This window comes from Allobosea sp. 10L422, assembly GCF_056395345.1.
In genome coordinates this window covers 1-56,364 of the sequence record NZ_JBFTJI010000006.1, presented here as the reverse complement: position 1 = coordinate 56,364, position 56,364 = coordinate 1, and the positions used below count along the sequence as shown (strand labels likewise).

Sequence of the window (56,364 nt, the reverse complement as noted above, 5' to 3'; positions counted from 1 at the left end):
AAGCATGTCGGCGGCAGGCCGCCAGCTCAACCTGTCGCCCGCCGTCATCTCGAAGCGGATTCGCCGGCTCGAGGAGCGGCTCGGCGTGCGCCTGCTCCAGCGCACGACCCGGCAGCTGGCGCTGACCGAAGCCGGACAGGGCTTCTATGAGCGCGTCGTCTCGATCCTGTCCTCGATCGAGGAAGCCGAGGCCTGGGTCGCGAGCGGCGCGGGCCAGGTGCGCGGCACGCTGCGGGTCTCGGCGCCGACCTCCTTCGGGCGCATGCATGTCGCGCCGCATCTCAAGCGCTTCCTCGACGATAACCCACTGGTGACGGTCGAACTCGTCCTGAGCGACGCCTTCGTCGATGTCGTCGGCGAGGGTTTCGATCTCGCCATCCGCATCGCCGACCTGCAGGATTCGAGCCTCGTCGCGAAGCGGCTCGCGCCGAACCATCGCGTGCTCTGCGCCACGCCGGGCTATCTCGCCGCGCATGGCGTGCCGGCGGAGATCGGCGACCTCCCCCGCCATACGCTGATCGCGCATAACGCCGATCACTGGCGACTGGACGGGCCTGAGGGCCCGGTCTCCGTCCGGGTCAACGGCCCGCTCCGGACCAATTCGAGCGAGGTAGTCAGGGAGGCGCTACTGGCCGGCGTCGGCGTCGCGCTGCGCTCGACCTGGGATGTCGGCCCGGAGCTGAAATCGGGCGCGCTGCAGCGGGTACTCCCGGCCTATGCGGTCGGCTCGCGCGTCGCGGTCTACGCGGTCTATCCAAGCCGCCGCCACATGGAACAGAAGGTGCGCGCCTTCGTCGATTATCTCGGAGATCTCTACGGCGCCACGCCTTATTGGGATGCGGGGCTTGCACTCTAGCATTCGCTGGACCGAGATCATGCGGAGCCGTCATGCTCGGGCTTGACCCGAGCATCTCAAGACAAGAGAGCTGCTCCTCTGCCTGAGATTCTCGGGTCTACGCTTCGCTTCGCTCGAGAATGACGATCCGGCAGCAAGGGAGGAATGACATGTTCGGTGTGCTCGAAGGCACGGGGGTCTCGGTGCTCGATCCGCGGTTCCACCGCGTCATCCCCGGCTCGGCCCGGGTCGAGCGCCTGTGGACCGGCGCGCGCTGGTCGGAGGGACCGGCGTGGTTCCCGGCGCACAACTCGCTGGTCTGGTCGGACATCCCGAACAACCGGATGCTACGCTACGATGCGCTTACCGGCCATGTCGGCACCTTCCGTCAGCCGGCGCGCAACTCCAACGGCAACACCGTCGACGCTCAGGGTCGGCTCGTAACTTGCGAGCATGGCGGGCGGCAGGTGACGCGCACCGAGCATGACGGCTCGATCACCGTGCTGGCGAGCCACTATGGCGGGAAGCGGCTGAACTCACCCAACGATGTGGTGGTGAAGTCCGACCGCTCGATCTGGTTCACCGACCCCGATTACGGCATCCTGACCGACTACGAGGGCGACAAGTCACCGAGCGAGATGGGCGCCTGCAACGTCTACCGCATCGACGGAAATACCGGCGAGATCTCCATCGTCTCCGATGATTTCGTCAAGCCGAACGGGCTCGCCTTCTCCCCGGACGAGAGCATCCTCTACATCGCCGACACCGGCGCCAGCCACGACCCCGAGAACGGGCCGCGGCATATCCGCAGCTTTACGATCGGGAGCGATGGCCGCACGCTCGGCGCTTCCAAGGTGTTCGCCACCTGCACGGCCGGGCTGTTCGACGGCTTTCGCCCCGACGTCGAAGGCCGGATCTGGACGAGCGCGGCCGACGGCGTGCACATCTACCACCCTGATGGCACGCTGATCGGCAAGGTCGCGATCCCCGAGATCGTCGCCAATGTCTGCTGGGGCGGGCCAAAGCTCAACCGCCTGTTCATCTGCGGCACGACTTCGCTCTATTCGGTGATGACGCACACTAACGGGGCGGCGCGGCCGGGCGGCTGAGCCGCCGCGACCTGCCTCAGCGTGGCGGCTCGCTCTTCACCCGCATCAGCACCAGCGGCATGGCAAGGCCGATGATGACGAAGCGCACGAGATGGTGAGCACCGACATAAAGCGTGTCGAGCCCCATCGCGAAGGCCAGCATCGCCATCGCCTCCAGCCCTCCCGGCGCAAAAGCGACCATGCCGCTGGCGTAGGATGTACCGGCGAGCCAGGCCGCCGGCCAGGCGAACAGGAAGGCGACACCGATCGAGACGGCGAAGCCGCCGATCGCCAGCGGAAACAGCCCCCTGAGCTCCTTGCGCGGGATATGGGCGATGCGCCCGCCCATGGTCGAGCCCAGCAGGATCTGGACGGCGATCTGGACCGGCTGCGGCAGCGTGCCCTCGATCAGGCCGCTGCCGTGCAGGACCGCGCTGGCGAAGGTCGCGCCGAACATCAGCGGCGCCGCAAGCCCAAGCCGGTCGAGGCCGAGGCCGAGCAGCAGGCCTGCCATCGTCACGCCCAGCATGGTGCCGGGGCTGATCGAGACCGAAGCCGGAATGGGGGCTCCGGCAGAAATGCCGGTCGCCTGCATGAGGCTGGGAAGACAGGCGACCAGGACGAGCAACCGGAACAGCTGAACCACCGAGATGCGTCCGATATTGGCGCCCTTGGCCTGGGCCACGGCGAGCACCGTCGAGAGCGCGCCGGGCGCGGCGGCGAGCAGCGCGTCAATCCACGGCCAACGCGCGACATGGCGCAGATAGGCGCCGGTCGCGAGCATGATCGCGGCGACACCGACGAGGAGCACCGCGAGCGAGGCAGGGTAGCGTGCGGCGGCGGCCAACGCTTCAGGCGTGGCCGAAGAGCCGAGAATGGTGCCGGACAGCACCATCGTCGCGTCGAACCAGGGCCGCCGCAGCGTCGGAAGCGGGCGCACCAGCGCCACGGCCGTGCTCAGCACCATCGAGCCCGAGAGCCAGGCGGCCGGCATGCCGAGCAGCGCAAACAGGCCGCCGCCCACAGCGGCCAATGCAATGACGAGAACCTCCCGCCAGAGGATCGTCAGCCGGTTCGTCGGGTATCCGAAGGGTTTCATTGAGCTCCGGGCGCGCAGATTGGGCCGCGCCGGAGCGTTCATGGCGGCAGGCGCCGCAACGGTCAATCGCGCTCGGCTTGCCCGCGCGCAAGGCAGCCCTGCGCTGCGGGCGCGGCGGCTCAGATCGTCGCCAGAGCCTTCTGCAGCCGGGCAACCGCCTCGACCAGATCGGAGGACTTGCGGGCGAAGCACAGGCGCAGACCCGTCTCGCCACCGGGGCCGAAGGCCGTGCCGGGAGCGAGGCCGACATTGGCCTTGTCGACCAATTCGAGCGCCAGCTTGCGGGAATCGTCGCGGCCATCGACCGAGAAGAACTGGTAGAACGCCCCGACCGGCGCCGAGAGCGTCACGCGGTTCGTCGCCTTCAGGCCCTCGAAGATGATCCGCCGGCCTTCCGCGGCACGCGCGATCTGCTCGGCGACAAAGCTCTCGCCATTGTCCAGCGCTGCGACCGCGCCCCGCTGCACGAAGACCGGCGAGCCGGAGGTCGAGTACTGGATCAGGTTCTCGATGACCTGGCCGAAGGCTTCCGGCGCCTCGATCCAGCCGATGCGCCAACCCGTCATCGCCCAGTTCTTCGAGAAGGTCTGAACGAAGACGACGCGGTCCTCCGGCCCCATGATGTCGTGGAAGGAGGGCGCGCGTTCCGAACCGTCGAAGACGAAGCGGCCATAGATCTCGTCGGCGATGATCCAGATGCCGTGCTTGCGCGAGAGCGCGAGCAGCGCTTCCTGCTCAGCCCGCGTCGCGGTCCAGCCGGTCGGGTTGGAGGGCGAATTGATCAGGATGCCGCGCGTCTTCGGCGTGATCGCAGCTGCGAGCTTGTCGAGATCGAGCGTGAAGCGGCCCTGCGCATAATCCATCGGGACGCAGACCGTGCGCGCGCCGGCAACGCTGACCGCCGCGCCGAAATTCGGCCAGGCGGGGGTCGGGATGATCAGTTCGTCGCCGGGCCCCGCGATCATGCGGACCGCGATCTGGACCGACTGCATGCCCGAGCCGGTGATGAAGAACCGCTCAGGCGAGAAGCTCTGGCCGTAGAGGCGCTCGTGATAGCGCGCCAGCGCCTCGCGCAGCTCGGGAATACCGCGCTGCCAGGTGTAGAAGGTCTCGCCGGCCGCAAGCGAGCGCGCCGCCACATCGCTGATGAAGGACGGGGTGGGCAGATCGCCCTCGCCGACCCACAGCGGAATCAGGCCCGGCCGCAGCCGGCCATAGTTCATGACCTCGACGATGCCGCTTTCCGGCGCGTTGACGGCTTCCGGGCGGAGCTCCGCGACCAGGGTGCTACCGGGCAAAGTGGCGGTGTTCATCAGCATCGACCTCGCGACATTCGATGTCCTGCTTTAGCCGATCGCGGCGCCGCCTGGCATGAAATCGCGAGATCAGGTCGATCGGCGGCCGTGATGAATCGCGGCCGCGGGGACGAAACCGTCAGGCACCCTTCTGCTGTTTGAGCAGGTCCCGGATCTCGGTCAGCAGGGCGACATCGGCGGCGGGCGCGGCCGGGGCCGGCGTAGCTGCTTCCGCGCGGCGCTTGAGCTGGTTGATGCCCTTGACCACGAGGAAGAGGACGAAGGCGATGATCAGGAAGTTGATCGCCACGGTGACGAAGTTGCCATAGGCCAGCACCGCGCCCTGCTTCTTAGCGTCCACCAGAACGGGCGAGGTGACGGCGCGGTTGAGGCCGAAGAAGTAGTTCGAGAAGTCGACGCCGCCGAGCGCGCCGATGAACGGCATGATGATGTCCTGGACGAGAGAATCGACGATCCTGCCGAAGGACGCGCCGATAACCACACCGATGGCGAGGTCGATGACATTGCCTTTCAGTGCGAATTCCTTGAATTCCTTCAGCATGCTGGACCCCTTCTAGTCGACGACACTGCCCCGTCAGCCGGTTTCAGGACGCTAGACCAACCCGGCGGAACAGGAAAAGCCCGAATGCCCGGCAAAATCAGGCGCATCGGAGCTTTTGCAGCAAAGAGCTGGGGATGACTTGCGCCTTTGTCCTATGGCGGGCTCGGGGCACGTCCGATAAACTGTCACAAAACTCGAAGCGACAGCTCATTTCGAAACGGAAGTTCATGGCGATCGGACTCCGGCCTCGTTCGCGCATCGGCACGCCAGGGATCGCGACATGATTCCCGCCTGGTCCGTGATTCTGGTCGCGCTCGCCTATCTGTGCGGCCTGTTTGCCGTGGCCCATATCGCCGACACCTCGGGCCGCAAGCTGATCTCCGGCCGGGCGCGCACCACGATCTATGCGCTCGCACTCGGCGTCTACTGCACCTCCTGGACCTTCTACGGCTCGGTCGGCTTTGCCAATCGCGCCGGCTTCGACTTCCTCGGCATCTATGTCGGGCCAATCCTCGTCATCGGCCTCGGCCACCGCTTCGTCGGGCGCATCGTCAGCATCGCCAAATCCCAGAACATCACCTCGATCGCCGACTTCGTCGGCGCGCGCTACGGCAAGAGCGAGCGGGTCGCGGCGCTGGTCTGCATCGTCGCCGTCATCGGCGCGCTGCCCTATATCGCCCTGCAGCTGAAGGCCGTCGCCAACTCGCTCTCGGTCTTCCTCACCGCGACGGGCGGCCATGCGCTGATGCCGGGCGTCCCGCTGCTGAGCGACCTGCCATTCGTCGTCGCGATCGTGCTCGCCAGCTTCGCCTGCGCCTTCGGCACGCGCCACATCGACGCCACCGAACACCAGGACGGGCTCGTTCTCGCGATCGCTGTCGAATCGCTGATCAAGCTCGTGGCCTTCCTCGTCCTCGGCGTTTTCGTCGTCTACGGGCTGTTCGGCGGGCCGGGCGACCTGCTGGCCCAGGCCGCGAAACCCGCCGAGGGCATGCTGCCGATCTGGGAGCGGACGTCGAGCTGGCCGAACTTCCTGACGCTGACCCTGCTGTCGAGCTGTGCGGCGCTGCTGCTGGCGCGCCAGTTCCACATGACCATCGTGGAAAACCGCGACGTGCGCGACGTGCGGCGCGCAGCCTGGATGTTCCCGCTCTACCTCGTCCTGATCAACCTGTTCGTGCTGCCGCTGGCGGCCGCCGGCGAGATCATGATGCCCGGAAGCGGCGTCGATCGCGACATGACGGTCCTGCTGCTGCCTTTGCAGAGCGAGGCGGGGGTGATCGCGCTCTTCGTCTTCGTCGGCGGCCTATCCGCGGCGACGGCGATGGTGATCGTCGCTTCCGTCGCGCTCGCGATCATGATCTCCAACCACATCGTGATGCCCGTGCTGCTGCGCGTGCGGCGCGCGCTGAGCGACCCCAATCGTTCCGGCCGGCTTTTCAACGGCAGCAGCGACGGCAGCACGGGCGGCGACCTCGGCTCGCAGGTCGTCGTCATCCGCAGGCTCGGCATCTTTCTCGTGATCCTGCTCGGCTATGTCTATTACCGCGCCTCCGGAGAGGCTGCGCTGGTCTCGATCGGCCTGCTCTCCTTCGCGGCGACCGCCCAGATCGCGCCGGCCTTCTTCGGCGGGCTGTTCTGGCGGCGCGGCACGGCGCTCGGCGCGGCGGCGGGGTTGACGATCGGCACCATGGTCTGGGCCTACACCTTGCTGATGCCGAGCCTCGCCCTACCCGGCGGCTGGTGGAGCAGCATCGTCGCGAACGGCCCCTTCGGCGCCGAAACCCTGCGGCCGGAAGCGCTGTTCGGGCTCGACTGGCCGGCGCTGCCGCATGGCGTGTTCTGGAGCCTCGGCCTCAACATCCTCGCCTATGTCGGTTTCTCGCTGCTCAGGCCCGCCAATGCGATGGAGCGGCTGCAGGCCAATGCCTTCGTCGAATCCCAGCCCGCGACGATGGCACAGTCCTTCTCGCTCTGGCGCACCAGCGTCACCGAAGGCGAGTTGCAGGCGACCATCGCGCGTTATCTCGGCCACGAGCGCACCGAACGCGCCTTCGAGGGCTTCAATTCCAGCCGCGGCGAGATGCCGGACCCCAATCGCCATGCCGATATCCACCTGCTGCGCTTCGGCGAGCATCTGCTCTCCTCCGCCATCGGCGCGGCCTCGTCGCGGCTCGTGCTCTCGCTGCTGCTGAAACGGCGCAATCTCTCGACCGAAGCGGCCTTCAAGCTGCTCGACGACGCCTCGGCGGCCCTGCAATATAATCGCGACATCCTGCAGCACGGCCTCGACCATGCCGGCCAGGGCATCACGGTGCTTGACCGGGATCTGCGCATCGTCGCCTGGAACCAGGCCTTTGTAGCGCTATACGACCTGCCGCCCTCGCTGGTGCGCTTCGGCACCGGGCTCGACGAGATCGTGCGCTTCAACGCCGCGCGCGGCGCCTATGGCGACGGTGCGCAGGACGAGCTGATGGCGGCGCGGCTGGAGAGCTTCGTCAAGGACCGCGAGCCGGTGCGCCTCAAGCTCTATCCCTCCAAGAAGGTCATCGAAGTCCGCACCAATGCGCTGCCGGATGGCGGCTTCGTCACGACGTATACCGACATCACCGAGACGGTCGCCGGCGAGGAAGAGCTCGAACGCGCCAATGAGCGCCTGGAGAAACGCGTCGCCGAGCGCACCGAGGAGCTCCTGCACGTCAATGCCGAGCTGCAGCGCGCCAAGGCCGAAGCCGAAGCCGCCAACGCGTCCAAGACGCGCTTTCTCGCCGCCGCCAGCCACGACATCCTGCAACCGCTCAACGCGGCGCGGCTCTATGCGACATCGCTGGTCGAGCGCGACCGCACCGCCGGGGAGCCGGATCTGGCCGAGAACATCGACGCCTCGCTCGACGCGGTCGAGGAGATCCTCACCGCGCTGCTCGAGATCTCCCGGCTCGACGGCGGAGCGCTGAGGCCCGAGCTCTCCTCTTTCCGGCTCGACGAGCTGATGCGCCAGCTCCAGCGCGAATTCGAGCCGAGCGCTCAGGAAAAAGGCCTCAAGCTCGTCTTCATGCCTACCAGCCTGACGCTGCGCTCGGACCGGCGCCTGCTGCGCCGCCTCCTGCAGAACCTGATCTCGAACGCGATCAAATACACGCCGAACGGCAAGGTGCTGATCGGCTGCCGCCGCCGGGGCAATCAGGTGGCGGTCGAGGTGATCGATACCGGGCTCGGCATTCCGCAAAGCAAGCAGAAGACCGTTTTCCGGGAGTTCCAGCGGCTCGACCAAGGCGCCAAGGTGGCGCGAGGCCTGGGTCTCGGGCTCTCGATCGTGCAGCGCATCGCACGCGCCCTCGACCACGGGCTGACGCTTGATTCGGCGCCGGGACGCGGCACGCGCTTCTCGGTCGCGGTGCCGCGCGCGGCGCCGCTGCCGGCCATGGCGACGGGGAGCGCGCCGCGGCAGGCGCCGGCCGGACAGCTCGCCGGAATGCGGCTGCTGGTCATCGACAACGAGCCGGCCATTCTCGACGGCATGAAGCGGCTGCTCGAAGGCTGGGGCTGCCAGGTGCGCACCGCCTCCAGCCTGGAGGAGGCCCTGCCGCATGTCGGCGGCAAGGGCGAGGCCGACGTGCTGATCGCCGATTATCACCTCGACCACGGCAACGGGCTCACCGCGATCAGCGCGCTCAGGGCGCGGGCGCGCACCCCGATGCCGGCGATCCTGCTCACCGCCGACCGGACGCCGCATGTCCGCGAGGCGGCGAATGCGCTCGACGTCTATCTGCTCAACAAGCCGCTGAAACCAGCGGCGCTACGCGCGCTGCTGGCGCAGTGGCGCGCAACACGGCTGGCGGCGGAATAATGTTCTGCCCTGAAAGCCGACGAGCCCTGATCTAAGGAGCGCTCGAAGAGCGCGTCTCGAAGGATGAGGGCTGGAATTCCAGAGAATTCCTCAGCGCTCGCTCGCAGCAGCGCTGCGCATGGCGTCCTCCGAGGCGAGGAAGGCCGCGACCTCGGTGCTCGGCTCCGGGCTTTCCACGCCGATGCCGATCTCGCCGAGCAGGCGGGTGACTGGCACATAGGCCCGGGCGCCCTTGTCGTAGAGCGCCGCCCGGACCAATGCGACGGCCGCGACGATCTCGCCGCCGTCGCGGCCGCGCATCAGCATCCGGTGCTGCATCACCAGCCAGTTGTCGCTCCAGCACAGGATCTTCGTCTCCAGCCGGAAAGGGCGGAACAGGCGCATCTCGCGGCGGAAGCGGATCGTGCCGGCATTGACGACGGGCAGCCAGCGGTGACGCAGCACCGCCCGCCACAGCCCGCTGCGCAGCATCAGATCGAGCCGGCCGAGATCCATCAGCGACCAGTAGCGGCCATTGTTCATGTGCAGGCTGGTGTCGAGATCGTGGAACCAGACGCGGAAAGGCAGGACGGAAGCCTCGCCCGGCAGGTCGAGCCGCGGCCGGAAGCGCGTCGTCAGCAGGAGCCAGATCAGCCGGAGCCAGAGATTCATGGGACGTTTCGCCGTGGCGGGTCGATGGATCGCAGCTTCCATGTCATGGAGACGTCGGCACTGTCGATCATGCTGGATCGCCGCGCGTCCGACAGGACGCGATAACGGCGATCTATCTATTTGTTATCGCATCGGATTTTTCGAAAAGTGGATTCCATTTTTCGGTCCGATGCGATAGCGTCTGCCCCACTGGTTTCGCCCCGAGACACCCGGAGCCGCCCCTTGCCGAGCCTTCACGTTTCCCCGCTGTCCAGACTGGGCGAGACCGTCGCGGCCGTCCGCGCCCGCCATCTGGTGACGCTGATCAATGTCGGCACCGTGGTCGAGCGACCGGCCGGCATCGATGCGGATCGCCATCTCTTCCTGGGCATGTCCGATATCGCCACGCCGCTGGAAGGCCATGTGCTCGCGGGGCAGGACCATATCGAGCGCCTCATCGCCTTCCTCCACGGATGGGACCGCGAGGCGCCCATGGTGGTTCATTGCTGGGCCGGCATCAGCCGCTCGACAGCCGCCGCCTACATCGCCGCCTGCGCGCTCGATCCCGGCCGCGACGAGGAGGAGGCCGCCGACGCGCTACGGATCGCCGCTCCCTCCGCGACGCCCAATGCCCGGCTCGTCGCCCTTGCCGATACGGCGCTTGGCCGCCGCGGCCGGATGATCCGCGCGATCGGACGAATCGGGCGCGGCGCCGACGCCTTCGAAGGCACGCCCTTCGCCATGCCCCTGTAGCATCGGACCGAGAAGCAGCGTCCGTCTTTCGGAAGGATCCGGCGCGATAACAAGGACATAGATCACCGTTATCGCGTCCGATGAGACGCGCGGCGGTCTGGCCTGAATCGGCCGACGCAGCGGCGCATTTTCCTGCGAGGTCAAGCCAAGAAGCTGCGGATGTAAGCGCATCTGCCCAAGATCGGCGCAGAAGATTGCTTGCATCGGACCAATTTTGCGACGATGCATCGCGCGGGAGGTTTCCGCCGTGACCATGATGATCGAGCTCGACTCGCGCGACCGCGCCATCCTGCGACTTCTCCAGCAGGACGGCCGCATCACGAACTCCGACCTCGCCGAGAAGGTGCATCTATCGCCCTCGGCCTGCCTGCGGCGCGTGCGGCAGCTCGAGGAAAGCGGCCTTATCCGCGGCTATGCGATGATGCTCGACGACAAGATCGCGGGCTTTCCCGGCACGGCCTTCGTCTTCGTCACGCTCGACCAGCAGGGCCGGGCTTCGCTGGAGAGCTTCGAGCAGGCGGTCCAGAGCCTGCCCGAGATCCTCGAATGCCATCTGCTCGCCGGCGCGCATGATTATCTGATGCGCGTGATCTACCGCGACAGCGCCGATTTCGAGCGCATCCACACCGACATCATCACGCAATTGCCGGGCGTCACCCGCGTCCAGTCGACACTGACGCTGCGCACCATCAAGAAGACCTCGGCGCTGCCGGTCTGAGGCGAGACAGCGAACTTCCGAGCCCTCATCCTTCGAGACGCCGCTTCGCGGCTCCTCAGGACGAGGGCTGAGCGAATTCAGGCGGGTTGCGGCCGGGCGCGGTCCGGCCGATAAGCTGACGGCAAAGAGGAATCGGTCCGTGAGCCAAGACAGCAAGTCTCAAGACAACCCGAATGCCGATGTCGCCACCTTGCCCTTCGAGGCGGCGATGAAGGAGCTCGAAGGCATCGTCGCGCGGCTGGAGCGCGGCGACGTGCCGCTCGAGGAATCGATCGCCATCTATACGCGCGGCGAGGCGCTGAAGGCACGCTGCGATGCGTTGCTGAAGCACGCGGAAGCCCGCATCGAGCGGATTACGCTGAGCGCCGACGGCAAGCCGACCGGCACGACCCCGCTCGACGTCGACAGCTGAGCCGGAACGGCTGCCGCCCCCCGATAAAGTCTCAGACCGAAAAGTGGAATCCACTTTTCGGAAAACTCCGATGCTTGAACTAAAGACCAGATCGGCACTGCGCGTCCGGTAGGCCGCGCGGCGATCCAGCGGGGCCTTGAGATTGCGCTCCTGCCAGGAGCCGGTTGCAGCCGGCCGGCTTGCCCGCGGGCGCGATCGGGATCACGCTCCGTCCCAACCAAGGAGGCCGCCATGTCGCAACTGCCCGCCGACGACCCGATTCTGGGCGACGCCCGCTCCTGCGAGGCGATCGAGAAGGTGATCGTGCCGCGTACGCATGATCTGGGCGGATTCCAGGTCCGCCGCGCCCTGCCGGCGATCGGCCAGCGCATGGTCGGACCCTTCATCTTCTTCGACCAGATGGGGCCGGCCGAGTTCCATCTCGGCGAGGGGCTCGACGTCCGCCCGCATCCGCATATCGGCCTTTCCACCGTCACCTATCTCTTCGATGGCGAGATCATGCATCGCGACTCGCTCGGCACGGCGCTGGCGATCAAGCCGGGCGCGGTCAACCTGATGACGGCCGGGCGCGGCATCGTCCATTCCGAGCGCACGGGGCTGGAGGCGCGCGCCACCGGGCCGAAGCTCTACGGCATCCAGGCCTGGCTCGCGCTTCCCAGGACGCATGAGGAGATCGCGCCGCAATTCGTGCATCACGGCGCGCCCGAACTGCCGCGCATCGTCGAAGGCGGAAAGCGCATCAGCCTGATCATGGGCTCGGCCTATGGCCAGACCTCGCCGGTGCAGTTCCCCTGGGAAGCGCTCTATGCCGAAGCCGTGCTCTCGCCCGGCTCGATCCTGCCGCTCGACCCCGATTACGACGAGCGCGCGGTCTATATCGTCTCGGGCAAGATCGACATCGCTGGCGAGGAATTCGGCGCCGGCCAGCTCCTCGTCTTCAAGCCGGGCGACCGCATCTCGATCCTCGCAGTCGACCAGAGCCGCCTGATGCTCGTCGGCGGCGAGCCCATGGACGGGCAGCGCTACATCTGGTGGAACTTCGTCTCGTCCTCGAAGGAGCGCATCGAGCAGGCCAAGCAGGAATGGAAGACCGGCCGCTTCGACACCGTCCCCGGTGACGACAAGGAGTTCATTCCGTTGCCCGAGGGCTGAAACAGTCGGCGGATTGCCGCCGCCGCTTCAGGCAATCTCGGACAGATCGCGCAGCCTCGGCACCTGTGAAAAAGCGATCACGAGGAGCTGAACCAGGAAGCCCGCCGTCGCGAGCCCCAGGCACGCGGCGATGCCGAGATGCGCCGCCACGGATGCGCCGATCGCCGCGCCCAGCGGCCTCGCGCCGAAAGTCGCCGTCATGATCAAGGCGGAGACCCGGCCGAGCATCGCATTGGGGGTAACCGCCTGCCGCAATGTCATCGTGGAGATCGTCCAGATGATCGGCCCGACGCCGAACAGGAAGAAGCTCATGCCGACCAGATGGACGGACGGTATCCAGAGCGTCGCGAGCATCACGCCCGCGGCGCAGAAGCCGGCGAGCGGCCCGAGCAAAATCAGCGTTCCGAACGAGACCTGCCGTGCGATATGGGGCGCGAGAACGGCGCCGACGATCATGCCCGCACCGTAGATGCCGAGCGTGACGCCGACCTCGGTCGCACCGAGACCGAGATTCTGGACTGCGTATGCGACATAGACCGCCTGGAAGACGAACCAGGAGACGTTGAAGAAGACCGCTGTCATCAGGATCGGCCTGAGCAGATCGTGCCCGGCCACGAAACGGGCGCCCTCCTTCAGATCATCGAGCAGATCGCGCCGCGGGCTGGACGGAGGCTCGTCCTGCGGGAGTCCGGCGAGCAGGAGCGCAGCGAGGATGGAAAGCCCTGCGGCCAGACCATAGGCCGTCGAGGCACCGAGCCAGCCGACGAGCGCCCCGCCGAGCGCCGGCCCTCCGGCATAGGCGGCGCTGCGCGCCAGCTCCAGCAAGCGATTGGCGTCCGCGAGCTGCGCGCGCGGCACCACGGACGGAACGAAGGCCGGTGCCGCCACGCTGTAGCAGACCGTGCCGACAGCGCCGAGCGCTCCGAGCGCGGCAAGCCATGCCAGGCTGAGGCCGCCCGAAGCAAGAAGCAGCAGAATCGCCAGAAGCGAAAGCGCCCGCAGCGCTTCCGTGCCGACCATGAGCCGGCGCCGCGAGGCACGATCGACCATCAGGCCTGCGGGGATGGAAAGCAGGAGAAATGGCAAGGTCTGCGCCGTCTGCAGCCAGCCGGTTTCAGCCGGCCCGGCCGAGAGCAGGAGAACCGCGGCCAAGGGTGCGGCGGCGAGCGCGATCTGCTCCGAGAACTGGGCGGAGAGATTGGACCAGCCGATGCGCCTGAATGCCGCCGGCAGGGGAGGATTATCGCTCGGGTTCATTGCCTGATGTCCTCAGAAGTCGTCATAAGGACACTGAAAAGCCTTGCCGGCGTGGGAACCACCCGTTTCGTGGGAAGACAGGGCGCCTGCCAATGCCGGGGGCCGATCTCACCCGCGGTTTGCCAGCGCGGCGCGCAGGCACTATTTCAGGACAGAACCATTCCTACGAGCCCGGACAGCCTCGTGCCACGCCCTGCGACTCCTCTGCTCGACACCATCCACGACCCCGCCGATCTGCGAGAACTCGACGATGCCGAGCTTCGGCAGGTGGCGGACGAGCTGCGGCTGGAGACGATCGACGCCGTCTCCGTCACCGGCGGACATCTCGGCGCGGGCCTCGGCGTGGTCGAACTCACGGTGGCGCTGCACCATGTCTTCGACACGCCGCGCGACAAGCTGATCTGGGATGTCGGCCATCAGGCCTATCCCCACAAGATCCTCACCGGCCGCCGCGACCGCATCCGCACGCTGCGCCAGCCGGGCGGCCTCTCCGGCTTCACCAAACGCGCCGAGAGCGCGTACGACCCCTTCGGCGCCGCCCATTCCTCGACCTCGATCTCGGCCGGTCTCGGCATGGCAGTCGGGCGCGATCTCAAGGGCGAGCGCAACAACGTCGTCGCCGTGATCGGCGACGGCGCGATGTCGGCCGGCATGGCCTATGAGGCGATGAACAATGCCGGCGCGCTCGGCTCGCGCCTGATCGTCATCCTCAACGACAACGACATGTCGATCGCCCCGCCGGTCGGCGCGATGTCGGCCTATCTGGCGCGGCTGGTCTCAGGCCGCACCTATCGTTCGCTGCGCGAGGTCGCCAAGCAGCTCGCCGAGAGATTGCCGCGCTTCTTCCACGACAAGGCGAAGCGCACCGAGGAATATGCCCGCGGTTTCTGGACCGGCGGGACGATGTTCGAGGAACTCGGCTTCTACTATGTCGGGCCGATCGACGGGCACAATCTCGACCATCTGCTGCCGGTGCTGCGCAATGTTCGCGACGCCGGGAACGGGCCTATCCTCGTCCATGTCGTGACGCAGAAGGGCAAGGGCTATGCCCCGGCCGAGGCGACCGCCGACAAATACCACGCCGTCGTCAAGTTCGATCCGGTGACGGGCCTGCAGGCCAAGGCGCCGGCCAATGCGCCGAGCTACACCGCCGTCTTCGCCAACGCGCTGATCAAGGAAGCGCGGGAGGACGACAAGGTCGTCGCCGTCACCGCCGCCATGCCGTCGGGCACCGGGCTCGACGCCTTCGGCAAGGAGTTCCCCGCCCGCACCTTCGATGTCGGCATCGCCGAGCAGCATGCGGTGACCTTCGCGGCCGGTCTTGCCACCGAGGGCTACAAGCCCTTCGTCGCGATCTACTCGACCTTCATGCAGCGCGCCTACGACCAGATCGTCCATGACGTGGCGCTGCAGAAGCTCCCCGTCCGCTTCGCGCTCGACCGGGCCGGGCTCGTCGGCGCCGACGGCGCCACCCATGCCGGCTCCTTCGACATTGCCTATCTCGCCTGCCTGCCCGACATGGTGGTGATGGCGGCGGCCGACGAAGCCGAGCTGACCCATATGGTTGCGACCGCCGCCGCCTATGACGAAGGGCCGATCGCCTTCCGCTATCCGCGCGGCGAAGGCGTCGGCGTCGAGATTCCCGATGTCGGCGTGCCCTTGGAAATCGGAAAAGGCCGCATCGTCCGGGAAGGCACCCGCGTCGCGCTGCTTTCGCTCGGCACGCGTCTCGCAGAAGCGCTCAAGGCGGCCGACCTGCTGGCGCAGCGCGGGCTTTCGACCACGGTCGCGGATGCGCGCTTCGCCAAGCCGCTCGACGAGGCGCTGATCCTCAAGCTCGCCCGCGAGCACGAGATCCTGGTCACGATCGAAGAGGGCGCGGTCGGCGGCTTCGGCAGCCATGTGCTGCACCTACTGGCGCGCAGCGGCGCGCTCGATGCCGGGTTGAAGGTCCGGACGCTGACGCTGCCGGACGTCTACCAGGACCACGACAAGCCCGACGCGATGTATGCCGCCGCCGGGCTCGACGCCGCAGGCATCGTCGCCGCCGTCGAGGGGGCGCTCGGGGCGCCCAGCGTCGTCAAGCGCGCCTGATCCGGCGCCAAAAGCCATGTCAGCGATGCCGACATCCTCAGCCCTCATCCTGAGGAGCGATCCAACGGATCGCGTCTCGAAGGATGCTCCAGGAGGTTCCGGAGATATCCGGAGCATCCTTCGAGACGCCATTTCTGACGAAATGGCTCCTCAGGATGAGGGCTGGAGGCAAAGGCTTGCCGATGCGGGCGAAGCACGATGAAAAGCCGCGCGGACCAACTGCTTGTCGAGCGCGGCTTCTTCGAGAGCCGGGCGCGGGCTCAGGCCGCCATTGCCGCCGGGCTCGTCAGCGTCGCCGGCCGGCCGGTACGCAAGGCCTCGGAAATGGTGGCTGATGACGCCGAACTGACCGCCGAAGCGCCTCACCCTTACGTATCGCGTGGCGGCCTCAAGCTGGAAGGCGCCCTCGACTCCTTCGGTTTCGACCCGCAGGGGTTGACCTGCCTCGATGTCGGCTCCTCGACCGGCGGCTTCACCGACCTGCTGCTGAAGCGCGGCGCCCGCCATGTCGTCGCCGTCGATGTCGGGCGCGATCAGCTCCATGCCTCGCTGCGCGCCGATCCGCGCGTCACCAGCTTCGAAGGTCAGGACATCCGCACATTGGCCCCGGAGGCCCTGCCGGAACCGCCATCCTTCGCAGCCATCGACGTCAGCTTCATCTCGCTCAAGCTCGTACTGCCCGCGGTGGCGGCGCTGCTCGCGCCGGCTGCCGGCATAGCCGCGCTGATCAAGCCCCAGTTCGAGGCCGGCCGGGCCGCCCTCAAGAAGGGCATCGTCCGGGACGAGGCGATCCAGCGTCAGGTCTGCGACGAGATCGTCGCGGAATTGCAGGCGCTCGGCTTCACGGTCGATGGGCCGATCCCCTCCCCGATCGAGGGTGGCGACGGCAACCGGGAATTTCTCGTCGGGGCGCGGCGGCAAGCCTGATCAGCGCGCGATCAGCGCATCGATCTGCGCCTGCAAGACCGCATCCTCGAAAACGGCGATGTCGATCGCGCCATTGGCGTTGATAAACTGCGTGGCGCGGGCGATCTGCCGGCGCAGGGCATCGCTCGCGACCTCGACGATCACCGGCAGTTCCTTCGGCTGCGGCGTCTCGACAAGCAGCGCGGTCACAGTCCGCACCAGCCGGGTCATTGATCGGCAGACATCCTCGAAGGCGACCGCGCGGGCGGGCTCGATCCTGTCATAGGCCGCCAGCGCCGAAGCCGCACAACGCAGCGGCGAATTTCGGAAATGCTCGCGATAGCCGACGCTCTGCCAGGCCTGAAGATCGGCGACGAGACTCTCGTCCATGCCGGCCATCTCGATCAGCATCAGGGCCTCGCTGTAGCGGTTCAGAAAATCGGTCGAGAGACGGGGAGCGTCGACGCTTCCAGCCAGTCCCGCCGGCGCCACAGCCAGCACATTCGTCGCGATGGCACTCATCATCCGCCCCGGAATCGGCGCGACTATGTTTGGCCAACCGGAAAGAAAGTGTTGATCTGACCGCCTCGTCTCGACCTAAACAGCCGCCATGTGCGGACGCTATGCGATTACCCTCCCCCCTGTAGCGATGCGCGAGGCCTTCGGCTATCGCGAGCAGCCGAATTTCCCGCCGCGCTACAACATCGCGCCGACACAGCCGGTGCCGGCCGTCCTCCTGCACGATGGAACGCCGCGCTTCCTGCTGATGCGCTGGGGCTTCATTCCCAGCTGGGTGCGGGACGCGAAGGACTTTCCGCTGGTCATCAACGTGCGCAGCGAGAGCGCGGCCGAAAAGCCGTCCTTTCGCAACGCGCTGACACGCCGGCGCTGCCTGCTGCCAGCCGATGCCTTCTATGAATGGCGGCGCAGCGGCACCGGCCGGCAGGCGCAGAGCGAGCCATTCCTGGCCGGATCGCGGCCTCTTCGCCTTCGCCGCGCTGTGGGAGACCTGGCATTCGCCGGATGGTTCGGAGATCGACACGGTCGCGATGATGACGGGGCCGGCGAACGGGCTGATGGCCGCGATCCACCACCGCTGCCCGATCATTCTCGATCGGCGCGACTACAATGCGTGGCTCGATCCGCAGGCCACGGCCGAGCAGACCGGGCGTCTGCTCAAGCCGCCACCGGACGAGATGCTGGAGGCCGTCGCCATCGGCAACACCGTCAACAAGGTCGCCAATGACGGGCCGGAAGTGCAGCTGCCTCTGGGCGATCCGCCCCATCGGGAGACTCCCGAAGAGCCCAAGCGCCATGCGCGCAAGGCGACCCGGCCTCCCACGGATGACGGGCAAGGCAGCCTGTTCTAGCGCCGGAATCATGCTCTGATCGCCGCAGAAGACGACGAGGAGACGAGAGATGCACGGCCGCCGCCCCACCATGACCTCTCGCCACGGCATGGTCGCCGCGGCCCATCCACTGGCGGCGCAGGCCGGAGCGCGCATTCTGGCGCAGGGTGGCAATGCCTTCGACGCCGCAGCCGCCACCGCCGCCGCGCTCAATGTCGTCGAGCCGTTCATGTCCGGCCTCGCCGGGATGGGCTTCGCCACGCTATGGGTCGCGGCCGAACAGCGCGTGCGGGTGCTCGATTTCGTGCCGCCGATTCCCGCGAGCTTTCCGGCCGAGCGCTTCAGCAAGCGCACCGACCTCGAGCGCGGCCCGCTCGCCGTCGCTTCGCCGGGCAACCTCGCCGGCTGGTGCGAGCTGGTGAAGACCTACGGTCGCAAAGCCCTGCCGGAGGTTTTCGCGCCCGCCATCGCGCTGGCGCGGGATGGTTTCGCGCTGGCCGAGTTCGGCGCGGCGGAGTTCGAAGAGAACGATCCATTGCTGAAGAATCGCCCCGCGCTCTACCCGGCCTGGTCCCAGAACTATCAGCCCAATGGCGCCCTGCATCTCGGCTCGCTGCTCGTGCAGTCCGACCTCGCGCAGACGCTGAGCGATATCGCCGCCAAGGGGCCGGATCACCTCTATCGCGGCGCCCTCGGCGAGAAGGTCGTCGCCCATCTGCAGGCGCTCGGCGGCTCGATGACGATGGCCGATCTCGCGGCGGTGAAGACGGTGTGGCGCGAACCGCTGGCGGCGAGCTTCCGCGGGCTGACGGTGCATGTGCCGCCGCCGCCTTGCGAGGGCTTCCAGTACCTGCTGACGCTGCGCCTGCTCGACGGGCTCGACCTCGCGGACCTGCCAAAGGACGGGGCTGATCATCTCGACCTCGTCTACCGCGCGATCCGCCTCGCGGCCGGCGAGCGCATCGCCCACAACAACCCCGGTCCTGACAAGCTCGCCGAACTCTTGTCCGACGGCGCGGTGGAGCGCCTGCGCAAGCGCCTCACCGACGGCAAGCCGGTTACGGGACCGACCGAACAGTGGACGCCGCAGGCGAGCGAGGACCCGGCGCATACGACCTCGTTCTCGATCGCCGACAGCGACGGCAACCTGATCTGCATCACGCAGAGCCTCGGCAGCCCCTTCGGCAGCGGCGTCGTCGTGACCGGCACGGGGCTGTGCCTCAACAACTTCCTGTACTGGGCGGACGTCCAGCACGACAGCCCGAACCGCTCCAAGCCCGGCGACGAACTGGCGATGTGCATGTCACCCTCGCTCTCGACGCGSGMCGGCAAGCCGGTGCTCGCKCTSGGCACGCCCGGCAGCTACGGCATCATGCAGACCCARRCRCAGGCSATGGTSCAGCATCTCGWYTTCGGTCTGCCRCTGCAGGAGGCGATCGAGGCGCCGCGCGCCCGGCTCTGGGACGGCAGCCTCGTCGAAATCGAGAACCGGATCGGGCCGGAGACCATCGCCGAACTCGTCCGGCGGGGCCATGAGGCGCGCGCCTTCGATGTCGGCTGGACGATGCGCTGCGGTGGCATGCAGGCGGTGGCGGTCGATCCGGTGACCGGCGTGTTCACCGGCGCGGCCGATCCGCGCCGCGACGGCTACGTCGCGACGCCGTAGCTCAGGCGACGATCTCGCCGCGGAAGGCCCAGCGGGTCATCCGCCGCTCGACCAGGGCGCAGAGCGCGTAGAGCGCCATGCCCATGATGGCGATGGAGAACAGGCCGGCGAAGGTCGTCGGCGCGTCGTTGCGCGCGCCGGCCGACAGCATCAGGAAGCCGATGCCGCGATTGCCGCCGACCGTCTCCGACAGCACCGAGCCGACGAAGGCGAGCGTCACCGAGACCTTCAGGCTGGCGAAGAGATAGGGCATCGCGCGGGGAACGCCGACCTTGGTCAGGATTTCCCACTGGCTCGCGCCGAGCGAGCGCATCACGTCGCGCATCTCCGGCTCGATGGTCGCGAGCCCCGTGGCGACGTTCACGACGATCGGGAAGAAGGAGATGACGAAGGCCGTGATCACAGCCGGCAACGCGCCGACGCCGACCCAGATCATCAGGATCGGTACGATCGCGACCTTCGGGATCGCGTTGAAGGCGATCAGCAGCGGATAGAGCCCGGCATAGACGAAGGGCGATGCGCCGATGGCAAGACCGAGCAGCAGGCCGAAGCCGATCGCCATCGCGAAGCCGATCAGCGTGGTCCAGAGCGTCTCCAGGCAGAAGCGCAGCAGGATGTCCCAGCGCAGCACCATGGTCTCGAAGATGCGGCTGGGGCGCGGCGCCAAGATTTCCGGCACGTCGAAGACGATGCAGGCCAGTTCCCAGGCCAGCAGCAAGCCGGCCATAGCCAGCCAGGGCATGGCGATGAGCAGCAGGCGCTTCTGAGGTTCGCTCATCACGCATGCTCCAGATGGATGCGTTCGCGCAGCTCGTGGACGATGTCGACGAACTCGACCGAGAAGGTCGTCTCCAGGGTGCGCGGGCGCGGCAGCTCGACCTTGCGGATCTTGACGATCTTGCCGGGGCGCCGGCTCATCACATAGACGGTGTCGGCGAGATAGACGGCTTCGCGCAGGTCGTGCGTGACGAGCACGGCCGTGAAGCGGCGCTCCATCCAGAGCTTCTGCATCACACCCCAAAGCTCTTCACGCGTGAACGCGTCGAGCGCGCCGAAAGGCTCGTCGAGCATCAGGATATCCGGCTCGTGGACAAGGGCGCGGCACAGGCTGGAGCGTTGCTGCATGCCGCCCGAGAGTTGCCAGGGGAATTTGTCCCCGAAGCCGGCGAGCCCGACCGAGGCAAGCAACGCCTCGACACGCGCGATGTACTCGGCCTTGTTGGATCGAAAACGGCGCTTGTGCGGCTCGACCACCTCCAGTGGCAGCAGGATGTTGTCGCGCGTGGTCCGCCACGGCATCAGGGTCGGCGCCTGAAAGGCCATGCCGACGCCGCGGATCGGCCCCTTCACGACCTGTCCGTGCACGCGGACTTCGCCGCTGGTCGGAGGCAGCAGGCCGGTGACGAGTTTCATCAAGGTCGACTTGCCGCAGCCGGACGGACCGACCACGGCGATGAACTCGCCCTTGTCGATGGAGAGCGTCGCGTCATCCAGCGCCAGCATGCGGTTTGAACCACTGCCATAGGCGAGACCGACTTGCCGCAGTTCGACGAGGGGAGAAGCGGAAGTTTCGGGTATCAAATGCGTCATTCTCGGGCTTGCCCCGAGAATCTCGGGAAGGAAAGGCTCCAAGGAGATGGTCGGGTCAAGCCCGACCATGACGGCTGTATGCGCTACGGCGCGACCATCCGCTCCGCCTTCGGCGGCAGGAACTTGCCCGTGAAGACCTTGTCCGGCTCGGGTGCAGAGGGAAGGCCGAAGGCTTCGGCCACGTCCTTGACCGAGCGGGCGAAGCGGGCGGGATCGACATCGCCCATGCCGTTTTCCTTCACGAAGGGCGTCAGCACGTTCATTTTCAGCGACATGTCGAGGCGCTCGGCCTCCAGCTTCTCGTCGATCAGCGGGTCGCGCTTCTTGGCGGCAGCGATGCCCAGGGCCGGATTGGCGGCGACCTCCTTCCAGGCCTTGGCGGTGGCGCGCAGGAAGCCGGTGACGACCTCCGGCTTCGCGGCGAGCGCCGGCGAGACGATGATACCGTTGCCGTAAACGTCCATCTTGTAGTCGGAGTAGTTGAACGAGACGACGTCCTCCGCCTTCACGCCGCGCGCCTTCAGATCGAGGATCGACGAGAAGTAATGGCCGGAGATGAAGTCGACCGTGCCCTGCACCAGCGACTGCTCGCGCAGCTGCGGCGTCAGGTTGACGTGCTGGACGCTGGCAGCGTCGATGCCGACCTTCTTGGCGAAGGCCGGAAACAGGCGGAAGGAGGCGTCGAAGACCGGCGCGCCCAGCTTCTTGCCGGCGAGGTCTGCGGGCTTGGCGATGCCGCTCTTCTTCAGCGCGTGGACGCCGAAGGGCGGGAAGTCATAGGCCATGAAGACGCAGAGGATTTCCTTGCCCGCGTTCTTGGCGTTGTACTCGATCAGCGAGTTCACATCGGCGAAGCCGATGTCGTAGGCGCCGGTCGCGACGCGCTGGACGGCGCCGGCCGAGCCCTGGCCGGGGTCCATCGTCACATCCAGCCCTTCGGCCTTGTAGTAACCCTTGTCGAGCGCGACGAGGAAGGGCGAGGTCGGCCCCTGGAAGACCCAGTCGAGCGTGAACTTGAGTGGTGTCTGGGCGGTGGCGGGCATCGCCCCGGCCAGCGCGACCGCTCCCACCAAAGCCGCCCCGACAAGACCGCGCCGCGTCGGCCCGAAGCCCGTCATCCGCGCGCAATTCGACAGCATCCGCGTCACGCCGATCATACCAGCCAACCCCTCACGTTCTCGTTATGAGGCCGAAGGCTAGTGACGAGGCAAAAAGCGGTCAATCGAGCGCGGGGACCATCCTGCCAAATTTTTGAGCAGCGAGCACCGACGGCGATGCTTCACGACGCAGCTTGCCGATGGGGCAAGCAGGCCAGTAGCCACCGCGCGTTGGCGTCATTCTCGGGCTGGGCGGAGCGCAGACCCGAGAAGCTCGATCAGGAGATGCTCGGGTCACGCCCGAGCATGACGGGCGTGCTCAGCCCTGCGCCAGCATCGCGCCGGGGTTGAGTATCCCCTTCGGGTCGAGCGTCTGCTTGATGCTGCGCATCAGGTCGAGCTCGACCGCATCCTTCACGCCCGGCAGCAGGTCGCGCTTCAGGCGGCCGATGCCGTGTTCGGCCGAGATCGAGCCGTGCAGCTCCGTGACGATGGCGTGGACCGCCTCGTTCATCTCGTTCCAGCAGGCGAGATACGTCGCCTTGTCGGCGCCGACCGGCTGGCTGACGTTGAAATGGATATTGCCGTCGCCGAGATGGCCGAAAGGCACGGGCCGGCAGCCCGGCACCATCGCCTCGACTACCGGAATTGCCCGCTTCAGGAATTCGGGCGTGGCATGGACCGGCACCGAGACGTCGTGCTTGATCGAGCCACCCTCATAGGTCTGCACTTCCGACATCATCTCGCGCAGCTTCCAGAAATCGGCGCGCTGGGTCAGCGATCCCGCCAACGCCGCATCCGTGACGATGCCCTTCTCAAGGGCATCGCCGAGGAAGGCCTCGACAGCCTCGTCGAGCCCGGCCGCGGACTGAGCGGAGACTTCCATCAGGACGTACCAGGGCGACGGCTCCGAGAGCGGGTCGCGCGCGCCCGAAGCGTGGCGCAGGACGAATTCGAGGCCGATGCGGGGCATCAATTCGAAAGTGGTGAGCGTGCCGCCGGCACCGGCCTTGGCGGCATTCAGCAGCGCGAGCGCCGCTTCAGGGTCCGGCACGGCGAGGAAGGCCGTGGCGCGTGCCGCCGGCAGCGGGAAGAGCTTGAGCACGGCAGCCGTGATGATGCCAAGCGTGCCTTCGGCGCCGATGAAGAGGTCCTTCAGGTCGTAGCCGGTGTTGTCCTTGCGGAGCTGGCGCAGCCCGTTCCAGATGCGCCCGTCGGGCAGCACGACCTCAAGCCCGAGGCAGAGCTCGCGGGCATTGCCATAGGCGAGCACGGCCGTGCCGCCGGCATTGGTCGAGAGGTTGCCGCCGATGGTGCAGGAACCTTCCGAGGCAAGCGAGAGCGGGAAGAGACGGCCGGCCGCCTCGGCCGTGTCCTGCGCGCGCTTCAGCGTGACGCCGGCTTCGACGATCATGGTGTCGCCGTCGGTGTCGACGACGCGGACCTTGTCGAGCCGCTGCAGCGAGAGGATGATCTCCCTGCCCTCCGCAATCGGGATCTGGCCGCCGACGAGGCCGGTATTGCCGCCCTGCGGCACCAGCGTCGTGCCGGTCTCGGCGGCGAGCTTCACCAGCTCCGCCACCTCGGCGGTCGAGCCGGGGCGGACGATGCCTTGCGCCTTGCCGCGGAAGAGATCGCGCCACTCCTTGAGGTAAGGCACCATCGCGTCGGGATCAGTGACGACGTTCTTCGCGCCGACGATGCCGGCCATGCGATCGAGAATTGTGCTCATCCTGAAGCCCTGCCTCGTAAGCCTTTTCGAACCTCAGCCCTCATCCTGAGGAGCAAGCGGAGCTTGCGTCTCGAAGGATGCTCCAGATGGTTTCGGAGCCTCCTGGACCATCCTTCGAGACGCCGCTTCGCGGCTCCTCAGGATGAGGGCTGAGAGATGTTCGAACCGGGATTATCCCTTCCTGCCTCGCCGGAACACGCCGACGAGCTCGACATGGGCGGAATAGCGGAACTGGTCGACCGGCGTCACGGCCTCCAACGCATAACCGCCCGCAACCAGCGTCGCAGCATCGCGGGCGAAACTGCCGGCATCGCAGGAAACGTAGATCACGTCCCTGACCTTGGAGGCGGCCAGCCGCTTGACCTGCGCTTCCGCGCCGGCGCGCGGCGGGTCGAGCACCACGACGTCGAAGCCGTTGAGTTCATGCTCCAGCAGGGGGCGTCGGAACAGGTCGCGCGTCTCGGTGGCGATGGGCTTCAGCCCCTGCGTCGCACCGGCGCCCCTGGCAAGGGCGAGCATCGCCGCGTTCTCGCTCTCCACCGCCAGCACCTGCATGCGCTCGGCCAGCCGGAAGCTGAACGGGCCGCAACCGGCGAAGAGATCGGCGACGCGCTTGCCCTTCGGCAGGGCATCCATCACGAGACCGGCCAGAACCTCCTCGCCCGCTGCCGTCGCTTGGAGGAAACCGCCTGCAGCCGGGGCGACCAGGGCCTTGCCCATGTGCTGCAAGGGTGGCCGGCGCTCGACGACGATTTCGCCATGATTCGAGAGCCGGGCGAGGTCGAGCCGTTCGGCCAGCTGCGTCAGGGCGAGCCTGAGCTTGTCGCCGAGCGGGCCGTGACCGCGCATATCGACGTCGAGTCCGGCTTCCGAAGCGGTGATCTGGATGTCGAGCGGCTTGTTCGCGCCGCCCATGCGGTTCGCCAACATCAGGGCGACGGCAGGCGCTCGATCCAGGCCCGGCACCAGCACCGGGCAAGCCTCGATCGCGATGAGTTCATGGCTGCGCGCAGCCATGAAGCCGACGACCATCGCCTCGCCCTGGCGGCGGGCATGGAAGGTCACACGCCGGCGCCCGGCGCCATGGGCATCGACGAGGCCGGCGACCGGCGCCTCGATGCCGGCGCGGCTCAATGTCGTGACGACCTGCTGGCGCTTCCATTCCCGGTAGAGGCCGGGCTCCATATGCTGCGCCGCGCAGCCGCCGCAGCGGGTGAAGAGCGGGCAGATCGCAGCGATGCGGGATGTGGAGGGCGCTATGATCTCCACGAGTTGCCCGCGCTCGCCGTCGACCACGGCGCGCACGGTTTCGCCCGCCAGAGCATAGGGCACGAACACGGTGCCAGCGGGCGTTCGCACAATACCGTCGCCGCGCTGACCGAGGTGATCGACGACCAGAATTTCATTCATGGCGAGCCTTGGAGAAGAGTTTTCTCCCGGCTGCGGTTTGGCGATTGGCATTGTTGCGAACTCGGGGCGTGCGGCCCGCTTGCTTGGTGACCTTGGCGAGCGTTTCGCCTATCAGGTCAGAGACGAATTGGGAAATCCGGCCATGACCATCCGCGACGGCGTCATCGAAGCGATCGGCAACACCCCGCTCATCAAGCTGCAGCAGGCATCGCGGGAAACCGGCTGCACCATCCTCGGCAAGGCCGAATTCATGAATCCCGGGCAGTCGGTGAAGGACCGCGCCGCGCTCGCCATCATCCGCGACGCAGAGGCGAAGGGGCAGCTCAAGCCCGGCGGCGTGATCGTCGAAGGCACGGCGGGTAATACCGGCATCGGCATCGCGCTGGTCGGCAATGCGCTGGGCTATCGCTCCGTCATCGTCATCCCGGAGACGCAGAGCCAGGAAAAGAAGGACATGCTGCGGCTGGCGGGCGCCACGCTGGTCGAGGTGCCGGCCGCGCCTTATTCCAACCCCAACAACTATGTGAAGGTCTCCGGCCGCCTCGCCGAGGAGCTGGCGAAGAGCGAGCCGAACGGCGCGATCTGGGCCAACCAGTTCGACAACACCGCCAACCGGCAAGGCCATTTCGAGACGACCGGCCCGGAAATCTGGGAGCAGACGGCAGGCAAGGTCGACGGCTTCATCTGCGCGGTCGGCTCGGGCGGCACGCTTGCCGGCGTCGGCATGGCGCTGAAGGCACGCAATCCGAAGGTGACGATCGGCCTCGCCGACCCGATGGGCGCGGCGCTCTATTCCTACTACACATCAGGCGTGCTGAAGGCGGAGGGATCCTCGATCACCGAGGGCATCGGCCAGGGCCGCATCACCGCCAATCTGGAGGACGCGCCGGTCGACGCCGCCTTCCAGATTCCCGATGCCGAAGCGGTGCAGATCGTCTTCGACCTGCTCGAGCAGGAAGGGCTGTGCCTCGGCGGCTCTTCGGGCATCAATGTCGCCGGCGCGATCCGGCTGGCGAAGCAGATGGGTCCCGGCCACACGATCGTGACGGTGCTGTGCGACTACGGCACGCGCTACCAGTCCAAGCTGTTCAACCCCGAATTCCTGCGCTCGAAGAATCTGCCCGTTCCCGGCTGGCTGGAGCGCGACAGCGCGGCGCTGAAGCAGGTCGCCGCCAGGGTGATGGCGTAGAGGTCGACCCGTCGCCGCCACAGCGCTCCTTTTGCCGGAAAAGTGATTTCCAAGGACCAGGAACAGTTCTAGCCTGCCCGCAGGGTGATCTCGCGATCGACGAGGTGATCGCATGACAGTCTCGAACGTCCGGTTTGCCGCCTCCGCGGCTCCAAAACCGCTTCCTCGCGATCCAGGGGCCGAGGGGCAACTTCACGAAGCCGGCGTCGTCGCATCAAGCGTCTATGCTCATGGCGTTCGCATCGCCGACATTCCGGTGGAGGAAGCCGGCGAATGGGCAAACAAGGACGGCCATGTCGTCTGGATCGGGCTCTTCGAACCGGAACCCGCCGTGCTCAAATGCGTGCAGCAGCAGTTCAACCTGCATCCGCTCGCGGTCGAGGATGCCACCAATGCCCATCAGCGCCCGAAGCTCGAGCAATATGGCGACGCCCTGTTCGTGGTGGCGCGCACCGCGCAACTGATCGACGGGCGCATCGCTTTCGGCGAGACGCATATCTTCATCGGCCGCGGCTATATCGTCAGCGTGCGTCATGGCGCCTCGACCTCATATACGTCGGTCCGGCAGCATTGGGAGACCTGCCCGACCTCGCTGGCCAAGGGCGAGGACTTCATCCTCTATGCGATCCTCGACTTCATCGTCGACAATTACATGCCGGTGCTAGAGGCGATCCATGACGAGGTCGAGGAGATCGAGGACAGGGTTCTCGCCAAGCCGATGACGCGCTCCGACATCGAGCGGCTCTACATGCTCCGGCGCGACCTGCTGCGGCTGCGCAATGCCATCGCGCCGCTGGTCGATGTCTGCCAGCGCCTGACCAATGGCAACGTGCCCCAGGTGCGGCCGGCGCTCGCCGCGATGTTCCGAGACGTGACCGACCATGTCCGTACCGTGCAGGAGAAGATCGACAGCCTGCGCGAGGTGCTGGCCTTCGCCTTCGAGGCGAGCCTGCTGGTCGGACAGAGCCAGGAGAACTCCATCACCAAGCGGCTCGCCTCCTGGGCAGCCATCCTGGCGGTTCCGACCGCGGTCGCCGGCATCTACGGCATGAACTTCAAGAACATGCCGGAGCTGGAATTCCAGTACGGCTACTACGTGGTGCTGCTGCTGATCGCCTGCGCCTGCGTGACGCTGTATTGGCGGTTCAAGCGGAACGGCTGGCTCTAGCGCAGCGGCCAGACCAGCAGGATCATCGGCACGGCGAGCAGAATGACGATGAGCGAGAGCGGCGCGCCGAGCCGGGCATAATCGCCGAAGCGATAGCCGCCCGGCCCCATTACCAGCGTGTTGCACTGATGGCCGATCGGCGTGAGGAAGTCGCAGGCCGCGCCGATCGCGACCGCCATCAGGAAGGCGTCGGGATTGTAGCCGAGATTTTTGGCGAAGCCGGCGCCGATCGGCGCCATCACGAGCACTGTCGCTGCGTTGTTCAGGAAGGGGGTCACGGCCATCGCCGCAATGAGGATCAGCGCAACGGAGGCCCAGCCCGGCATGCCACTTCCGGCCGCAGCAAGCCAGGACGCGAAGAGATCGGTCGTGCCCGTCGTCCGCAAGGAGTCGCTGACCGGGATCAGCGCCGCCAGCATCAGCAGGATCGGCGCGTCGATGTTCTGATAGGCCTCGCGCAGCGGCACGCAGCGGAAGGCGATCAGCGATACGGCCGCGGCAAAAAAGACAAGCGGCACCGGAGCGAGCCCGGCCGCGAGCGCGATGATCGCAGCCAGCACGATCGTCACGGTCAGCAGCACACGACGCGTCGAGCCGAGCGGCAGAAGCCGGTCAGCCAGCGGCAGCAGCCCCGTCTCCGAGAGTTTTTCCGGCAGCAGCTTCTCGTCGCCCTGGATGACGACGATATCGCCGGCGCGCAGGCGGATATCGCGCAGTCGCTGGCTGAAGCGCTCGCCGGAGCGGCTGATCGCGATCATGTTGACGCCGAAGCGGCTGTGCAGCGCCAGATCGCCGGCGGATTGTCCGATCAGAACAGAGTCCGGCCCGATGATCGCCTCGGCTATGCGGTCGGGATCGAGCGCATCCTCCTTCTGTGTGGGACGGTTCTTTCCGATCAGGTCCAGCCCGCCCTCGGCGACGACGCGCTCGAGCACGGCCGCATCGCCGCGCAACAGCAGAATGTCCCCTGTTCGCAGGCCCGCATCCGGCAGCGGCGCCTGCACGCGGCGCTCTTTGCGCAGGATCGAGACGATCTCGGCCCCGCCGTCGCCGATCGCCTTGAGGTCCGCCACTGTCTTGCCGGCGAGCGGCGACTTCTCCGCGACCTTCGCTTCGGTGAGGTAATCCTTGATGTCGATAGCCTGATCGAGCGTGACGGCGCCACGACGGTCGCGCGGCAGAAGCCGGTAGCCGACGCTCAGGAAGGCGCAGCCCGCCAGCGCCACAACGATGCCGACCGGCGCGAAATCGAACATCCGGAAGGGCTCGCCGCCAAGCTCCTGCCTGACGCGTGCGACGATGACGTTGGGCGAAGTGCCGACCAGCGTGACGATACCGCCCAGCAATGAGGCAAAGGCCATCGGCATCAGGAAGACCGAGGGCGATCTCCCGCCCTTGCGCGCGAGCTGGTAGGCGATCGGCAGCATCATCGCGAGCGCGCCGATGTTCTTGATGATCGCCGACATGATGGCGACCGCGAAAACGAGCAGGGGCACCTCCAGCTGGGTCGAGGAGAGGCGCGGACCCAGCTTCGAGAACAGGCGCTCGATGATGCGGGAGCGCGCAACCGCCGCGCTCAGCACCAGCGCGCTGCCGACGATGATCACGATGTCATCGGAGAAGCCCTTGAAGGCCTCTGCGGCCGGCACCAGCCCCAGGACCACGGCGAACAACAGCGCCAGCATCGCAACGATGTCGTAGCGCAGCCGCCCCCAGAGGAAGGCGGCCATCATGCCGGCGACGAGGAGAACGGAGAGAAGCTGAGGCTGGGTCATCCGGTCGTCTGGGTAGCCGCCGCAAGCCTGGCGTCAGAGCCATTTCTTCCAGCGAAAGAGCATATAGGGCAGAACAGCGAACAGGATCATCAGCCCGATCGCCATCGGATAGCCCCACTGCCAATCCAACTCCGGCATGGTCTTGAAGTTCATGCCGTAGATCGAGGCGATCAGCGTCGGCGGCATGAGCGCGACCGAAACGACCGAAAACAGCTTGATGATCTTGTTCTGCTCGATCGAGACGAGCCCGAGCGTAGCGTCCATCATGAACTGCAGCTTGTTGGAGAGGAAGGCGGCGTGCTCCTCGATGGCCTGCACGTCGCGCACAGCCGAGCGCCACTCCGCCGAAAATCCGGTCTGCGCCTTCTTCGGCCGGGTATAGTTGGCCGAGAGGAAGAGCAGCACGCGCTCGACCGAAACCATGCTCTCGCGCACATTCGAGATGATGTGCTCGTACTGGCCGATCTTCTGGATGACGATCTGATAGACGCCGCCCCGCTCCACATCCTGTCCCCGCCCGGCGAAGATCCGGCGCGAGGCGATGTCGATCTTGTCGCCGACGCCGCGCAGCACCTCCGCCGCACGATCGACGATCGCCTCGATCAGCCCGTCGAGGACCGCTTCCGGTTGCTCGCCGCAACCGCCCGGCTTGGTCGCGCGGTTGAGGAAGATGTTGAAGGCGCCCGGCTCGTCATAACGCACCGTCACCAGCGCCTTGTCGGTCAGGATGAAGGTGACGTCCGCCAATTTGGGAACGACCGTATCGGACTGGCAGATGATGCGCGCCGTCATGAAGCGCGCGCCATCCTCGGTGTAGATGATCTCGGAAGGCTCGAGATCATGCATCTCCTCGCGCGTCGGGATCGAGATGCCGAGATGCTGCTCGACGCGCTTGTCTTCCTCGGGCGTCGGGTTGAGCAGATCGATCCAGATGGCGTCCGCCGGAAAGGCCTCGCCCGGCCCGAGCGCCGCATGCCGAAGCTTGTCGCGCGAATCGGGGCAGACGCCATGGATAATCAGCATGGGCGCGAATCTCGCTGCACGGTCAGGACAGGTGCCGGCAGGAACTCCGATCCGGGACGCATGTCAAACCGATGACGGCTCAGACGCCACCCTTTACCCCCTGCGGCGGCTTGCTGTCGGCCGGGACGAAGAAATCCGGCATCAGCGGCACGGACGGATCGACCCGATAGGGCGTGAAGTCCGTGACGCCCTCGCCCGCCATGAAGCTGTCGTCGATCAGGAAGTTGCCCGAGAATTCGCGGGACGACTTCGAGAAGATCATATGGGCGGCATCGGCCAGGATTTCGGGCGTGCGGCTCGCCTGCACCATCTTGTCGCCGCCGAGCAGGTTCTGGACGGCGGCGGTCGCGATGGTCGTGCGCGGCCAAAGCGCGTTGACCGCGATGCCTTTCGGCGCCAACTCCCCGGCGAGGCCGAGCACGCACAGGCTCATGCCGTATTTGGCGATGGAATAGGCCAGATGCGGCGCGAACCACTGCGTCTTCATGTCGAGCGGCGGCGAGAGCATCAGGATATGCGGATTCGCGGCCTTCTCCAGATACGGAATCGCATATTTCGAGACCATGAAGGTGCCGCGCGTGTTGATCTGATGCATCAGATCGAAGCGCTTCATGTCGATCATCTGGGTGTTGGCGAGTTGGATCGCGCTGGCGTTGTTCACGACGATGTCGATGCCGCCGAAGGTCTCGGCCGTCTTGGCGATCGCCTCGGCAACGCCCTGCTCGTCGCGGACATCGACCATCAGCGGCAGGCATTTGCCGCCGGCCGCCTCGATCTCGGCCGCGGCCGTATAGATCGTGCCCGGCAGCTTCGGGTGCGGCTCGGCCGTCTTGGCCGCGATGGTCACATTGGCGCCGTCCTTCGCAGCCTTGATCGCGATGGCAAGGCCGATACCGCGCGAGCCGCCGGTGATGAAAAGCGTCTTACCCTTGAGCGACATCGCCGCCTCCCTGTTCGTTCGTGATGACGAAGCGGCCGGGCTGCGAGCCGTCCCGGTCGGTGAAGCCATAGGCGCGCGCCAGATCGGCGACTTGCAGCACCTGTCCGGCGAAGCGAGCAAGTTGCGGGTCGGCGGCGAGCGCGGCGACGGCGCGGCCGGCATAGAGCGGCGTTTCCGTGGTTTCCGCTGCGAGGCCGGCGTCGCGGACGCGCTCGGTCAGGACATAGCCCGGCGAAAGCCCGAGCGCGGTGACGCCGAAGGACTTCAACTCTTCGGCCATCGCAAAGGTCAGCCGATTCATCGCGGCCTTGGCGAGATCGTAGAAGACATCGCCGAGATAGCTGCCTGCCGTGTCGAAACTCACCGTGACGATGAGGCCGGAGCGCATCTGCACCATGGCCGGCGCGACGGCACGTGCGAGAAGGAGCTGGGCATAGACGCCGCTCTCGAAGCTCTCCCCCAGCCTCGCGACCGGGCGGCGCCAGAAGGGAGTGCCGAAGCCCGAGCCGTCCGGGTAGCGCTCGCCGTCATAGCCTTCATTGCCGCCCCAGACCGCATCGACGACGCAGTCGAGCCGGCCGAAGCGGCGCAGGGCCCAGGCGGCGAGCCCGTCGACATCGCGTTCACTGGTGTGGTCGCAGCGATAGGGGTAGCCCTTGCCGCCGGCCGCCTCGACCTCGCGGGCCGTATCCTCGAAGGTTTCCGGGCGCTGATCGGTATGCGGCCCGGCCTCGCTGGAGCGCCCGGTGACGATCACCGTGGCGCCGGCCTCGCCCAAGGCCCTGGCGATGCCGCGCCCGACCCCGCGCGAGGCTCCCGCCACAAGGCAGATGCGGCCGGTGAGTGTCGGCGCGACAGCTTCGCTCATCAGCGCTTCGCCTCTTTCTCGGCTAGCCAGGGCACGTCCGCTGCTCTATAGCCCCGCTCCCCTCGCAACGGAGCAGAACGATGGACAGTGGAGATGTCGCGGCCTGCTGGGAGGCGAATGCCGAGATCTGGACCCAGCATGCGCGGGCCGGCTACGACCTCTATCGCGACGCGCTGAACACGCCGGTCTTCCTGGCGAACCTGCCTGATATCGCCGGGCTGAACGGCCTCGACATCGGCTGCGGCGAAGGCTCGAACACGCGCAAGCTCGCCGAGGTCGGCGGGCGCCTGACGGCAGTCGACATCGCGCCGACCTTCATCCGCCACGCGCAGGAGGCGGAGGCTGAGAAGCCGCTCGGGATCAACTATCTGGAGGGCGACGGCACCGCCCTGCCCTTCCCGGATGCGAGCTTCGACTTCGCCACCGCCTTCATGTCGCTGATGGATATGCCGCGGCAGGACCTCGCCCTTGCGGAAGCCGCGCGCGTGCTGAAGCCCGGCGGCTTCCTGCAGTTCTCGATCCTGCATCCCTGCTTCGCGCCGCCCTATCGCAAGGTGCTGCGCGACGAGGCCGGCAATGTCCGGGCGATCGAAGTCGGCCGCTATTTCGACGGCATCGACGGCGAGGTCGAGACCTGGCGCTTCGGCGCTGCGCCCCCCGAGGTCAAGGCCAGCGTCGGGCCGTTCCGCGTGCCGCGGTTTCACCGCACGCTGAGTGAATGGGTCGCCATGATCGTCGCGGCCGGGCTGACGATCGAGCACATGGCCGAGCCGCGCATCGATGCAGAGCGGGCGCAACGGGAGCCCTATCTGGCCGATACACTGATCGCCCCGCTGTTCCTGCATATCCGCGCCCGCAAGGGCGCGGCCGCCTGAACGGGGCGCTGCTGCGCTCACGCGGCGAAGACCGCCGCCGCGTCGGCGATAGCGCCGGCGCCTTCCGTCACCGCGAGTTCCAGTGCGGGCGCTTCGGTCGCGAGGCATTCGGCATAGAAGCGAGCCGTAGCGAGATCGCCGGTGCCTTCCGCCTCGGCCCGAGTGGCGAGCGCCTTCTTCGCCAGCCCCGTGCCGCCCTGCGCCAGCGCGAAGAGCTTCAGGTAAGGCGTTGCGCCGGCCAGAGCATCGGCCTGGCTCGAACCCAGCGTCGCCAGCATCCACTGCGTTGCGCGCTCCAGCGCATCGACCGCAGCGCCGAGACGCGCAGCCGCATGGCCGAAGCCCGGCGTGTTGGCGCGCTCGACCTCGCCGACCACGGCGCGCATCTCGGCGATCAGCCCCTTGACCGCCTCGCCGCCGGAGAGCGGCAGCTTGCGGGTGACGAGATCGATCGCCTGGATGCCGTTGGTGCCCTCGTAGATCGCGGCGATGCGCGCGTCGCGCAGGTGCTGGGCGGCGCCGGTCTCCTCGATGAAACCCATGCCGCCATGGACCTGCACGCCTGTCGAGGCGACATCGATGCCGATATCGGTGGAATAGGCCTTGGCGACGGGGGTGAGGATGGCGGCGCGCTCGGCAGCGGCCTTGCGCTTCGCCTCGTCCGGCTCGCGGTGTGAGCGGTCGAGCGCCTCGGCAACGAGGTAGGAGATCGCGCGCGCGCCTTGCGTCTTGGCGCGCATGTCCATGAGCATGCGGAGCACATCCGGATGGACGATGATCGGGCTCATCGGCGCGCCCTTCGGCGCGTCGAGCGCAGCGCCCTGCTTGCGCTCGTGAGCGAAGGCGAGCGCCTGCTGATAGGCACGCTCGGCGATGGCGACACCCTGCAGCGCGACATTGAGGCGGGCATTGTTCATCATCGTGAACATGCAGGCGAGGCCGCGGTTCTCCTCGCCGATCAGCCAGCCGACGGCGCCGTCCTCGTCTCCGAAGGCCATGGAGCAGGTCGGCGAGGCATGGATGCCGAGCTTGTGCTCGATGCCGGAGCAGCGGAGGTCATTGTGTTCGCCAAGCGTTCCGTCGGCATTGACCAGATATTTCGGCACGAGGAAGAGCGAGATGCCGCGCGTGCCGGGAGGGGCGTCGGGCAGGCGCGCCAGCACGAGATGGACGATGTTCTCCGTCAAATCGTGCTCGCCATAGGTGATGAAGATCTTCTGGCCGGTGATCCGATAGGTGCCGTCCGGCTGGCGCTCGGCCCTGCTGCGCAGCGCGTTGAGATCGGAGCCCGCCTGGGGCTCGGTGAGGTTCATCGTGCCCATCCACTCGCCGGAGACGAGCTTGGCGAGATAGGTCTCCTTCAGATGGTCGGAGCCATGCGCATAAAGCGCCTCGATGGCGCCGACCGTCAGCAACGGGCCGAGGGCAAAGGCAAAGGCGGCCGAGTTCCACATCTCGATGCAGGCGGATTGCAGAAGCGCCGGCAAGCCCTGCCCGCCATAGGCTTCGGGCGCCGGCAGCGAATTCCAGCCGGCTTCGGCCCAGGCCTTGTAGGCCTCTTTCCAGCCTGGCGGGGTGGTGACGGCGCCGTCCTTCAGCTTCGAGCCGTAGGCATCGCCGACCCGGTTGAGCGGCGCGATGACGTCCGTCGCGAACTTCGCCGCCTCGTCCAACACCGCTTCGGTGACGCCGCCCTCGAGCTCCGGAGCCAGCCCCTCTGCGATCAGCCGGTCGAGGCCTGCGACATGGCGCATGGTGGCGAGCATGTCCGAAACCGGGGCGCGATAGCTCATATGTCGTCTCCCTGAGGCGCGCGGGCCCGAAAGGGCAGCCGCAGCCTGCATTTGCCGTTGCCGCGATGGTAGCGAGGAACTATCGCCTATGCCACGCGCAAGCGAGCGCGACCTTCGTCCCGTGTCGCGCCTGTCAGTTAGTTTATATATAAACCATCTTCGGTCAATCTCGTCGTGAACCAGCCCCTCCCCGCCCTCCGCCAAACGAAGCTTCTTGCTGCCGACGCTGCCGGCATTGCCGAAGCCGCGGCGTTGCTGCGTGCAGGCGGCCTTGTCGCGATGCCGACGGAGACCGTCTACGGCCTCGCGGCTGACGCGACCGAGGGCACCGCCGTTGCCGGCATCTACGCCGCCAAGGAGCGGCCGAGCTTCAACCCGCTGATCTCGCACCTGCCCGATCTGGCAAGCGCGCGCCGGCAAGGCCTTTTCGACGCCAATGCGCTGGCGCTGGCGCAAGCCTTCTGGCCGGGACCGCTGACGCTGGTCGTACCGATATCCTCCGGCTGCACCGTCAGCGAACTGGCGCGGGCGGGGCTCGCCACGGTGGCGCTGCGCGTCCCGGCCCACCCCGTCGCGCATGCCGTTCTCGAAGCGGCTGGGCGCCCGATCGCGGCACCTTCCGCCAATCGCTCCGGCAGGATCAGCGCGACCAGCGCCGCCCATGTCATGGCCGATCTTGACGGGCGCATCGACGCCGTTCTCGATGCCGGCCCGACCGAGGTCGGCGTCGAATCGACCATCGTTGCCTGCCTCGACGGCGCGCCACGCCTGCTCAGGCCCGGCGGCGTGCCGCGCGAGGCGATAGAAGGCGTGATCGGCCGCCCGCTCGTGCTGGCGGGCGAAGCCGGCCAGGCCCCGATCGCGCCGGGCATGCTGACCTCGCACTATGCGCCGGTCGCTGGCGTCAGGCTCGATGCCGGTGCCCCCCGCGATGGCGAGGCCTGGCTGGGCTTTGGGCCGGGGCAGGACTTCCCGGCCTCGCTCAATCTCAGCCCGACCGGCGATCTGCGCGAGGCGGCGAGCCATCTCTTCGGCCATCTGCGCCGGCTGGACGAGATGGGCCTGCGAATGATCGCCGTCGCCCGCATTCCGGAGCAGGGGCTGGGCGAGGCGATCAATGACCGGCTGCGTCGGGCGGCCGCCCCACGCAGCTGATAACGAGCACAGGCGTCGTTCTCGGGCGAAGGGAAGCGCAGACCCGAGGATCTCTTGCAAGATGACGCGCCCTCCTTCCTGAGATGCTCGGGTCGAGCCCGAGCATGACGGCCCCTTCCAACTTGCATCGATGCAAGATTTCGGCTTGCGTGCCGGCCGGAGGACGCGTTGCCGATGAATGCCAAGCTCGCCTGGGACGATTTCCGGCTGATCAAGGCCATCGCCGATCATGCCGGGTTGACCGGGGCCGCAGCGGCGCTGTCGGTCAACCACTCGACGGTGTTCCGCCGCCTCGGCCAGATCGAGGAGATCGTCGGCATGCCGCTCTTCGAGCGGCGCAAGACCGGCTATGTCGCGACAGTGGCCGGCGCGGAGATGACGGCGCTTGCGAGCCGCATGGACGAGGATGTAACCGCCTTCTCCCGGCGTCTCGCCGGACGCGATGTCGCGCCTTCGGGCGAATTGCGAATCACCACGACCGACACTCTCTACCAGAACGTGCTCCTGCCGATCTTCTCGGCCTTCCGCCGCGCCCATCCCTTGATCAGGCTCGATGTCGTCGTCGGCAACCAGGCACTCAACTTGTCCAAGCGCGACGCAGACATTGCGATCCGCGCCAGCGACACGCCCGGCGAGACGCTGGTCGGCCGGCGCATCGCGACCATTGCCTGGGCGATCTATGGCCGCGCGGAAGACGGCATCACGCCTGAGGAAAAAGCGGATCCCACCTTGCTCTACGAGCGGGACTGGGTCGCGCTCGGCGACCAGCTCTCCCATGTGAAGGCGGCCCGCTTCGTGCGCGAGCATGTCGAACCGGAGCGGATCGCCCTGAAGAGCTCGGCCGTGCTCGGCATCGCCGAAGCGGTCGGGCGCGGCCTCGGCATCGGGCCGATGCCGTGCTTCATCGCCGACCAACGGCCAGACCTCATCAGGCTCCTGCCGCCCAATCCCGATTTCGCGACAGGGCTATGGGTGCTCACCCACCCCGACATCCGTCACGTGCCGCGCGTGCGAGCCTTCATGGATTTCTGCAGCTGCGAGCTGGCGCGGCAGCGAGCTCTGTTCGAGGGATAGGGATTAGCCGATCTCAACGACGACGCGGCCCTTCACCTTGCCCTCGACGATAGCCTTGCCCGTTTCGATCACGGCTTCGAGCGGGATCGTCGTGGTGATCAGCGCGAGCTTCTCGCGGTCGAGGTCGCTGGCAAGGCGCTTCCACGCTTCGAGCCGGCGCAGCTTGGGACACATCACCGAATCCACGCCGAGCAGCGCGACGCCGCGGAGGATGAACGGCGCAACCGAGGCCGGCAGGTCCATGCCCTGCGCAAGGCCGCAGGCGGCGATGGCACCACCATATTTCGTCATCGAGAGCAGGTTCGCCAGCGTATGCGAGCCGACCGCGTCCACGCCGGCGGCCCAGCGCTCCCTCCCGAGCGGACGGCCCGGCGCCGAAAGCTCGTTTCGGTCGATGATTTCGGCCGCGCCGAGATCCTTGAGATAATCGGCCTCCTCGGCGCGGCCGGTCGAGGCGATGACGTGCCAGCCGGCCTTGGCCAGCAGCGCGATTGCGACCGAGCCGACGCCGCCGGCAGCACCTGTCACGACGACCGGGCCGTCGGAAGGCTTGAGACCATGCTTCTCGAGCGCGAGAACGCAGAGCATGGCGGTGTAGCCGGCAGTGCCGATCGCCATCGCCTCAGCGGGCGTCAGGCCCTCCGGCAGCGGCACTAGCCAGTCGCCCTTGACCCGGCTCTTCTGGGCGTAGGCGCCCAGATGCGTCTCGCCGGTGCCCCAGCCGTTGAGGACGACGAGATCGCCTGGTTTGAAATCGGGATTGTCGGAGGCCTCGACCCGGCCGGCGAAATCGATGCCGGGGATCATCGGCCAGCGGCGCACCACCGGCGCCTTGCCGGTGATGGCGAGGCCATCCTTGTAGTTCACCGTCGAATGCGTGACGCGGACGGTGACATCGCCCTCCATCAGGTCACCCTCGGCGAAATCGGTGAAGGCGAGGTTCGGCCCGGTCTCGCCCTTGGTTGCCACGAGGGCCTTGAACGTCGTCATCACCATCTCCTCAGCGCTGAAACGCGAAGGCCGACAAGGTTGCAGCGGCAGCCCGCCGCCGCAACCCCATCGGCCGTGCGTCGGATCGTCTTCCGAATCAGGCCGGCTGCACCTGCGGCCGCTGCACCGGCCGCTCGACGATCGGCAGATTGATCAGGGCCGAGGCGATGCCGAGCGCGACCGAGAGCCACCAGACTAGCTGGTAGTTGCCCATCGATTCGTAGAGCACGCCGCCAAGCCAGACGCCGAGGAAGCCGCCGACCTGATGCGAGAAGAAGGCAAAGCCGTAGAGCATCGCCATGTATTTGGTGCCGAACATCAGCATGACCAGCGAAGAAGTCGGCGGCACGGTGGAGAGCCAGAACAGGCCGATGACGACGCCGAAGGTGATCGCGGTCACTGGGCTGGGCGGAAGCATGATGAAGGCAGCGATCGCCACCGCACGGCCAAGATAGATCCAGGCGAGGAGATGGCGCTTCGGCATGCGGGTCGAGAGCCAGCCGGAGGACAGCGAGCCCACGGCATTGGCAAGGCCGATCACCGCGAGAGTCCAGCCGCCGACCCAGGCCGGCAGGCCGGCGTCCTTGAGATAGGCCGGCATGTGGACGGTGATGAAGGCGAGCTGGAAGCCGCAGGTGAAGAAGCCGAGCACGAGCAGGACATAGCTGCGGTGCTTGAAGGCCTCGCTCAGAGCCTGCACCACGGTCTGGTTCGGCAGGTTGGCAGCAGCCGTCGTACCGGCCGAACCGAGCTTGCGCGTCGCCAGCACGATCGAAACCGGGAGGATCGGCAGCAGCGTAAACGCAAAGACGATCAGCGCCTGCTGCCAGCCCAGCGTATCGATCAGGATGTTGCCGATCGGCGGGAACAGGAACTGGCCGAAGGAGCCAGCCGCCGTGCCGGCGCCGAATGCCATCGGCCGCCACTGCTCCGGCAGGAGCTTGCCGAAGGCTGCGAGAACGAGGTTGAAGGAGCAGGCAGAGAGGCCGAAGCCGATCAGCACACCGGCGCCGAAATGGAGCTGCAGCGGCGTGGTGGCATAGGCCATCATGACGAGGCCGGCAGCGTAAAGCACAGCGCCGACGCAAAGCACCCGCACAGTGCCGTAGCGATCGGCGATGGCGCCGGCGAAGGGCGCGCCGAGGCCCCAGAGCAGGTTCTGGATCGCGAGCGCCAGGCCGAAGATGTCACGGCCCCAATGGAACTGCAGCGTCATCGGGATTTGGAAGAGGCCGGCGCTGGCGCGCGGGCCGAAGGTGATCAGGGCGATCAGGCAGCCGGCGGCGACGATGACCTCCGGTGCGTAGCTGCGCGCTGGAGTGGACGACATGGATTTCTCCGGCGAGTCGGGAGTGTCGGAAGTGTGGCTACACGTTATCGCCCTGCCCTCGCGGCAACCAGCGCGATTTCGTGAAATTTGACATCACGGCACCGCATGGAATGCCGGAGCCACGGCGGTGTTAACCGGCGCTCAACCTTACCAAGGCGATAACGGATTCCAACGAAGGCGCGGCGTCGTCTGCTGGGTTTTTCGTTCCGTGCGATCGGGACGGGTGTGTCGCTTTGAGTCATCGGCGTCTTCACAGGCATGGGCGGGGAGCGCGCCCCCTCGGCATCAAATGGGCCGCGAACACGGTCGCGCCCTGGGCGCTGTCGGTCGGGTTGCTTGTGTCCTTCACCGCCTCCGCCGGCCAGAATTTCGGGCCTACCGGCCTGCCCTCCAGCGCCATCGACCGGGTCGCGCCCGGCCCCGCCTCGGAACTGGCCGAAGGCCCCTCGATGCTGGTCGCGGCCAGCGCCTTCCGTCTGCCCGGTCTGGCGCTCACCTCCGCCGTCACCCAGGCCAAGCTCTCCTTCGAGGATCCGGAGCGCCGGATCGTCGTCGACCCCCGCGCGCCGCGCGAGGACATGAAGCGCACCGCCGCCAACTTTCCCGAGGTCGACCGCACCGCCAAGGGCGACATGCTGCCTAGCTTGCGGCCGGGCCTCACCGAACACCCTTCCGTCGAACTGGAGCGCGTCGTCTTCGGAGACACCCAGCCCAAGCTGATTTCAGGGGGCTTCTCGATCGACGCGCTGCGCGCGGCCGAGGCCGTCGATGGCCCGCAGACCGGCTTCGAGGCCTATGCCAACGAGGAGGGCCTGACCGACCCGGCCCTGTCGGATTCCTCTCCCGTCTCGCTCAAGCCGAAGATCACCTCGGCGCGGCAGGCGGAGCTCTTTCTCGAAAGCATCGACGGCTCGTCTCCATCGGTGCCGAAGGCCAACCGGCAATCCTCCTCGACACCGCTCGTCGGCTCGGTCATCGGCACGCTGACGCCCCCCGCCCTGCCCGCGCATGGCGCGCCGCAGCAGCGCAGCCGCATCGCGCTCGCCTCGGCACCGGCCAATCGCGACCTGCGCCTGGCCGAGCCCGGCGTGAAGCAGGATTACACCGGCCTGATCGCACCGGAGGCCATGGCGAAGGAACAGCGCTGCCTGGCTGAGGCGGTCTATTTCGAAGCGCGCTCCGAATCCTTCCAGGGGCAGGCAGCGGTGGCGCAGGTCGTGCTCAACCGCGCCAAGAGCGGGCTTTATCCAAGCAGCGTCTGCGGCGTCGTCTACCAGAACAGCAACCGCTACCTTTCCTGCCAATTCACCTTCACCTGCGAGGGCAAGTCGCTACGCATCACCGAGCCGGGCCCGTGGCGCGATGCGGTCAGGATCGCACGCGAGGTCTATGAGGGCACGACGTACCTGCCCGAAGTCGGCGCCTCCACGCACTACCATGCGCAATATGTGCGGCCGTACTGGGCCAAGAAGCTGCAGAAGATGGACACGATCGGCCAGCACGTCTTCTACCAGCTTCGCCCCGGCCAGACCTGACGGCTGAGGCCGGGCCTCAAACACCCGGAGCGATGGCCGCCCACGCTCGCGGGCTGCTACGACAGGATCCGCAGCGCCATTCGGCAGCGAAGCCGACGCCGGATCTCTGCCGATCCGCGCGCGGTTAAACGTGGTTAATTTTACCTTGTTGCAGCATTTACCTTGCGTTCACCTCTTCGCCCGGGCTTTCTGACCATAACGAACGGCGCGCTGACGCCGGAACCGACAGGTCAGGTCCAACATGGTGCGCTCGCTCCCGTCATCCCGGATCATTGCCGCCTCGGCCTTTGCCACGACGCTGCTTCTTGGCGCCTCCGCTGCCGAAGCCGGTGGCTGCCGCGGCTCCGCCTGCTACAACCTCGTCAACGCGCCGCCGGTCTACGGCACCATCAACGAGACCTATCAGGTTCGCCCGGCGCAGACGCAGCATCGCGTCGTTCCCGCCGAGTACGAAACCGTGACCGATAACGTGATGATCGCGCCGGAGCGGCGTATTGCGCGCCCTCGGGCCGCCGTCTACGAGACCGTGACCGAGACGGTGCTTGTCGCGCCCGCGACGCGGCGCTGGGAAGTGACGCGCGATGCCTGGGGAAATACGGTCGGGTGCTGGGTCGATGTGCCCGCGCAATACGGCTATCGAAACCGCCGGGTCGAGGTTTCGCCGGCGACCGTCGAATACGAGATGGTTCCGGCGGTCTACACGCAGCGTCAGCGCAAGGTGATGGTGCGTCCCACCGAAGTCGTGCGGGAAGAAATCCCCGCCGTCTACGAGACGCGGCAGCGCCAGGTTCTGGTCAGTCCCGGCTCGCAATACTGGTCCCGCGCCGGCTACTGAGCCGACCGGGCAGGAGTTTCACGCAGACCCTTTTTTACCACGGAAATGACCACTTACACCCCGGCCTCGCGCCGGGGTTTTTTTGTGGCGTCCGGTTTTTGGGGTCGCAGTGCGGCGCGACCAGTCCGCTCAGATGTAGCGTTCGCCGAGCAGGAAGATGCAGACCCCGACGACGAAGGCGAGGAAGCGGGCGGGCATGCTGACCAGCGTGCCGGGCGAGCGCCCTGCCGCGTAGCCGATCAGCAGCTCCGCGAGGCCAAGCCCCAGCAGCACGATGACGAAAGGCGGAAAGGCTCCGTCCCGAACGACGAAGCCCGCTTTCGCGCCGTAAGCGACCGCAGCGCCGAGAATGGCGCCCAGCGCGATGAAGAGAAGCTCATTCCGCGACAGGCGCATCGGCAGATCGCTCAGCGACGGCGGAAGTTCTGGCGCGGCGGACCGCCGGGGGCCGGGCCGGCCGTCTTCTGGCGGAAGTTGATGCGGCCGCGATCGAGATCGTAAGGCGACATCTCGACGATGACCCGGTCACCCGCGATGGTGCGGATGCGGTTCTTCTTCATCTTGCCGGCCGCATAGGCCAGGATCACATGGTCATTGTCGAGCTTGACCCGGTAGTTGCCGTCCGGGAGCACCTCGACCACGGTGCCGTCGAATTCAAGCAGTTCTTCTTTCGCCATCTGTCGTCCTTCGTGAGCCCTTTGGCGCGGGAGCGGACCACCGTCCGGCAAGTAAGCCGAGATGAGGCCCGCCCTGTTCTGGCCGATCGCGCGTCAGCGCGCGCGCCGCCGGGCGCCGTTGGTGCGTGGTTGCTGTGTTCTTTGCTGCAAGAACGCGACGCCGCCAAGCCCTTCTTTTGCGGAAGCACCGTCTTTTCGCTGCGTCGCCTGCTCGGGACGCGGGGTGCGCTCGGGATTGCGCGGACGTTCGTGGCGCTCCTGACGCGCGCCGCCACCGGCATGGTGGTGGCCGCCCTGCTCGGAACGCTTGCCCGGCTGCCCCTGCGGACGACCCTGCCCCTGCGGGCGGCCTTGCTGCTGGCCGCGCCCGCCGCGATTCTGCTGTGGCTTCTTGGGCGTGCGCCCATCCCAATAGGGCACCTCGCCGATCGGCGTCGGCTTGACGCCGGTGAGCTTCTCGATTGCCGCGAAATCGCCGCGCTCTTCCGGCGTGCAGAAGGCGATGGCCACGCCGGAAGCGCCGGCGCGTGCCGTGCGGCCGATGCGGTGGACATAGCTCTCGGGCACGTTCGGCAGGTCGTAGTTCACGACATGGCTGACGCCGTCGACATCGATGCCGCGGGCGGCGATGTCGGTTGCGACGAGGATGCGCAGCGAACCGTCGCGGAAGGCGCCGAGCGCACGTTCGCGCTGGCCCTGGCTCTTGTTGCCGTGGATCGCCGCCGCCTCGATTCCGGACTGGGCGAGTTGGCGCACGACCTTGTCGGCACCGTGCTTGGTGCGGGTGAAGACGATGGCGCGCTCGAGCTCCGGCACGTTCAGCGTCTTCGCCAGCAGCGCCGGCTTGTCGTTGGGCTCGGTGAAGATGACGCGCTGGTCGATCTTTTCCGCGGTGGTCGCGACCGGCGTCACCGCGACCTCGACCGGATTGGTGAGATAGGCGGAGGCGATATCGCGGATCGGCTTCGGCATGGTCGCCGAGAAGAGCAGCGTCTGGCGCTCCTTCGGGATCAGCGTGGAGATGCGGCGCAGCGCATGGATGAAGCCGAGGTCGAGCATCTGATCGGCTTCGTCGAGGACGAGGAACTCGATCTCGCGCAGCGARACKGCGCGCTGGTCGACGAGGTCGAGCAGRCGGCCGGGSGTGGCGACGAGGATGTCGATCTTGTCGCCGAGGGCGCGGATCTGCTTGCCGACCGGGACGCCGCCGAAGATCACCGTCGAGCGCAGCGTTGTGAACTGCGCGTAGGTGCGAATCGAGGTCTCGATCTGTGCGGCGAGCTCACGCGTTGGCGAGAGGACGAGGACACGCACGGAGCGGGCCGGCATCTGGCGCGGCTTGCCGAGCAGCCGATGCAGCATCGGCAGCGAGAAGGCAGCCGTCTTTCCGGTGCCGGTCTGGGCTGCACCGAGCAGGTCACGGCCCTGGAGAATGTGGGGGATCGCCTGCGCCTGGATCGGCGTCGGCGTTTCATAGCCCTCGGCCGCGAGCGCCTTGAGCAGCGGCTCGGCGAGGCCAAGATCGGTGAATTTGGTCAAGAAAAGTCTTTCCGGACGCCGCGATGCGAGGGGCGCATGTGGAATTCGGCCGCGCCGCAGGCCCGCATCCGGCCTGATACTGATAGTCGAACCCGCCGGCGAACCGCTAGCCACAGCGCCGGCAGGCTTGTCGTAAGCCGGGCGGCGCGATGCCGTCCCGGCGTTGGTCTGGCTCAGGCGACGACGAGGTTGCCGGCCGAAGTCTTGCCGGTCTTGCGATCGGCAACGAGCTCGAAGGAGACGACCTGGCCGTCGCGCAGCTCGCGCAGGCCGGCGCGCTCGACAGCGCTGATGTGGACGAAAACGTCCTGGCCGCCGTTCTCAGGCGTAATGAAGCCGTAGCCCTTGGTGGTGTTGAACCACTTCACGGTGCCCTTGTTCATGGGGGTAGTCCTTACGTTTCAGATCCGCGTCTATCGTGATGACACGACGGGACGCGCGGACGCCTCGCCATGGCCTTGTAGCGATGTGTGGTGGATCTGATTCGTAACCGCCGACCGGACAAGCAGCCGAACGGAGGGGTGGCCAGAACCCGGCCGCATCTCGTCTTACATCGTGCTCCCTAGCATGGAATGCAAGAAGGGTCCAGTAAGCCGGCAGCAGACATCTCGGAACACTCGGCCCAAGCCGGTGTTTGACTGGCGAATGGAGGCTGCATCATGCCGATTAAGCTGAAGGGCTCATGCCGCTGCGGAGCGGTGCACTTCTCCGTCGAGAGCCATGCACCCGTCCCGTATCAGCTCTGCTATTGCTCGATCTGCCGCAAGACTGCCGGCGGAGGCGGCTTCGCGATCAACCTGTCGGCCATAGCCCAGACGCTGAAGGTCGAGGGCGAAGACGCGATCGGCAGCTTCAGCGCGGAAATCAGAGGCGATGACGGTATTTGCGAGCGCTCGCAAGCGCAGCGCCGCTTCTGTACGGGCTGCGGGACGGCGCTGTGGCTGTTCGATCCGCGCTGGCCGGATCTGCTGCATCCCTTCGCCTCGGCGATCGACAGCCATCTGCCGCGCGCTCCCGAAAAGACCCATATCATGCTGCGCTTCAAGGCCGGTTGGGTCGACCCGGATATCGCTGCGAATGACCAGAGCTTCGAAGACTATCCGGAGGAATCGATCGAGGAATGGCATCGCAGACATGGCCTTTGGGTCGACTGACCCCTGGCACCGCCGGGCTGCGAAACGCTAGCGAAACAGTTTCTCGACAAGGCCCCGCAGAGGGCCAAGGTCCGGTAGTGCATGATAGCGCCCGTGACCGACGGGCTCTTCGGCATGCTCCAGCACCCAGGTCAGCTCATGCGGGACATGTACCGCCCATGAGCCCGCTTCCAGTGCCGGCAGGATATCCGACTTGAGCGAATTGCCGACCATCATCGCCCGCCCCGCTCCGTCGCCGTGACGGGTGAAGATGCGGTCGTAGGTGGCGGCCTTCTTGTCGCTGACGATCTCGACCGCATGGAAGAAATCGCCGAGGCCGGACTGGGCGAGCTTGCGCTCCTGGTCGAAGAGATCGCCCTTGGTGATGAGCACGAGCCGGTAGTCGCCGGACAGGGCCTGAAGGGTCTCTTGGACATGAGGCAGGGTCTCGACCGGATGGGCTGCCATCTCGCGGCCAGCGGCGAGGATCTCGCCGATCACAGCGCCAGGGACCTTCCCCCCGGTGATATCGATCGCAGTCTCGATCATCGAGAGCACGAAGCCCTTGATGCCGAAACCGTAGAAGCGAAGGTTGCGCTTCTCGGCTTCGAGCAGGCGGCCGGAAATCTCGGCCGCCTCGCCATGCTCGCCGAGCAGCGCGACGAAGCGATCCTCCGTCATCCGGAAGAATTGCTCGTTCTGCCAGAGCGTGTCGTCGGCATCGAAGCCGATAGTGGTGAGGTTCAAGGACACGGCCACCTCGTCATGGTCGGGCTTGTCCCGACCATCCACGTCTTGCTTTGGGCAATGCGGTGTTCAAGACGTGGATGCTCGCCACCAGGGCGAGCATGACGGCTTGTATCCCGCGCCTCCCGTCTCAACCATCCTTCGGCTTGATCGCGCCCAGCGCCGCCTGCGCGGCCGCCAGCCGTGCGATCGGCACGCGGAAGGGCGAACAGGAGACATAGTCGAGGCCGACGCTCTCGCAGAAGCCGATCGAGGCCGGGTCGCCGCCATGCTCGCCGCAGATGCCGAGCTTGATGTCGGAGCGGGTCTTGCGGCCGCGCTCGGCGGCGAGCTTCACCAACTCCCCGACGCCGTCCTGGTCGATGGTGACGAAGGGATCGGCGTCGAGCAGCCCCTTGGCGGTGTAGGAGCCAAGGAAGGAGGAGGCGTCGTCGCGGCTGATGCCAAGCGTCGTCTGCGTCAGGTCGTTGGTGCCGAACGAGAAGAACTCGGCGCTCTCAGCGATCTCGGCGGCGCGCAGCGCGGCACGCGGCAGCTCGATCATGGTGCCGACCTGATAGTCGATCCTGGTGCCGCTCTCCTCGATCACGGCCTTGGCCATGGCGTCGATGCGGCCCTTGACCAGATCGAGCTCGGGCTTGCCCATGACGAGCGGAACCATCACCTCCGGGATCACCGGCTTGCCGGTTTCCTTGGCGGCGATGACGGCCGCCTCGAAGATGGCACGGGCCTGCATCTCGGCGATTTCGGGGAAAGCCACCGCCAGACGGCAGCCGCGGAAGCCGAGCATCGGGTTGAACTCGTGCAGTTCGGCGGCACGCTGCCGCAACGCATCGGAGCTGACGCCGAGCGCCGCGGCGACCTCGGCGATCTCCTTCTCGCCATGCGGCAGGAATTCGTGCAGCGGCGGGTCGAGCAGGCGGATCGTGACCGGCAACCCGCTCATGATGGTGAAGAGCTGGACGAAGTCCTGGCGCTGCACCGGCAGGAGCTTGGCGAGCGCGGCGCGCCGGCCCTTGTCGTCCTGGGCGAGGATCATCTCGCGGACGGCCTGGATGCGGTTCTCGTCGAAGAACATGTGCTCGGTGCGGCAGAGCCCGATGCCCTCGGCGCCGAACTCGCGGGCCGTCTTGGCGTCTTCCGGCGTCTCGGCATTGGCGCGGACCTTGAGGCGGCGGACCTTGTCGGCCCAGCCCATCAGCGTCGCGAACTCGCCGGAGAGCTCCGGCTTCTGCATCTTGACCTCGCCGAGCAGCACCTGGCCGTTGCCGCCGTCGATGGTGAGGAAATCACCGGCCTTCAGCGTGGTCGGGCCGATCGAAAGCGTGCCCTTGGCGTAGTCGACGCGGATCTGGCCGGCGCCGGAGACGCAGGGCTTGCCCATGCCGCGCGCCACGACCGCCGCATGCGAGGTCATGCCCCCGCGCGTGGTCAGGATGCCTTCGGCGGCGTGCATGCCGTGGATGTCCTCAGGGCTCGTCTCGACGCGCACGAGGATGACCTTGCGGCCGGCCTTCTTGGCGGCTTCAGCGTCGTCCGAGTTGAAGACGATTTCGCCCGCGGCAGCGCCGGGCGAGGCCGGCAGGCCGGTGGTCAGCACGCGGCGCTCGGCCTTGGGGTCGATGGTCGGGTGCAGGAGCTGGTCGAGGGCAGAAGGCTCGACACGGCCGACCGCCTCCTCCTGCGTGATCAGCCCCTCGGTAGCCAGTTCGACCGCGATCCTCAGCGCCGCCTTGGCGGTGCGCTTGCCGGAGCGGGTCTGCAGCATCCAGAGCTTGCCCTCCTGGATGGTGAACTCCATGTCCTGCATGTCGCGATAGTGCTTCTCAAGGATGCCGTAGATGCGGACGAGCTCCGCATAGGCCTCCGGCATCTCCTTCTCCATCGAAGGCTTGTCGGAGCCCGCCTCCTTCTTCGCCACCTCGGTGATGTCCTGTGGCGTGCGGATGCCGGCGACGACGTCCTCGCCCTGGGCATTGATCAGGAACTCGCCATAGAGCGCGTTCTCGCCGGTCGAGGGGTTGCGGGTGAAGGCGACGCCGGTCGCGGAGGTGTCGCCCATATTGCCGAACACCATCGACTGGACGTTGACCGCCGTGCCCCATGAGGCAGGGATGCTGTTGAGCTCGCGATACTTGATGGCGCGGGCGTTCATCCAGGAGGAGAAGACGGCGCCGACAGCGCCCCAGAGCTGCTTCTGCGGGTCCTGCGGGAAGTCGGCACCGAGCGCCTTCTTCACGATGTCCTTGTACTTGCCGACCAGCACCTTCCAATCGGCGGCCTTAAGGTCGGTGTCGAGGTGCAGGCCCTTGCGCTCCTTGTAGTCCTCCAGCGCTTCCTCGAAGAGGCCGTGGTCGATATCGAGCACGACGTTGGAATACATGGTGATGAAGCGGCGATAGCTGTCCCAGGCGAAGCGCTCGTCATTGGCGGCCTTCGCAACCGCCTCGACCGTCTCGTCGTTGAGGCCGAGATTGAGGACAGTGTCCATCATGCCCGGCATCGAGGCGCGCGCGCCGGAGCGGACGGAGACGAGCAGCGGGTTGGCGGGATCGCCGAAGGTCTTGCCGGTGAGCTTGGCCATGCCGTCGAGCGCGGCCTTGACCTGCCCGTCGAGATCGGCCGGGAAGCTCTTGCCGTTGTCATAATACGAGGTGCAGACCTCGGTGGTGATGGTAAAGCCAGGGGGAACCGGCAGGCCCAGATTGCTCATCTCGGCGAGGTTAGCGCCCTTGCCGCCGAGCAGGTTCTTCATCCCGGCCTCGCCTTCGGCCTTGCCGTCGCCGAAGGTGTAGACCCACTTCCCACCAGCCATCACTTCAACCTCTTGGTTTGCAGCCGGACGCAGCAACGCCGCGGCGATGCGAAAGTTTCGTGTGCATGCCGTCGGTGCCCTGGCGGCCCCGGCGGCGGGACGGGGCGGTCATGCCCAAAAGCACCTGAACAATCAATGAGCAGGTGCAATAAAATGCCCGGCAGCGCACAAACGCCGATGCTTCACTTCGCCTTGCCGCGCGCAGCGCGCGGCCAGCGCAGCGGCCAATTGACGATGCGCTCGGCGACCTCCTCTTCCGGGACCTCGTCCTCCGAGGCGAAGACGCGGCCGCGGACGGATACGCCCGCCGCCACCACCGTTTCGTGATCGCCCGAAACGAGAGGATGCCACCAGGGCAGATCCTTGCCTTCGGCAACGAGGCGATAGGCACAGGTCGGCGGCAGCCAAGGGAGCGTACGCACGTCGTGCGGGGTCAGCGTCACGCAGTCCGGCACCTTGAGCGAGCGGTTCGGATAGTCCTTGCAGCGGCAGGTTCCGGCGTCGAACAGCCGGCAGCCGACGTCGGTCGCGAAAATCCGGCCGGTGTCTTCGTCCTCCAGCTTGACGAGGCAGCAGCGGCCGCAGCCGTCGCAGAGCGATTCCCACTGCTCCACCGACATCGCCTCGAGCGAGGTGGTGCGCCAGAACGGCTCGTCTTTCGGCTGCTTCAGCGTCATGGCGGGCTTATGCGCCGCCGCGCGCCAAGATGGAAGAGCGCCGCGTCGGCGGCAGCTCCCGTATCAGGATGGGACAACGGCACTGGCTCGCTTCCTGCTCACGGGACAGGATTCTTTGCGCCCGTCCCTTATCTGGAGATGGCGCGTAACTATGTGTCCATTCTCGGGCGCAATGCTGTTGCCAAGGCGATCATCGCGCGGCAGGACTGTGCCGGGGGCCATTCGGGAAGCCTGGAACGGCCATGGAGTTCAGGAAGGCGGGCTGGAAGACGCGGCTGAAGCGCTATGCGCTCGCTGCCGATTCATGGCTCGATGCCAGCCTGTGGGGCGCCGGCCGCCGCGCCGGAGACATCTACGAGCGCATCCGCAGCCAGGCCGACCGCCTGACCGTCACCGGCTTCAAGCGCGTCGCGGCCGAGTTCGCCAGCGAAGGGCTGAACGTCGGCATCGTCGGCGCGCTCATCCTGCTGATGCTCGCCCTGCCCGCCTTTCGCATCGGCAATGAGGAAGCCCTGAGGAACCAGGTCCTCGCCGTCACCTTCCTCGACCGCTACGGCCAGCCGATCGGCCATCGCGGGGCGCGTCACGACGATTCCCTCAAGCTGGAGGAGATGCCCGACCATCTGCTCAAGGCCGTGCTGGCGACCGAGGACCGCCGCTTCTACGACCATTTCGGCATCGACGTGATCGGCACTTTCCGGGCGTTGCTGGTCAACACCCGGGCTTCGGGCGTGGTCCAGGGCGGCTCGTCATTGACCCAGCAGCTCGCCAAGAACCTCTTCCTCAACAACGAGCGTTCGCTCGACCGCAAGATCAAGGAAGCCTTCCTGGCGCTGTGGCTGGAGGCCCGGCTAAGCAAGAACGAGATCCTCAAGCTCTATCTCGACCGCGCCTATATGGGCGGGGGCACCTTCGGCGCCGCGGCGGCAGCCGAATACTATTTCGGCAAGTCGGTGAAGGATGTTTCGCTGGCCGAGGCGGCGATGCTGGCCGGCCTGTTCAAGGCGCCGACGAAATATGCGCCGCATGTCAATCTGCCGGCCGCCCGCGCGCGCGCCAACGACGTGCTCAATGCCATGGTCGATGCCGGATTCATGACCGCCGGCCAGGTCGACAGCGCCAAGCGCAATCCGGCGACGCCGGTCGATCGCAAGCGCGATTCCAGCCCCGACTACTATCTCGACTGGGCCTTCGACGCGGTGAAGGAACTGGTGAGCGAGGGCAAGCTCGGGCCCGACCGCGTTCTGCTGGTGAAGACGCCGCATGATTCCGCGATCCAGGCACGCGCGGACGAAGCGATCGAGACGGTTCTGCGCCAGCATGGCCCGGCCTATCGCGTCAAGCAGGCCGCGACCGTCGTCATGGACCCTGACGGGGCGGTGCGCGCCATCGTCGGCGGCCGGGACTACGGCGCGAGCCAGTTCAACCGGGCGACCGCGAGCCAGCGGCAGCCCGGCTCCTCCTTCAAGGCCTATGTCTACGCAGCAGCGCTCTCGACTGGGCTCTACAAGCCGACGACCATGGTCGTCGACCGACCGGTCTGCATCGGCAACTGGTGCCCGAACAATTACGGCCGCTCCTATGCCGGGTCGATACCGCTGACCGTCGCGCTGGCGAAATCGATCAATACCATCCCCGTGCAGATGTCGATCGCCATCGGCCGCGCCACCGGCGAGACCCATGAAGCGCGCGCCGCCGCCATCGGCCGCAAGAAGATCGTCGAGACCGCCCACGCCATGGGCCTGACCACGCCATTGACCGACACGGTCTCGCTGCCGATCGGCGCGGCCGAGGTCACCGTCATCGACCAGGCGGCGGGCTATGCCGTCTTCGCCAATGGCGGCAAACGGGCGAAGCCCTATGCCGCCATCGAGATCGCCAACTCGCAGGGCGAGGTGATCTACCGCCACGACCGGGATGAGCCACCGCCCAAACAGGTGCTGAGCGCGCAGGTGGCGCAGGACATGAACTTTATGCTCTCGAAAGTGCCGACCGAAGGCACCGGCCGCCGCGCGGCGCTGGATGGCGTGGTGACGGCCGGCAAGACCGGCACCACCAACGGCTATAAGGACGCCTGGTATGTCGGCTACTCCGGCAACCTCGTCGCGGCCGTATGGTTCGGCAACGACAACTCGGCCGAGACCGCCAACATGACCGGCGGCTCGCTGCCGGCGATGACGTTCAAGGAGATCATGCAGTTCGCCCATCAGGGTCTCGAACTGAAGCCGATTCCGGGCGTGCCCACCACCGATCCCAAGGCTCTGGTCGTCGCCAAGGCAGCAGCCGCGCCGGATGCCGGCCAGCAGCCGGGGCCCGGCGCCGGGCACATGCCGCGGCAATCCTTCGAGGTGCTGTCGGCCGTCGGCTCGCTGTTCAAGACGATCGAGCGATCGCGCGTGGCGGGCAAGCCGGTGCAGGTCGGCATCCGCGAGGTCTCCGGGGCCGACACGCGGCTGCGCTAGGCGCAGAAGGTTGACGAGCCGGATTCACACGGGTCAATTCGCGCGAGGGGCATCACGCCAGCGGAAGGCAAGCGTGCGGATTCTCGATCTCGCCTATATCCTTGCGCTCGGAGCCGGACTCGGCCTCGGCTCCGCGCATTGGGCCGTGGCCGGCCGGCCCGCTCTCGGCAAGGTCGAGGTCGGGGCGTGGATGGCTTGGCCACGCAGCGGCGGACGCGACATCGACCCCTATATGCGCGCCTATCTCGCCCGCGGCGTCCATCTGCCGCTGGGCTCGGGCGAAGGACTAGAGCTCATCGCCGAGCGCGACGACGACGGACAGCTGCTCGACGGGCGCTGCCGCTACCAGATCTCCGGCGCCACGCCGACGACGCGCGGCTGGACGCTCGGCGTCACCGATATCGACGGGCTGCCCTTCCGACTGCCGCTGGAACGCACGAGCTTCACGGATTCCGAAATTGTCCGTCCCGAGGACGGACAATTGTCGATCGCGGCCGCGGCAACGCCGGTCGCAGGCAACTGGCTTCCCCTGCCGGCGAGCGGGCGCTTCCAGTTCCGCTTACGCCTCTACGATACTCCGATCTCCAGCCAGACCGGCGAGACGCGGGCCACTAACCTGCCCCGCATCGCACGCCTCGACTGCCGATGAGCGCGATCGGACACGACGTGGCGACGCCCCCCGCTCCATCAGCCGCAATTTGGAGAGCCCGGCTGCGCAGCGGCGCCGTGCGCCTTGTCATGACCACGTTGGCCGGGCTGATCCTTGCCGCCATCGTGCATATCGTCACCATCCTGGCCTTGCCCTCGCTGTCCTTGCACGATGCCGCGCACGCCTATCGTGAACTCGGCACCAATGGCCGTGCCGAACTCATCCCGGCGCCCGGCGATGCACGCGGGCTGCCGGCACTGCGCGAAGCCGATCCCGATGTCGTCACGGCGATCTGCAGCTATGACCTCTCCAGCGGGCCGATGCGCGTCGTCGCCAGGACCGGCTTTCTGCCGCTCGGCCTGACCCTGCACCGCCAGGGCGGCGGCGTGATCTACGCGATCACCGACCGGGCGGCGATCCGCGGCGTGCTCGAATTCCTGGTCATGACGGAAGCCCAGCGCGACGAGCGCATCGCGGCCGACGAGGAGGGCGAAACCAGCCGGGAGCTGCGTATCGTCTCCGATACCGATCAGGGGCTGATCGCGGTGCGCGTTCTCGTTCGGCTGCCCTCTGACAAGGCCGACGCCGAGGCGCTCGCGACCGGGGTCGAATGCGGGATGGCGAACTGAGCGAACCCCGGCCGGAAAACTAGCCCTTGTAGACCACGGGCCGCTTGCCCTCACCGAAAGTGCCGTTGAGCGGCATCTGGCAGAGCGGCGCGGACTCGGCCGCCAGCGCCATGATCGCACGTTCCGCCCGGACTGCCTCCCGCGAAGGCATCTCCACGACGAGATTGGTCAGGGCGTAACGATAGCTTCTGATCCGGAAATCCAGGCGCTCGCAGACCCAGTAGATCAGCCCCTCGTTCTCGATCACGCGCGCCATGGCCGGCTCGATCTTGCCCGGAGCGACATCCGGCGATCCCTCGGCAGCCCGCATGCGGACCCGGTCCATGGAGACGACGCGCATCGCGTTGGCCCGAAACGGGCCGATCAGCAGGCGGTCGGCATTCGCGTCTTCCGCGAGGCGGTTATAGCGCGAGGCCTGCGAGGCGAAGGACACCGAAGTCAGCCCGCGGAAGTAGTCCGAAACGTCGTTCGACTGCGCCGCGACCGGCAGGATGCGGCTATGCGCGAAATTCGATATCTCGCCCTGGAAGACGCTGTGCGGGCTGGCGGGCATGACGAAGCGCCAGGCGCGATCGCGCAGTTGCTCCTCGTCATCGGTCAGGCGGAAATAGGACGCTGCCTCGCCTCGCGACGCCGCGGCGAAGAACCCGCTCTCCGGCGCGATGAGCTGCGACCAGACCGTCGGACGCGGGCGACCGAGATCGCCGTCGGTCGCTGTGCAAGCGGTGAGGACAAGCGCGGAAGACAGCGCCAGTGCGGCAATGGCCGGGGACGGCGGTCCGGCCGGCAGCGCTTGATCGGATAGACGTCGTCTCACGCGGGCTGCCTGTGATCCATCTTGCTTGCCGCCTTGCGCGGGCGCCGCGCGGGCCGCGCCTTTGCCGAGGAAGGCTTGGCCTTAAGCGGAGAGGTCTCGGCAGGCCGCTCGTAGCGCACGCCGGTGAAGAACAGGATTTCCGCCACGCGTCGCGGAAACGGGCAGGACCGCGCCTGCGGATAGCGATAGAGCGCGAAGGGGATGATGACGGTCATGCAGCGCCTCCTATCCAGCGCCCGAGTTGCAATCGCGAGAGCCGTCCTGGTGCGTAAGGCCGCACCCTTTGTCGCAGGCCCTCAAAGCCATCAGGCTCCAGCATGGTTAACGTGGCCTTAATGCCTCGGGGATAATCTGAGCGAACCCGTCGGATTCGCAGCCGAGCCAAGCATGCCTGCCCGTATTTCCCAGGAACTCGCCGATCTTGCCCGCCTCGCCCGCGACGGCGACCTCGGTCTCAGCCAGGTCTCGCTGCGGGTGAAGGCCGACCTGCTGATGTCGACCCAACAGCCGCCGCAGGAGGATCTGGCTGCCTTCAGCGAGATGGCGGCGATGCTGATTCCGACCATCGACGAGCCGACCGCGCTGATCCTGGCGCGCAAGCTCGCAGGCTGGCGGCATGCTCCGCTCGCGGTGCTGACAGCGCTGGCCGCCCGTGGCGGCGCGGTTCTGATCGAAATGCTGCGTCACGGCATGCCGCTTTCGCCCGTCGAGCTCGAACGGCTCGCCGAGACCGGCGATACGGCGATGCGTAGCGCGCTCGCTGTCCGCCAGGACCTCACCAATACCGCGGTCCTGCTGCTGGTTTCCGAAGCCGATCGCGCTATCGATCTTACCCTTATCGGCAATCGGGAGGCGCCGCTGCCTCGCGCCGCCGTCGACACGCTGGTCGCGCGCTCGCGGATCGATCCGTCCTATCAGCTCGGCCTTCTCGCACGGGAAGACCTGTCCAATCTCGAACTCGCACCGCTGTTCCTGCGCGCAGGCACGGTGCGCCGCCTCGCCATTCTCGAATCGCTGATGGCGCGCGAGGCCTTGCATCCGAGCGAGCGGCGGCCGGCGGTCGCCAGCTCGACCTTTGCCGACTGGCTCGTCCTTGCAGGCGAAGACCGCGCGAGTGCATTCGCCGCGGTCGCCGGGCATCTCGGCGGCGACGCGCCGCTCGCTGCTGCGATTGCGAGCGATGCCTCGCGCGATCTTGCGGCTCTGAGCCTTATTGCCAGCGGAGCGCGCGTCGAAGACGCAACGCGCTTCCTGATCCGCCTCGGCGACGAGACGGCGCATTCGGTCGAACGGATCTTCGCGCTGGTCGAGCTGATGCGCCTGGCCAAGCCATCGATCGCGCTTCGGCTGGCGATGCTGATTGCCGGCGTGCAGCCGGTGTCCGCACCGCAGCGCAAAGGCCAGCACCAGCCGGCGATGGACCCGAGCGGGACGCCGAGCCGGCCCGGCGCGGCCCGCCCGGACGTTCAGCCCGGCCTCGCCGACGTTCTCGGCCGGATCGGTTCGAAGCGTGAGCGGGGCTGAGAGAAGGGGCTAGCTCTCGGCAAGCTTGAGGCGCGGATCGCCGGTCCGGTTCTCGATCTCGACCAGCCAGAGATCGCTGTCGAAGCGCAGCTCCTTGTCGACCCGATCCTCAACCGTGAGCGGATCGGCATCGATCAGGAGCTGGAAGCGACGCTCGCCGTCATCCTCGGCCATTGATTGCGGCGCCGGCCCATAGAGGGCGGCCGTGCCGTCGAGGCGATCGAGCTTGACAAAAATCGCACCGGCCTCCCGCGCGCCCCGCCGACGCAGCACCGCCACGTGTCCATCGAAGGCGGCCTGCCGAAGGTAGGCCGAGACCCAGAAATCGCTGGTCAGGCGCGCCATCGCCCGGCGCCGCCCGGCTCAGTTCTCGGCCGATCGGCGCGGGGCGGCAGCGGAGCGGGAAGCCGCGCCCTTGACGTCGGCCGGCGGGCGAAGGTCGCCACCGTTGATGAGGTCGGCAATCGGGTCGCGAAGCGGGGCCGCCTTGGGCACCGAAGTCGTCGCCGACTGCGCCGTGCGCGGCTGGCTGGCGACCGGGGCCGGCGGACGCGGCGCCGCCTCGCGCACCGGTTGCGCGCTCGAAAGATCGGCCGGCCGCGCCGGCGGCCGCGACGGTGCCGCCGCCGGCGTCGCAAGCGCAGCCGGCGCAG

At 67.1% G+C, this 56,364-nt stretch carries 50 protein-coding genes and 2 pseudogenes (1 of these 52 only partly in view); 23 read left to right on the top strand and 29 right to left on the bottom strand.

All coding sequences use genetic code 11. The features are described 5' to 3' along the window. Both AC1DEZ_RS13700 and AC1DEZ_RS13695 read left to right on the top strand, forming a co-directional pair. Positions 1-856 carry the 3' portion of a LysR family transcriptional regulator gene (locus AC1DEZ_RS13700; protein ID WP_476779857.1) on the top strand. 50 nt of this gene lie to the left of the window's left edge, so the window shows 856 of its 906 coding nt (coding positions 51-906); its start codon lies beyond the left edge, outside the window; its stop codon occupies positions 854-856. Positions 857-1,005: 149 nt separating this feature from the next. Beyond that, entirely contained in the window at positions 1,006-1,944 is a 939-nt protein-coding gene (locus AC1DEZ_RS13695) for an SMP-30/gluconolactonase/LRE family protein (RefSeq protein ID WP_476779817.1), read from the top strand. 16 nt (positions 1,945-1,960) lie between these two features. Here AC1DEZ_RS13695 and AC1DEZ_RS13690 read toward each other — a convergent pair whose 3' ends face one another. The 3 genes from AC1DEZ_RS13690 to mscL form a co-directional block, all read right to left on the bottom strand. Then, positions 1,961-3,022: an AbrB family transcriptional regulator gene (locus AC1DEZ_RS13690; RefSeq protein ID WP_441511033.1), complete on the bottom strand. Its 1,062-nt coding sequence runs from the start codon at positions 3,020-3,022 to the stop codon at positions 1,961-1,963. 119 nt (positions 3,023-3,141) lie between these two features. Further along, the gene (locus AC1DEZ_RS13685; RefSeq protein WP_441511032.1) at positions 3,142-4,335 is read right to left on the bottom strand and encodes a pyridoxal phosphate-dependent aminotransferase; all 1,194 of its coding nucleotides are present in this window, start codon (positions 4,333-4,335) and stop codon (positions 3,142-3,144) included. Between the two features lie 121 nt (positions 4,336-4,456). Further along, positions 4,457-4,879: a large conductance mechanosensitive channel protein MscL gene (gene mscL / locus AC1DEZ_RS13680; protein WP_441511031.1), complete on the bottom strand. Its 423-nt coding sequence runs from the start codon at positions 4,877-4,879 to the stop codon at positions 4,457-4,459. 280 nt (positions 4,880-5,159) lie between these two features. On the opposite strand from mscL, the gene AC1DEZ_RS13675 reads away from it, so the two are divergent. Further along, positions 5,160-8,726: a hybrid sensor histidine kinase/response regulator gene (locus tag AC1DEZ_RS13675; RefSeq protein ID WP_441511030.1), complete on the top strand. Its 3,567-nt coding sequence runs from the start codon at positions 5,160-5,162 to the stop codon at positions 8,724-8,726. 90 nt (positions 8,727-8,816) lie between these two features. Here AC1DEZ_RS13675 and AC1DEZ_RS13670 read toward each other — a convergent pair whose 3' ends face one another. Then, complete coding sequence (locus AC1DEZ_RS13670; RefSeq protein WP_441511029.1) at positions 8,817-9,377, bottom strand: thioesterase family protein; 561 nt, start codon at positions 9,375-9,377, stop codon at positions 8,817-8,819. Positions 9,378-9,599: 222 nt separating this feature from the next. Between AC1DEZ_RS13670 and AC1DEZ_RS13665 the strand changes: the two genes are divergently transcribed. From AC1DEZ_RS13665 to AC1DEZ_RS13650, 4 genes are all read left to right on the top strand, one after another. Next, on the top strand, positions 9,600-10,109 hold the full coding sequence (locus AC1DEZ_RS13665; RefSeq protein WP_441511028.1) for a tyrosine phosphatase family protein: 510 nt from the start codon (positions 9,600-9,602) through the stop codon (positions 10,107-10,109). Between the two features lie 253 nt (positions 10,110-10,362). Continuing rightward, positions 10,363-10,827, top strand: coding sequence for an Lrp/AsnC family transcriptional regulator (locus AC1DEZ_RS13660; RefSeq protein ID WP_441468969.1), 465 nt, complete (start codon positions 10,363-10,365; stop codon positions 10,825-10,827). 139 nt (positions 10,828-10,966) lie between these two features. Then, positions 10,967-11,239 (top strand): exodeoxyribonuclease VII small subunit, encoded by a 273-nt coding sequence (locus tag AC1DEZ_RS13655; protein WP_441511027.1) that lies wholly within the window; start codon positions 10,967-10,969, stop codon positions 11,237-11,239. Between the two features lie 231 nt (positions 11,240-11,470). Further along, on the top strand, positions 11,471-12,391 hold the full coding sequence (locus AC1DEZ_RS13650) for a pirin family protein (protein ID WP_441511026.1): 921 nt from the start codon (positions 11,471-11,473) through the stop codon (positions 12,389-12,391). Between the two features lie 27 nt (positions 12,392-12,418). Here AC1DEZ_RS13650 and AC1DEZ_RS13645 read toward each other — a convergent pair whose 3' ends face one another. Beyond that, the gene (locus tag AC1DEZ_RS13645) at positions 12,419-13,648 is read right to left on the bottom strand and encodes an MFS transporter (RefSeq protein ID WP_441511025.1); all 1,230 of its coding nucleotides are present in this window, start codon (positions 13,646-13,648) and stop codon (positions 12,419-12,421) included. Positions 13,649-13,831: 183 nt separating this feature from the next. Here AC1DEZ_RS13645 and dxs point away from each other — a divergent pair, with 183 nt between their 5' ends. Together dxs and AC1DEZ_RS13635 are read left to right on the top strand one after the other, a co-directional pair. Next, complete coding sequence (gene dxs / locus AC1DEZ_RS13640) at positions 13,832-15,742, top strand: 1-deoxy-D-xylulose-5-phosphate synthase (RefSeq protein WP_441511024.1); 1,911 nt, start codon at positions 13,832-13,834, stop codon at positions 15,740-15,742. 198 nt (positions 15,743-15,940) lie between these two features. Continuing rightward, positions 15,941-16,669 (top strand): TlyA family RNA methyltransferase, encoded by a 729-nt coding sequence (locus AC1DEZ_RS13635; protein WP_441511023.1) that lies wholly within the window; start codon positions 15,941-15,943, stop codon positions 16,667-16,669. On the opposite strand, the gene AC1DEZ_RS13630 is transcribed toward AC1DEZ_RS13635, so the two are convergent. Next, positions 16,670-17,173 (bottom strand): hypothetical protein, encoded by a 504-nt coding sequence (locus AC1DEZ_RS13630; RefSeq protein WP_441511022.1) that lies wholly within the window; start codon positions 17,171-17,173, stop codon positions 16,670-16,672. It abuts the gene before it with no gap. An 85-nt stretch (positions 17,174-17,258) separates the two neighbouring features. Here AC1DEZ_RS13630 and AC1DEZ_RS13625 point away from each other — a divergent pair. Continuing rightward, positions 17,259-18,018: pseudogene (locus tag AC1DEZ_RS13625) on the top strand (SOS response-associated peptidase). Positions 18,019-18,067: 49 nt separating this feature from the next. Further along, positions 18,068-19,663: a gamma-glutamyltransferase family protein gene (locus AC1DEZ_RS13620; RefSeq protein ID WP_476779816.1), complete on the top strand. Its 1,596-nt coding sequence runs from the start codon at positions 18,068-18,070 to the stop codon at positions 19,661-19,663. Between the two features lies 1 nt (position 19,664). On the opposite strand, the gene AC1DEZ_RS13615 is transcribed toward AC1DEZ_RS13620, so the two are convergent. The 5 genes from AC1DEZ_RS13615 to AC1DEZ_RS13595 form a co-directional block, all read right to left on the bottom strand. Continuing rightward, the gene (locus AC1DEZ_RS13615; protein WP_441511019.1) at positions 19,665-20,441 is read right to left on the bottom strand and encodes an ABC transporter permease; all 777 of its coding nucleotides are present in this window, start codon (positions 20,439-20,441) and stop codon (positions 19,665-19,667) included. Further along, positions 20,441-21,166 carry an ABC transporter ATP-binding protein gene (locus tag AC1DEZ_RS13610; RefSeq protein WP_441511193.1) on the bottom strand — a complete coding sequence of 242 codons (726 nt, stop codon included), beginning with the start codon at positions 21,164-21,166 and terminating at the stop codon, positions 20,441-20,443. Before AC1DEZ_RS13610 ends, AC1DEZ_RS13615 begins: the two co-directional genes overlap by 1 nt. Before the next feature lie 170 nt (positions 21,167-21,336). After that, complete coding sequence (locus AC1DEZ_RS13605) at positions 21,337-22,410, bottom strand: ABC transporter substrate-binding protein (protein WP_441511192.1); 1,074 nt, start codon at positions 22,408-22,410, stop codon at positions 21,337-21,339. 259 nt (positions 22,411-22,669) lie between these two features. After that, positions 22,670-24,082 (bottom strand): FAD-binding oxidoreductase, encoded by a 1,413-nt coding sequence (locus AC1DEZ_RS13600; RefSeq protein WP_441511018.1) that lies wholly within the window; start codon positions 24,080-24,082, stop codon positions 22,670-22,672. A 171-nt stretch (positions 24,083-24,253) separates the two neighbouring features. Further along, entirely contained in the window at positions 24,254-25,492 is a 1,239-nt protein-coding gene (locus tag AC1DEZ_RS13595; RefSeq protein WP_441511017.1) for a class I SAM-dependent RNA methyltransferase, read from the bottom strand. Between the two features lie 142 nt (positions 25,493-25,634). On the opposite strand from AC1DEZ_RS13595, the gene AC1DEZ_RS13590 reads away from it, so the two are divergent. Then, positions 25,635-26,681 (top strand): cysteine synthase A, encoded by a 1,047-nt coding sequence (locus tag AC1DEZ_RS13590; protein ID WP_441511016.1) that lies wholly within the window; start codon positions 25,635-25,637, stop codon positions 26,679-26,681. 112 nt (positions 26,682-26,793) lie between these two features. Continuing rightward, entirely contained in the window at positions 26,794-27,849 is a 1,056-nt protein-coding gene (corA, locus tag AC1DEZ_RS13585) for a magnesium/cobalt transporter CorA (protein ID WP_441511015.1), read from the top strand. Here corA and AC1DEZ_RS13580 read toward each other — a convergent pair. The 4 genes from AC1DEZ_RS13580 to AC1DEZ_RS13565 form a co-directional block, all read right to left on the bottom strand. Further along, positions 27,846-29,624, bottom strand: coding sequence for an SLC13 family permease (locus AC1DEZ_RS13580; RefSeq protein ID WP_441511014.1), 1,779 nt, complete (start codon positions 29,622-29,624; stop codon positions 27,846-27,848). The two genes, corA and AC1DEZ_RS13580, sit on opposite strands and share 4 nt — an antisense overlap. Before the next feature lie 33 nt (positions 29,625-29,657). Beyond that, on the bottom strand, positions 29,658-30,647 hold the full coding sequence (locus tag AC1DEZ_RS13575) for a magnesium transporter CorA family protein (protein WP_441511013.1): 990 nt from the start codon (positions 30,645-30,647) through the stop codon (positions 29,658-29,660). A 79-nt stretch (positions 30,648-30,726) separates the two neighbouring features. Next, entirely contained in the window at positions 30,727-31,587 is an 861-nt protein-coding gene (locus tag AC1DEZ_RS13570) for an SDR family oxidoreductase (RefSeq protein ID WP_441511012.1), read from the bottom strand. Then, positions 31,571-32,455 (bottom strand): SDR family NAD(P)-dependent oxidoreductase, encoded by an 885-nt coding sequence (locus AC1DEZ_RS13565; RefSeq protein WP_441511011.1) that lies wholly within the window; start codon positions 32,453-32,455, stop codon positions 31,571-31,573. The genes AC1DEZ_RS13570 and AC1DEZ_RS13565 overlap by 17 nt, the downstream gene beginning before the upstream one ends. A gap of 80 nt (positions 32,456-32,535) precedes the next feature. Between AC1DEZ_RS13565 and AC1DEZ_RS13560 the strand changes: the two genes are divergently transcribed. Beyond that, positions 32,536-33,330 carry a class I SAM-dependent methyltransferase gene (locus AC1DEZ_RS13560; RefSeq protein ID WP_476779815.1) on the top strand — a complete coding sequence of 265 codons (795 nt, stop codon included), beginning with the start codon at positions 32,536-32,538 and terminating at the stop codon, positions 33,328-33,330. Positions 33,331-33,347: 17 nt separating this feature from the next. Here the strand turns inward: AC1DEZ_RS13560 and AC1DEZ_RS13555 are convergent, their stop codons facing one another. Next, on the bottom strand, positions 33,348-35,123 hold the full coding sequence (locus tag AC1DEZ_RS13555) for an acyl-CoA dehydrogenase family protein (RefSeq protein ID WP_441511009.1): 1,776 nt from the start codon (positions 35,121-35,123) through the stop codon (positions 33,348-33,350). Positions 35,124-35,297: 174 nt separating this feature from the next. On the opposite strand from AC1DEZ_RS13555, the gene AC1DEZ_RS13550 reads away from it, so the two are divergent. Together AC1DEZ_RS13550 and AC1DEZ_RS13545 are read left to right on the top strand one after the other, a co-directional pair. Further along, on the top strand, positions 35,298-36,278 hold the full coding sequence (locus AC1DEZ_RS13550; protein ID WP_441511008.1) for an L-threonylcarbamoyladenylate synthase: 981 nt from the start codon (positions 35,298-35,300) through the stop codon (positions 36,276-36,278). A gap of 174 nt (positions 36,279-36,452) precedes the next feature. After that, on the top strand, positions 36,453-37,352 hold the full coding sequence (locus tag AC1DEZ_RS13545) for a LysR family transcriptional regulator (protein ID WP_441511007.1): 900 nt from the start codon (positions 36,453-36,455) through the stop codon (positions 37,350-37,352). 3 nt (positions 37,353-37,355) lie between these two features. Here the strand turns inward: AC1DEZ_RS13545 and acuI are convergent, their stop codons facing one another. Together acuI and AC1DEZ_RS13535 are read right to left on the bottom strand one after the other, a co-directional pair. Next, positions 37,356-38,342 (bottom strand): acrylyl-CoA reductase (NADPH), encoded by a 987-nt coding sequence (gene acuI / locus AC1DEZ_RS13540; RefSeq protein ID WP_441511006.1) that lies wholly within the window; start codon positions 38,340-38,342, stop codon positions 37,356-37,358. A gap of 97 nt (positions 38,343-38,439) precedes the next feature. Then, the gene (locus tag AC1DEZ_RS13535; protein WP_441511005.1) at positions 38,440-39,672 is read right to left on the bottom strand and encodes an MFS transporter; all 1,233 of its coding nucleotides are present in this window, start codon (positions 39,670-39,672) and stop codon (positions 38,440-38,442) included. Positions 39,673-40,010: 338 nt separating this feature from the next. Between AC1DEZ_RS13535 and AC1DEZ_RS13530 the strand changes: the two genes are divergently transcribed. Continuing rightward, positions 40,011-41,207, top strand: a complete 1,197-nt coding sequence (locus AC1DEZ_RS13530) for a cell wall hydrolase (protein WP_476779814.1) — start codon at positions 40,011-40,013, stop codon at positions 41,205-41,207. Positions 41,208-41,448: 241 nt separating this feature from the next. Continuing rightward, entirely contained in the window at positions 41,449-42,042 is a 594-nt protein-coding gene (locus tag AC1DEZ_RS13525; protein ID WP_441511003.1) for a hypothetical protein, read from the top strand. A 129-nt stretch (positions 42,043-42,171) separates the two neighbouring features. Here the strand turns inward: AC1DEZ_RS13525 and AC1DEZ_RS13520 are convergent, their stop codons facing one another. The 4 genes from AC1DEZ_RS13520 to AC1DEZ_RS13505 form a co-directional block, all read right to left on the bottom strand. After that, positions 42,172-42,438 (bottom strand): hypothetical protein, encoded by a 267-nt coding sequence (locus AC1DEZ_RS13520; protein ID WP_441511002.1) that lies wholly within the window; start codon positions 42,436-42,438, stop codon positions 42,172-42,174. Between the two features lie 11 nt (positions 42,439-42,449). Then, complete coding sequence (gene infA / locus AC1DEZ_RS13515; RefSeq protein WP_047578165.1) at positions 42,450-42,719, bottom strand: translation initiation factor IF-1; 270 nt, start codon at positions 42,717-42,719, stop codon at positions 42,450-42,452. A gap of 93 nt (positions 42,720-42,812) precedes the next feature. Beyond that, positions 42,813-44,258: a DEAD/DEAH box helicase gene (locus AC1DEZ_RS13510; protein WP_441511001.1), complete on the bottom strand. Its 1,446-nt coding sequence runs from the start codon at positions 44,256-44,258 to the stop codon at positions 42,813-42,815. Positions 44,259-44,431: 173 nt separating this feature from the next. Then, a complete protein-coding gene (locus AC1DEZ_RS13505) occupies positions 44,432-44,641 on the bottom strand; it encodes a cold-shock protein (protein WP_441468752.1) in 210 nt (69 codons plus the stop codon). Between the two features lie 276 nt (positions 44,642-44,917). Between AC1DEZ_RS13505 and AC1DEZ_RS13500 the strand changes: the two genes are divergently transcribed. Beyond that, entirely contained in the window at positions 44,918-45,412 is a 495-nt protein-coding gene (locus tag AC1DEZ_RS13500; RefSeq protein ID WP_441511000.1) for a GFA family protein, read from the top strand. A gap of 27 nt (positions 45,413-45,439) precedes the next feature. On the opposite strand, the gene AC1DEZ_RS13495 is transcribed toward AC1DEZ_RS13500, so the two are convergent. The 3 genes from AC1DEZ_RS13495 to AC1DEZ_RS13485 form a co-directional block, all read right to left on the bottom strand. Next, positions 45,440-46,150 carry an HAD family hydrolase gene (locus AC1DEZ_RS13495; protein WP_441511191.1) on the bottom strand — a complete coding sequence of 237 codons (711 nt, stop codon included), beginning with the start codon at positions 46,148-46,150 and terminating at the stop codon, positions 45,440-45,442. Between the two features lie 118 nt (positions 46,151-46,268). Continuing rightward, complete coding sequence (gene ppdK, locus AC1DEZ_RS13490) at positions 46,269-48,953, bottom strand: pyruvate, phosphate dikinase (RefSeq protein ID WP_441510999.1); 2,685 nt, start codon at positions 48,951-48,953, stop codon at positions 46,269-46,271. Between the two features lie 182 nt (positions 48,954-49,135). Further along, a complete protein-coding gene (locus AC1DEZ_RS13485) occupies positions 49,136-49,630 on the bottom strand; it encodes a YcgN family cysteine cluster protein (protein WP_441510998.1) in 495 nt (164 codons plus the stop codon). 242 nt (positions 49,631-49,872) lie between these two features. On the opposite strand from AC1DEZ_RS13485, the gene AC1DEZ_RS13480 reads away from it, so the two are divergent. The 3 genes from AC1DEZ_RS13480 (at position 49,873) to AC1DEZ_RS13470 (ending at position 53,370) form a co-directional block, all read left to right on the top strand. Continuing rightward, the gene (locus AC1DEZ_RS13480; protein ID WP_441510997.1) at positions 49,873-52,092 is read left to right on the top strand and encodes a transglycosylase domain-containing protein; all 2,220 of its coding nucleotides are present in this window, start codon (positions 49,873-49,875) and stop codon (positions 52,090-52,092) included. Between the two features lie 73 nt (positions 52,093-52,165). Beyond that, positions 52,166-52,741 (top strand): DUF1214 domain-containing protein, encoded by a 576-nt coding sequence (locus AC1DEZ_RS13475; RefSeq protein ID WP_441510996.1) that lies wholly within the window; start codon positions 52,166-52,168, stop codon positions 52,739-52,741. Between the two features lie 89 nt (positions 52,742-52,830). Beyond that, a complete protein-coding gene (locus AC1DEZ_RS13470; protein ID WP_441510995.1) occupies positions 52,831-53,370 on the top strand; it encodes a DUF1254 domain-containing protein in 540 nt (179 codons plus the stop codon). A gap of 19 nt (positions 53,371-53,389) precedes the next feature. Here the strand turns inward: AC1DEZ_RS13470 and AC1DEZ_RS13465 are convergent, their stop codons facing one another. Beyond that, positions 53,390-54,187 (bottom strand): hypothetical protein, encoded by a 798-nt coding sequence (locus tag AC1DEZ_RS13465; RefSeq protein WP_476779813.1) that lies wholly within the window; start codon positions 54,185-54,187, stop codon positions 53,390-53,392. Then, positions 54,184-54,402, bottom strand: a complete 219-nt coding sequence (locus AC1DEZ_RS13460) for a hypothetical protein (RefSeq protein WP_441510993.1) — start codon at positions 54,400-54,402, stop codon at positions 54,184-54,186. Before AC1DEZ_RS13460 ends, AC1DEZ_RS13465 begins: the two co-directional genes overlap by 4 nt. 172 nt (positions 54,403-54,574) lie before the next feature. Between AC1DEZ_RS13460 and AC1DEZ_RS13455 the strand changes: the two genes are divergently transcribed. Beyond that, complete coding sequence (locus tag AC1DEZ_RS13455) at positions 54,575-55,711, top strand: DUF2336 domain-containing protein (protein ID WP_441510992.1); 1,137 nt, start codon at positions 54,575-54,577, stop codon at positions 55,709-55,711. Between the two features lie 9 nt (positions 55,712-55,720). Here AC1DEZ_RS13455 and AC1DEZ_RS13450 read toward each other — a convergent pair whose 3' ends face one another. Both AC1DEZ_RS13450 and AC1DEZ_RS13445 read right to left on the bottom strand, forming a co-directional pair. Then, the gene (locus AC1DEZ_RS13450) at positions 55,721-56,056 is read right to left on the bottom strand and encodes a DUF1491 family protein (RefSeq protein WP_441510991.1); all 336 of its coding nucleotides are present in this window, start codon (positions 56,054-56,056) and stop codon (positions 55,721-55,723) included. 18 nt (positions 56,057-56,074) lie between these two features. Beyond that, positions 56,075-56,364 (bottom strand): annotated as a pseudogene (locus AC1DEZ_RS13445) (hypothetical protein); the annotation flags it as partial.

Bases quoted from the DNA above. Each gene is read 5' to 3' on its own strand.
- AC1DEZ_RS13600 (WP_441511018.1), bottom strand. From the start codon at position 24,082: ATGAGCACAATTCTCGATCGCATGGCCGGCATCGTCGGCGCGAAGAAC.
- acuI (WP_441511006.1), bottom strand. From the start codon at position 38,342: ATGACGACGTTCAAGGCCCTCGTGGCAACCAAGGGCGAGACCGGGCCG.
- AC1DEZ_RS13605 (WP_441511192.1), bottom strand. From the start codon at position 22,410: ATGATCGGCGTGACGCGGATGCTGTCGAATTGCGCGCGGATGACGGGC.
- AC1DEZ_RS13675 (WP_441511030.1), top strand. From the start codon at position 5,160: ATGATTCCCGCCTGGTCCGTGATTCTGGTCGCGCTCGCCTATCTGTGC.
- AC1DEZ_RS13570 (WP_441511012.1), bottom strand. From the start codon at position 31,587: ATGTCGCTCAAGGGTAAGACGCTTTTCATCACCGGCGGCTCGCGCGGT.
- AC1DEZ_RS13695 (WP_476779817.1), top strand. From the start codon at position 1,006: ATGTTCGGTGTGCTCGAAGGCACGGGGGTCTCGGTGCTCGATCCGCGG.
- AC1DEZ_RS13575 (WP_441511013.1), bottom strand. From the start codon at position 30,647: ATGCTGATTATCCATGGCGTCTGCCCCGATTCGCGCGACAAGCTTCGG.
- AC1DEZ_RS13595 (WP_441511017.1), bottom strand. From the start codon at position 25,492: ATGAATGAAATTCTGGTCGTCGATCACCTCGGTCAGCGCGGCGACGGT.
- AC1DEZ_RS13660 (WP_441468969.1), top strand. From the start codon at position 10,363: ATGATGATCGAGCTCGACTCGCGCGACCGCGCCATCCTGCGACTTCTC.
- AC1DEZ_RS13480 (WP_441510997.1), top strand. From the start codon at position 49,873: ATGGAGTTCAGGAAGGCGGGCTGGAAGACGCGGCTGAAGCGCTATGCG.
- AC1DEZ_RS13450 (WP_441510991.1), bottom strand. From the start codon at position 56,056: ATGGCGCGCCTGACCAGCGATTTCTGGGTCTCGGCCTACCTTCGGCAG.
- AC1DEZ_RS13560 (WP_476779815.1), top strand. From the start codon at position 32,536: ATGGACAGTGGAGATGTCGCGGCCTGCTGGGAGGCGAATGCCGAGATC.
- AC1DEZ_RS13580 (WP_441511014.1), bottom strand. From the start codon at position 29,624: ATGACCCAGCCTCAGCTTCTCTCCGTTCTCCTCGTCGCCGGCATGATG.
- AC1DEZ_RS13630 (WP_441511022.1), bottom strand. From the start codon at position 17,173: ATGATGAGTGCCATCGCGACGAATGTGCTGGCTGTGGCGCCGGCGGGA.
- AC1DEZ_RS13505 (WP_441468752.1), bottom strand. From the start codon at position 44,641: ATGAACAAGGGCACCGTGAAGTGGTTCAACACCACCAAGGGCTACGGC.
- AC1DEZ_RS13500 (WP_441511000.1), top strand. From the start codon at position 44,918: ATGCCGATTAAGCTGAAGGGCTCATGCCGCTGCGGAGCGGTGCACTTC.
- AC1DEZ_RS13635 (WP_441511023.1), top strand. From the start codon at position 15,941: ATGAAAAGCCGCGCGGACCAACTGCTTGTCGAGCGCGGCTTCTTCGAG.
- AC1DEZ_RS13590 (WP_441511016.1), top strand. From the start codon at position 25,635: ATGACCATCCGCGACGGCGTCATCGAAGCGATCGGCAACACCCCGCTC.
- AC1DEZ_RS13690 (WP_441511033.1), bottom strand. From the start codon at position 3,022: ATGAAACCCTTCGGATACCCGACGAACCGGCTGACGATCCTCTGGCGG.
- AC1DEZ_RS13545 (WP_441511007.1), top strand. From the start codon at position 36,453: ATGAATGCCAAGCTCGCCTGGGACGATTTCCGGCTGATCAAGGCCATC.
- AC1DEZ_RS13645 (WP_441511025.1), bottom strand. From the start codon at position 13,648: ATGAACCCGAGCGATAATCCTCCCCTGCCGGCGGCATTCAGGCGCATC.
- mscL (WP_441511031.1), bottom strand. From the start codon at position 4,879: ATGCTGAAGGAATTCAAGGAATTCGCACTGAAAGGCAATGTCATCGAC.
- ppdK (WP_441510999.1), bottom strand. From the start codon at position 48,953: ATGGCTGGTGGGAAGTGGGTCTACACCTTCGGCGACGGCAAGGCCGAA.
- AC1DEZ_RS13520 (WP_441511002.1), bottom strand. From the start codon at position 42,438: ATGCGCCTGTCGCGGAATGAGCTTCTCTTCATCGCGCTGGGCGCCATT.
- AC1DEZ_RS13535 (WP_441511005.1), bottom strand. From the start codon at position 39,672: ATGTCGTCCACTCCAGCGCGCAGCTACGCACCGGAGGTCATCGTCGCC.
- AC1DEZ_RS13670 (WP_441511029.1), bottom strand. From the start codon at position 9,377: ATGAATCTCTGGCTCCGGCTGATCTGGCTCCTGCTGACGACGCGCTTC.
- AC1DEZ_RS13460 (WP_441510993.1), bottom strand. From the start codon at position 54,402: ATGACCGTCATCATCCCCTTCGCGCTCTATCGCTATCCGCAGGCGCGG.
- infA (WP_047578165.1), bottom strand. From the start codon at position 42,719: ATGGCGAAAGAAGAACTGCTTGAATTCGACGGCACCGTGGTCGAGGTG.
- AC1DEZ_RS13610 (WP_441511193.1), bottom strand. From the start codon at position 21,166: ATGCTGGCGCTGGATGACGCGACGCTCTCCATCGACAAGGGCGAGTTC.
- AC1DEZ_RS13525 (WP_441511003.1), top strand. From the start codon at position 41,449: ATGGTGCGCTCGCTCCCGTCATCCCGGATCATTGCCGCCTCGGCCTTT.
- corA (WP_441511015.1), top strand. From the start codon at position 26,794: ATGACAGTCTCGAACGTCCGGTTTGCCGCCTCCGCGGCTCCAAAACCG.
- AC1DEZ_RS13615 (WP_441511019.1), bottom strand. From the start codon at position 20,441: ATGAGCGAACCTCAGAAGCGCCTGCTGCTCATCGCCATGCCCTGGCTG.
- AC1DEZ_RS13565 (WP_441511011.1), bottom strand. From the start codon at position 32,455: ATGAGCGAAGCTGTCGCGCCGACACTCACCGGCCGCATCTGCCTTGTG.
- AC1DEZ_RS13650 (WP_441511026.1), top strand. From the start codon at position 11,471: ATGTCGCAACTGCCCGCCGACGACCCGATTCTGGGCGACGCCCGCTCC.
- AC1DEZ_RS13555 (WP_441511009.1), bottom strand. From the start codon at position 35,123: ATGAGCTATCGCGCCCCGGTTTCGGACATGCTCGCCACCATGCGCCAT.
- AC1DEZ_RS13485 (WP_441510998.1), bottom strand. From the start codon at position 49,630: ATGACGCTGAAGCAGCCGAAAGACGAGCCGTTCTGGCGCACCACCTCG.
- AC1DEZ_RS13455 (WP_441510992.1), top strand. From the start codon at position 54,575: ATGCCTGCCCGTATTTCCCAGGAACTCGCCGATCTTGCCCGCCTCGCC.
- AC1DEZ_RS13470 (WP_441510995.1), top strand. From the start codon at position 52,831: ATGACCACGTTGGCCGGGCTGATCCTTGCCGCCATCGTGCATATCGTC.
- AC1DEZ_RS13685 (WP_441511032.1), bottom strand. From the start codon at position 4,335: ATGAACACCGCCACTTTGCCCGGTAGCACCCTGGTCGCGGAGCTCCGC.